The sequence below is a fragment of the Streptomyces sp. NPDC107550 genome (assembly GCF_055639095.1).
On sequence record NZ_JBVKBC010000013.1, the window covers coordinates 1 to 55,698 of the forward strand.

At 73.6% G+C, this 55,698-nt stretch carries 51 protein-coding genes and 1 pseudogene (1 of these 52 only partly in view); 29 read left to right on the top strand and 23 right to left on the bottom strand.

Annotated elements, in window-relative coordinates:
- The 3 genes and pseudogenes from ACZ7LY_RS18845 to ACZ7LY_RS18855 form a co-directional block, all read right to left on the bottom strand.
- A pseudogene (locus ACZ7LY_RS18845) lies at positions 1-83 on the bottom strand (electron transfer flavoprotein subunit beta); the annotation flags it as partial.
- A gap of 224 nt (positions 84-307) precedes the next feature.
- Positions 308-814: a flavin reductase family protein gene (locus ACZ7LY_RS18850; RefSeq protein ID WP_471625747.1), complete on the bottom strand. Its 507-nt coding sequence runs from the start codon at positions 812-814 to the stop codon at positions 308-310.
- 251 nt (positions 815-1,065) lie between these two features.
- The gene (locus ACZ7LY_RS18855) at positions 1,066-1,368 is read right to left on the bottom strand and encodes a TlpA family protein disulfide reductase (protein ID WP_471625913.1); all 303 of its coding nucleotides are present in this window, start codon (positions 1,366-1,368) and stop codon (positions 1,066-1,068) included.
- A 255-nt stretch (positions 1,369-1,623) separates the two neighbouring features.
- Between ACZ7LY_RS18855 and ACZ7LY_RS18860 the strand changes: the two genes are divergently transcribed.
- Positions 1,624-2,358: a lysophospholipid acyltransferase family protein gene (locus ACZ7LY_RS18860; RefSeq protein ID WP_471625748.1), complete on the top strand. Its 735-nt coding sequence runs from the start codon at positions 1,624-1,626 to the stop codon at positions 2,356-2,358.
- Positions 2,359-2,367: 9 nt separating this feature from the next.
- Here ACZ7LY_RS18860 and ACZ7LY_RS18865 read toward each other — a convergent pair whose 3' ends face one another.
- From ACZ7LY_RS18865 to ACZ7LY_RS18885, 5 genes are all read right to left on the bottom strand, one after another.
- Positions 2,368-2,979 carry a transglutaminase domain-containing protein gene (locus tag ACZ7LY_RS18865; protein WP_471625749.1) on the bottom strand — a complete coding sequence of 204 codons (612 nt, stop codon included), beginning with the start codon at positions 2,977-2,979 and terminating at the stop codon, positions 2,368-2,370.
- 95 nt (positions 2,980-3,074) lie between these two features.
- Positions 3,075-4,145 (bottom strand): threonine aldolase family protein, encoded by a 1,071-nt coding sequence (locus ACZ7LY_RS18870; protein WP_471625750.1) that lies wholly within the window; start codon positions 4,143-4,145, stop codon positions 3,075-3,077.
- Complete coding sequence (locus ACZ7LY_RS18875; RefSeq protein WP_471625751.1) at positions 4,142-4,906, bottom strand: SDR family NAD(P)-dependent oxidoreductase; 765 nt, start codon at positions 4,904-4,906, stop codon at positions 4,142-4,144. Before ACZ7LY_RS18875 ends, ACZ7LY_RS18870 begins: the two co-directional genes overlap by 4 nt.
- Positions 4,907-4,935: 29 nt before the next feature.
- Positions 4,936-6,345 carry a DUF6421 family protein gene (locus tag ACZ7LY_RS18880; protein WP_471625752.1) on the bottom strand — a complete coding sequence of 470 codons (1,410 nt, stop codon included), beginning with the start codon at positions 6,343-6,345 and terminating at the stop codon, positions 4,936-4,938.
- Positions 6,346-6,929: 584 nt separating this feature from the next.
- A complete protein-coding gene (locus tag ACZ7LY_RS18885) occupies positions 6,930-8,042 on the bottom strand; it encodes an LLM class flavin-dependent oxidoreductase (protein ID WP_471625753.1) in 1,113 nt (370 codons plus the stop codon).
- Between the two features lie 150 nt (positions 8,043-8,192).
- Here ACZ7LY_RS18885 and ACZ7LY_RS18890 point away from each other — a divergent pair, with 150 nt between their 5' ends.
- From ACZ7LY_RS18890 to ACZ7LY_RS18900, 3 genes are read left to right on the top strand one after another with little or no spacing between them, the layout of a single operon-like run.
- Positions 8,193-8,741 carry a heme-binding beta-barrel domain-containing protein gene (locus tag ACZ7LY_RS18890; RefSeq protein WP_471625754.1) on the top strand — a complete coding sequence of 183 codons (549 nt, stop codon included), beginning with the start codon at positions 8,193-8,195 and terminating at the stop codon, positions 8,739-8,741.
- 50 nt (positions 8,742-8,791) lie between these two features.
- Complete coding sequence (locus ACZ7LY_RS18895) at positions 8,792-9,379, top strand: PadR family transcriptional regulator (protein ID WP_471625755.1); 588 nt, start codon at positions 8,792-8,794, stop codon at positions 9,377-9,379.
- Positions 9,380-9,430: 51 nt separating this feature from the next.
- Positions 9,431-10,114, top strand: coding sequence for a glycerophosphodiester phosphodiesterase (locus tag ACZ7LY_RS18900; protein WP_471625756.1), 684 nt, complete (start codon positions 9,431-9,433; stop codon positions 10,112-10,114).
- Between the two features lie 139 nt (positions 10,115-10,253).
- Here ACZ7LY_RS18900 and ACZ7LY_RS18905 read toward each other — a convergent pair whose 3' ends face one another.
- Positions 10,254-10,784 (bottom strand): GNAT family N-acetyltransferase, encoded by a 531-nt coding sequence (locus ACZ7LY_RS18905; protein WP_471625757.1) that lies wholly within the window; start codon positions 10,782-10,784, stop codon positions 10,254-10,256.
- 79 nt (positions 10,785-10,863) lie between these two features.
- Here ACZ7LY_RS18905 and ACZ7LY_RS18910 point away from each other — a divergent pair, with 79 nt between their 5' ends.
- Positions 10,864-11,256, top strand: coding sequence for a VOC family protein (locus ACZ7LY_RS18910; RefSeq protein ID WP_471625758.1), 393 nt, complete (start codon positions 10,864-10,866; stop codon positions 11,254-11,256).
- Positions 11,257-11,416: 160 nt separating this feature from the next.
- The gene (locus ACZ7LY_RS18915) at positions 11,417-12,847 is read left to right on the top strand and encodes an NAD(P)/FAD-dependent oxidoreductase (RefSeq protein WP_471625759.1); all 1,431 of its coding nucleotides are present in this window, start codon (positions 11,417-11,419) and stop codon (positions 12,845-12,847) included.
- A gap of 87 nt (positions 12,848-12,934) precedes the next feature.
- On the opposite strand, the gene ACZ7LY_RS18920 is transcribed toward ACZ7LY_RS18915, so the two are convergent.
- Positions 12,935-14,536 (bottom strand): helix-turn-helix domain-containing protein, encoded by a 1,602-nt coding sequence (locus tag ACZ7LY_RS18920; RefSeq protein WP_471625760.1) that lies wholly within the window; start codon positions 14,534-14,536, stop codon positions 12,935-12,937.
- An 89-nt stretch (positions 14,537-14,625) separates the two neighbouring features.
- Here ACZ7LY_RS18920 and ACZ7LY_RS18925 point away from each other — a divergent pair, with 89 nt between their 5' ends.
- From ACZ7LY_RS18925 to ACZ7LY_RS18945, 5 genes are all read left to right on the top strand, one after another.
- Positions 14,626-15,660: a DUF917 domain-containing protein gene (locus ACZ7LY_RS18925; protein WP_471625761.1), complete on the top strand. Its 1,035-nt coding sequence runs from the start codon at positions 14,626-14,628 to the stop codon at positions 15,658-15,660.
- Positions 15,657-16,997, top strand: a complete 1,341-nt coding sequence (locus ACZ7LY_RS18930) for a hydantoinase/oxoprolinase N-terminal domain-containing protein (RefSeq protein WP_471625762.1) — start codon at positions 15,657-15,659, stop codon at positions 16,995-16,997. Before ACZ7LY_RS18925 ends, ACZ7LY_RS18930 begins: the two co-directional genes overlap by 4 nt.
- 212 nt (positions 16,998-17,209) lie before the next feature.
- Positions 17,210-18,613 (top strand): purine-cytosine permease family protein, encoded by a 1,404-nt coding sequence (locus ACZ7LY_RS18935; protein ID WP_471625763.1) that lies wholly within the window; start codon positions 17,210-17,212, stop codon positions 18,611-18,613.
- Positions 18,614-18,773: 160 nt separating this feature from the next.
- The gene (locus ACZ7LY_RS18940; RefSeq protein WP_471625764.1) at positions 18,774-20,351 is read left to right on the top strand and encodes a hydantoinase/oxoprolinase N-terminal domain-containing protein; all 1,578 of its coding nucleotides are present in this window, start codon (positions 18,774-18,776) and stop codon (positions 20,349-20,351) included.
- Positions 20,344-21,414, top strand: a complete 1,071-nt coding sequence (locus ACZ7LY_RS18945) for a DUF917 domain-containing protein (protein ID WP_471625765.1) — start codon at positions 20,344-20,346, stop codon at positions 21,412-21,414. Before ACZ7LY_RS18940 ends, ACZ7LY_RS18945 begins: the two co-directional genes overlap by 8 nt.
- 89 nt (positions 21,415-21,503) lie before the next feature.
- On the opposite strand, the gene ACZ7LY_RS18950 is transcribed toward ACZ7LY_RS18945, so the two are convergent.
- Positions 21,504-22,037, bottom strand: coding sequence for a MarR family winged helix-turn-helix transcriptional regulator (locus ACZ7LY_RS18950; RefSeq protein ID WP_471625766.1), 534 nt, complete (start codon positions 22,035-22,037; stop codon positions 21,504-21,506).
- Between the two features lie 34 nt (positions 22,038-22,071).
- Positions 22,072-23,778: an FUSC family protein gene (locus tag ACZ7LY_RS18955; RefSeq protein WP_471625767.1), complete on the bottom strand. Its 1,707-nt coding sequence runs from the start codon at positions 23,776-23,778 to the stop codon at positions 22,072-22,074.
- 215 nt (positions 23,779-23,993) lie between these two features.
- On the opposite strand from ACZ7LY_RS18955, the gene ACZ7LY_RS18960 reads away from it, so the two are divergent.
- From ACZ7LY_RS18960 to ACZ7LY_RS18970, 3 genes are all read left to right on the top strand, one after another.
- Positions 23,994-24,551 (top strand): DUF5134 domain-containing protein, encoded by a 558-nt coding sequence (locus ACZ7LY_RS18960; RefSeq protein WP_471625768.1) that lies wholly within the window; start codon positions 23,994-23,996, stop codon positions 24,549-24,551.
- A gap of 175 nt (positions 24,552-24,726) precedes the next feature.
- Positions 24,727-25,662 carry a M56 family metallopeptidase gene (locus tag ACZ7LY_RS18965; protein WP_471625769.1) on the top strand — a complete coding sequence of 312 codons (936 nt, stop codon included), beginning with the start codon at positions 24,727-24,729 and terminating at the stop codon, positions 25,660-25,662.
- A 139-nt stretch (positions 25,663-25,801) separates the two neighbouring features.
- On the top strand, positions 25,802-26,497 hold the full coding sequence (locus tag ACZ7LY_RS18970) for a phosphatase PAP2 family protein (RefSeq protein ID WP_471625770.1): 696 nt from the start codon (positions 25,802-25,804) through the stop codon (positions 26,495-26,497).
- Between the two features lie 66 nt (positions 26,498-26,563).
- On the opposite strand, the gene ACZ7LY_RS18975 is transcribed toward ACZ7LY_RS18970, so the two are convergent.
- Together ACZ7LY_RS18975 and ACZ7LY_RS18980 are read right to left on the bottom strand one after the other, a co-directional pair.
- Positions 26,564-26,977: a (4Fe-4S)-binding protein gene (locus tag ACZ7LY_RS18975; RefSeq protein ID WP_471625771.1), complete on the bottom strand. Its 414-nt coding sequence runs from the start codon at positions 26,975-26,977 to the stop codon at positions 26,564-26,566.
- Entirely contained in the window at positions 26,974-27,219 is a 246-nt protein-coding gene (locus tag ACZ7LY_RS18980) for a DUF2630 family protein (RefSeq protein WP_471625772.1), read from the bottom strand. The genes ACZ7LY_RS18975 and ACZ7LY_RS18980 overlap by 4 nt, the downstream gene beginning before the upstream one ends.
- A gap of 256 nt (positions 27,220-27,475) precedes the next feature.
- Here ACZ7LY_RS18980 and ACZ7LY_RS18985 point away from each other — a divergent pair, with 256 nt between their 5' ends.
- Complete coding sequence (locus ACZ7LY_RS18985) at positions 27,476-28,771, top strand: ATP-grasp domain-containing protein (protein ID WP_471625773.1); 1,296 nt, start codon at positions 27,476-27,478, stop codon at positions 28,769-28,771.
- Between the two features lie 25 nt (positions 28,772-28,796).
- Here ACZ7LY_RS18985 and ACZ7LY_RS18990 read toward each other — a convergent pair whose 3' ends face one another.
- On the bottom strand, positions 28,797-29,138 hold the full coding sequence (locus tag ACZ7LY_RS18990; RefSeq protein WP_471625774.1) for a DUF5713 family protein: 342 nt from the start codon (positions 29,136-29,138) through the stop codon (positions 28,797-28,799).
- 256 nt (positions 29,139-29,394) lie between these two features.
- Here ACZ7LY_RS18990 and ACZ7LY_RS18995 point away from each other — a divergent pair, with 256 nt between their 5' ends.
- Positions 29,395-30,102 (top strand): TetR/AcrR family transcriptional regulator, encoded by a 708-nt coding sequence (locus ACZ7LY_RS18995; protein WP_471625775.1) that lies wholly within the window; start codon positions 29,395-29,397, stop codon positions 30,100-30,102.
- Here the strand turns inward: ACZ7LY_RS18995 and ACZ7LY_RS19000 are convergent.
- Complete coding sequence (locus tag ACZ7LY_RS19000; RefSeq protein ID WP_471625776.1) at positions 30,090-31,595, bottom strand: LVIVD repeat-containing protein; 1,506 nt, start codon at positions 31,593-31,595, stop codon at positions 30,090-30,092. The two genes, ACZ7LY_RS18995 and ACZ7LY_RS19000, sit on opposite strands and share 13 nt — an antisense overlap.
- Before the next feature lie 128 nt (positions 31,596-31,723).
- On the opposite strand from ACZ7LY_RS19000, the gene ACZ7LY_RS19005 reads away from it, so the two are divergent.
- The gene (locus ACZ7LY_RS19005; protein ID WP_471625777.1) at positions 31,724-32,383 is read left to right on the top strand and encodes a DUF305 domain-containing protein; all 660 of its coding nucleotides are present in this window, start codon (positions 31,724-31,726) and stop codon (positions 32,381-32,383) included.
- Positions 32,384-32,501: 118 nt separating this feature from the next.
- Complete coding sequence (locus ACZ7LY_RS19010; RefSeq protein ID WP_471625778.1) at positions 32,502-33,911, top strand: ferredoxin--NADP reductase domain-containing protein; 1,410 nt, start codon at positions 32,502-32,504, stop codon at positions 33,909-33,911.
- A 55-nt stretch (positions 33,912-33,966) separates the two neighbouring features.
- On the opposite strand, the gene ACZ7LY_RS19015 is transcribed toward ACZ7LY_RS19010, so the two are convergent.
- Entirely contained in the window at positions 33,967-34,335 is a 369-nt protein-coding gene (locus ACZ7LY_RS19015; RefSeq protein WP_471625779.1) for an ArsR/SmtB family transcription factor, read from the bottom strand.
- A 144-nt stretch (positions 34,336-34,479) separates the two neighbouring features.
- Here ACZ7LY_RS19015 and ACZ7LY_RS19020 point away from each other — a divergent pair, with 144 nt between their 5' ends.
- The 9 genes from ACZ7LY_RS19020 to ACZ7LY_RS19060 all read left to right on the top strand — a co-directional run bounded on the left by ACZ7LY_RS19020 (position 34,480) and on the right by ACZ7LY_RS19060 (position 43,851).
- Positions 34,480-35,562: an NADH:flavin oxidoreductase/NADH oxidase gene (locus tag ACZ7LY_RS19020; protein WP_471625780.1), complete on the top strand. Its 1,083-nt coding sequence runs from the start codon at positions 34,480-34,482 to the stop codon at positions 35,560-35,562.
- Positions 35,563-35,657: 95 nt separating this feature from the next.
- A complete protein-coding gene (locus ACZ7LY_RS19025) occupies positions 35,658-36,164 on the top strand; it encodes an RrF2 family transcriptional regulator (protein ID WP_471625781.1) in 507 nt (168 codons plus the stop codon).
- 135 nt (positions 36,165-36,299) lie between these two features.
- Positions 36,300-37,499, top strand: a complete 1,200-nt coding sequence (locus ACZ7LY_RS19030; protein ID WP_471625782.1) for a globin domain-containing protein — start codon at positions 36,300-36,302, stop codon at positions 37,497-37,499.
- Positions 37,500-37,599: 100 nt separating this feature from the next.
- Complete coding sequence (locus ACZ7LY_RS19035) at positions 37,600-38,436, top strand: transporter substrate-binding domain-containing protein (protein WP_471625783.1); 837 nt, start codon at positions 37,600-37,602, stop codon at positions 38,434-38,436.
- A 521-nt stretch (positions 38,437-38,957) separates the two neighbouring features.
- Positions 38,958-40,046: a WD40/YVTN/BNR-like repeat-containing protein gene (locus ACZ7LY_RS19040; protein WP_471625784.1), complete on the top strand. Its 1,089-nt coding sequence runs from the start codon at positions 38,958-38,960 to the stop codon at positions 40,044-40,046.
- Positions 40,047-40,127: 81 nt separating this feature from the next.
- Entirely contained in the window at positions 40,128-40,805 is a 678-nt protein-coding gene (locus ACZ7LY_RS19045) for a uracil-DNA glycosylase (protein ID WP_471625785.1), read from the top strand.
- On the top strand, positions 40,802-41,818 hold the full coding sequence (locus tag ACZ7LY_RS19050; protein ID WP_471625786.1) for an N-acetylglucosamine kinase: 1,017 nt from the start codon (positions 40,802-40,804) through the stop codon (positions 41,816-41,818). Before ACZ7LY_RS19045 ends, ACZ7LY_RS19050 begins: the two co-directional genes overlap by 4 nt.
- Before the next feature lie 208 nt (positions 41,819-42,026).
- Complete coding sequence (locus ACZ7LY_RS19055) at positions 42,027-42,965, top strand: sirohydrochlorin chelatase (protein ID WP_471625787.1); 939 nt, start codon at positions 42,027-42,029, stop codon at positions 42,963-42,965.
- Between the two features lie 193 nt (positions 42,966-43,158).
- On the top strand, positions 43,159-43,851 hold the full coding sequence (locus tag ACZ7LY_RS19060; RefSeq protein ID WP_471625788.1) for a class I SAM-dependent methyltransferase: 693 nt from the start codon (positions 43,159-43,161) through the stop codon (positions 43,849-43,851).
- Here the strand turns inward: ACZ7LY_RS19060 and ACZ7LY_RS19065 are convergent.
- From ACZ7LY_RS19065 to ACZ7LY_RS19090, 6 genes are all read right to left on the bottom strand, one after another.
- On the bottom strand, positions 43,814-44,845 hold the full coding sequence (locus ACZ7LY_RS19065; RefSeq protein WP_471625789.1) for a lactonase family protein: 1,032 nt from the start codon (positions 44,843-44,845) through the stop codon (positions 43,814-43,816). The genes ACZ7LY_RS19060 and ACZ7LY_RS19065 overlap by 38 nt on opposite strands.
- A gap of 140 nt (positions 44,846-44,985) precedes the next feature.
- The gene (locus tag ACZ7LY_RS19070) at positions 44,986-46,485 is read right to left on the bottom strand and encodes an FUSC family protein (protein ID WP_471625790.1); all 1,500 of its coding nucleotides are present in this window, start codon (positions 46,483-46,485) and stop codon (positions 44,986-44,988) included.
- 645 nt (positions 46,486-47,130) lie between these two features.
- Positions 47,131-48,537, bottom strand: a complete 1,407-nt coding sequence (locus tag ACZ7LY_RS19075; RefSeq protein WP_471625791.1) for an FtsW/RodA/SpoVE family cell cycle protein — start codon at positions 48,535-48,537, stop codon at positions 47,131-47,133.
- Positions 48,525-49,715 carry an LCP family protein gene (locus ACZ7LY_RS19080; protein ID WP_471625792.1) on the bottom strand — a complete coding sequence of 397 codons (1,191 nt, stop codon included), beginning with the start codon at positions 49,713-49,715 and terminating at the stop codon, positions 48,525-48,527. The genes ACZ7LY_RS19075 and ACZ7LY_RS19080 overlap by 13 nt, the downstream gene beginning before the upstream one ends.
- Positions 49,716-49,825: 110 nt before the next feature.
- Positions 49,826-51,154, bottom strand: coding sequence for a sensor histidine kinase (locus tag ACZ7LY_RS19085; protein WP_471625914.1), 1,329 nt, complete (start codon positions 51,152-51,154; stop codon positions 49,826-49,828).
- Between the two features lie 142 nt (positions 51,155-51,296).
- Positions 51,297-51,974 (bottom strand): response regulator transcription factor, encoded by a 678-nt coding sequence (locus ACZ7LY_RS19090; protein WP_471625793.1) that lies wholly within the window; start codon positions 51,972-51,974, stop codon positions 51,297-51,299.
- Positions 51,975-52,809: 835 nt separating this feature from the next.
- Here ACZ7LY_RS19090 and ACZ7LY_RS19095 point away from each other — a divergent pair.
- Together ACZ7LY_RS19095 and ACZ7LY_RS19100 are read left to right on the top strand one after the other, a co-directional pair.
- The gene (locus tag ACZ7LY_RS19095) at positions 52,810-54,549 is read left to right on the top strand and encodes an ABC transporter permease (RefSeq protein ID WP_471625794.1); all 1,740 of its coding nucleotides are present in this window, start codon (positions 52,810-52,812) and stop codon (positions 54,547-54,549) included.
- A gap of 53 nt (positions 54,550-54,602) precedes the next feature.
- Positions 54,603-55,698, top strand: the 5' portion of a protein-coding gene (locus ACZ7LY_RS19100) for an ABC transporter ATP-binding protein (protein ID WP_471625795.1). 287 nt of this gene lie beyond the right edge of the window; the window shows 1,096 of its 1,383 coding nt (coding positions 1-1,096); it begins with the start codon at positions 54,603-54,605; its stop codon lies beyond the right edge, outside the window.

Consider the following 55,698-nt stretch of genomic DNA (forward strand, 5'->3'; position numbering starts at 1 on the left):
TCCACGGTCAGGTCATCAGCGAAACGCCGGTCACCCGTCGCGTCCGGCACGTACTTCACGGTGACAACGATCCTCAAGCTCACGCCGGCTCTCCTACTGCAATCGTCTTTTACGGGGCGGCCCTGCTGCCTCGACTGACCACGTCTTCCTGCTGGCAGCATAGGCGCCTGAAGCGGACTCTTCCGGTCGGGGCGGCCCGCGCACCGAACGAAATATTACTCGTCAGTACACAGAGATGGTGCCCACTGAGCAAGCGCTTTGCACTGTGACCTTGCCAACCCGGCGCACGGGGGTGAAGCGGGAACTCTCAGTCCCGCAGAGCGTTGAATCGCCCCTGGTGATAGAGGAGCGGACGGCCGCCTCCGGCGGGGTCGCCGCAGACCGCTTCCGCGAGCACGATCCGGTGGTCCCCTGCGGGCACGCGGGCGATGATCTTGCAGACCATCCAGGCGAGGACGCCGTCGAGCACGGGGACGCCCTCGGGCCCCTCGAACCAGGCGGTGGGCGCCCCGAAGCGGTCCGCCCCGCTGCGGGCGAAGGTGGCCGCGAGATCGGCCTGATGCTCCCCGAGTATGTGCACGCCGACGTGCGCGGCCTCGGCCAGCGTGGGCCAGCTGGAGCTGCCGAGCGAGACGCCGAAGGAGATCACCGGCGGCTCGGCGGATACGGAGGTCAGGGAGGTGGCGGTGAAACCGACGGGAGCACTGCCCGCCGCCGTGATGACCGCGACGCCGGCGGCGTGCCTGCGGAAGACGGAGCGGAGCAGGTCGGGCGTGGCGGGCCGGGCGGTGCGCAGGTCGGGGGTGGCCGTCATGGAGTTGTCCTTCTGCTGGGAGGTGTCGAGCGGGGTCCGGGGCCGGGTCAGTGACGGCCGGGACAGCGGGCGCTCGAACAGCGCGCGAGGTCGACGTGGACCCGCTCGTGGAGAAGGAGTTCCGGGGGCATAAGGTCAGCCTGACGATACGTGCTGCGTGCAGTCAAGTGCGTACCGTCATCTGGGAGATGCGTCACCGGCCACAGCACGGCCGGCGCCCGCGCCGGTGCCCCTGTCGCCATGACGGCCGCTCAGACCGCCGTGCCGAGTGCCGCGATGACATCGGCCTTGCGCGGCTGCCCCGCCGCCCGGCGCACCTCGCGGCCGTGGGCGTCGAGGACGAGCACAGTGGGGGTCTTGGCGACACCGACGGCTCGGACGAGGTCGAGGCGGGCCTCGGCGTCGATCTCGATGTGCGAGACGCCGGGGACCACCGCGGCGACGTCGGCCAGGACGCGCCGGGTGGCCCGGCAGGGGGCGCAGAAGGCGCTGGAGAACTGGACGAGCGTGGCCCGCTCCCCCAGGCCCTCACCCAACTGCCCGGCGTCCAGCATCACTTCACCCACGGCCACTGCGGCGCTCCTCCTGCTCGGTCGGCACGTTCCCCCAGGTGCAGCGCTTACGCGGGCGCGTTGATTCCCGGTGACGTGACAAGGATCTCGCACGTCGCCGGAACCAGGACTGGTCACTCGGCCGTTCTTGGGGCACGATCTGCGCAAGCCGCAAAACCTACGGCTGCGTAACTTACCGCCGGGGACTCCTTCCACCAGGAGGGAATCCCCGGGCACGAAGAAGGGTCCACCCCCTCCATGGCAGAGCTCGTCTACCGGCCGGTCATCGGCGTCGCCCGCACGTGGTTCAAGGCGCTCGACCTGAAGATCGACTGCAAGGGCTCGGAGAACATTCCGCGCTCCGGCGGCGCCGTCCTGGTCAGCAACCACATCAGTTACCTGGACTTCGTCTTCGACGGGCTCGCGGCGCTGCCCCAGAAGCGCCTCGTGCGCTTCATGGCGAAGGACTCGGTGTTCCGGCACAAGGTCTCGGGCCCGCTGATGCGGGGCATGAAGCACATCCCGGTGGACCGCGCGCAGGGCGACCTGGCCTATCAGCACGCGCTGCGTTCGCTGCGCTCGGGCGAGATCGTCGGGGTGTTCCCCGAGGCGACGATCTCCCAGTCGTTCACACTCAAGAGCTTCAAGACGGGTGCGGTGCGGCTCGCGCAGGAGGCCGGCGTGCCGCTGATCCCGATGGCGCTGTGGGGCACGCAGCGCCTGTGGACCAAGGGCCGCCCGCGTAACTTCAAGCGCCAGCACATCCCGATCACGATCCGGGTCGGCGAGGCCCTGGAGGCGCCGCGCGAGCAGTACGCGGGTGCCATCACGCGCCGGCTGCGCGACCGCGTGCAGGAGCTGCTGGAGGCGGCGCAGCGGGCGTATCCGGTGCGGCCCAAGGGCGCGGACGACACGTGGTGGATGCCGGCGCATCTGGGCGGGTCGGCCCCGACTCCCGAAGAGGTCAAGGCCGCCGAGTCCCGGTCGGAGTGACGCTGCGCCCTACGCGCGCGGGGCGTCGGGCAGCGTGTCGGGCAGGTGCTCCCAGAGGTGGGCGCGGTCCGGGGCGCCGCGCATGACGTCGACGACCGCCGGGTGCGGGGCCGCGTAGAGCACGGGATGGTCCGCCTCGCCCGCGTCCTCGTCGGGGACCCAGGCGAGGCGTTCGCCGTCCAGGGAGAAGCGGGCGTCCACGCCGGGTTTGTTGCCCCGGCAGTCCTGGCGGTGCCAGGCGCCCTTCAGCCGTACGGCGACGAGCCCGTGCAGGCACCAGCCGGTGCCGGCGTCGTGGGTGAGCCGCTGGTAGCACAGGGCGGTGGGGATGTCCTCGGCGCGCAGCAGCGCGGCGAGGGCGTGGGCCTTGGCGTGGCAGATGCCGGTGCGCTGGGCGAGCACGTCGGATGCGCGCCAGGTGACGCGGGGATCCCCGGTGTCGGCGGAGTGCGGAACGCTGTCGCGGACGTACTCGAAGGCCGCGTGCGCGTAGGCGTACGTGTCGGTCGCGTCCCGCGCGAGGCGGGCCGCGGTCTCGCGTACCACCGGGTGGTGATGGTCGATCACGTCGTCCGCCGCGAGATAGGCGGAGAGGTCGGGGTCGTGCTGGAACAGCCGCATGGCCGGGAGCATAGGAACGCGGCCGACCCCCAGTCAATGACTTTACGGTCGACCGCATACCTATGCACAATTTCAGTGACCGGGGACGGTGGTCCCTAGCGGGCCATCTCCTCCTTGAGGGACGCGACGAAGGCGTCGATGTCGTCCTCGCGGGTGTCGAAGGCGCACATCCAGCGCACGTGCCCGGCCGCCTCGTCCCAGAAGTAGAAGCGGTACTTCTTCATCAGCCGCTCGGAGACCTCGCGGGGCAGCTTGGCGAAGACGCCGTTGGCCTGTACGGGGTAGAGGATCTCCACGCCGTCGACCTGGCGGGCGCCCTCGGCGAGGCGCTGGGCCATCTCGTTGGCGTGCCGGGCGTTGCGCAGCCACAGGTCCTTGGCGAGCAGCGCCTCCAACTGCACCGACACGAACCGCATCTTCGACGCGAGCTGCATGGACAGCTTGCGCAGGTGCTTCATGTGGCGCACGGCGTCCTGGTTGATGACGACGACGGCCTCGCCGAACACCGCGCCGTTCTTCGTGCCGCCGAGCGAGAGGATGTCGACGCCGACGGCGCTGGTGAAGGTGCGCATGGGCACGTCCAGGGACGCCGCCGCGTTGGCTATGCGGGAGCCGTCGAGGTGGACGCGCATGCCGTGGGCGTGGGCGTGCTCGCAGATCGCGCGGATCTCGTCGGGCGTGTACAGGGTGCCCAGTTCGGTGGACTGCGTGACGGAGACGACCTGCGGCATCGCCCGGTGCTCGTCGTCCCAGCCGAACGCCTGCCGGTCGATCAGCTCGGGCGTCAGCTTGCCGTCCGGCGTCGGTACGGTGAGCAGCTTGAGGCCGCCCATCCGCTCGGGGGCACCGCCCTCGTCCACGTTGATGTGGGCGGACTCGGCGCAGATCACCGCGCCCCAGCGGTCGGTGACCGCCTGGAGCGCGACGACGTTGGCACCGGTCCCGTTGAACACGGGGAACGCCTCGGCGGTGGGGCCGAAGTGGGCGCGGATGATCCCCTGGAGGTTCTCCGTGTAGGAGTCCTCCCCGTACGCGACCTCGTGGCCGCCGTTGGCGAGGGCGAGCGCCGCCATCACCTCGGGGTGGGCTCCCGCGTAGTTGTCGCTGGCGAAGCCCCGGACTGCGGGGTCGTGGTGGCGGCGGGCGTCGGTCTTCGGAGGGTTCACGGCTTGTCGGTCAGCCACAGACGGGTCCCGTTCACTTCGGCGGCGGGCCTGTTCCAGACGCCGGTGATGGCCTCGGCCAGATCCTTCACGTCGGTGAAGCCCGCGAACTTCGCGTTGGGGCGCTCCGCGCGCATCGCGTCGTGCACCAGCGCCTTGACCACCAGGATCGTAGCCGCCTGCTCCGGGCCGGCGTCACCCCCGGCCTTGCGGAAGGCGTCGCCGAGCGCCAGCGTCCACGCCTCGGCGGCGGCCTTCGCGGCGGCGTACGCCGCGTTGCCCGCGGTCGGCTTCGAGGCGCCTGCGGCGCTGATGAGCACGAACCGGCCGCGGTCGCTGCGGCTGAGGGCGTCGTGGAAGGCGAGCGAGGTGTGCTGGAGCGTACGGATCAGCAGCTTCTCCAGCAGGTCCCAGTCCGCGAGGTCGGTGCCGGCGAAGGTGGCGCCGCCGCGCCAGCCGCCGACGAGGTGGACGACGCCGTCGACCCGGCCGAAGTCCTTCTCTACGCGGTCGGCCCAGTCGCGGGTCGCGTGCAGGTCGAGCAGGTCGACGGTGTCGCCGATGACGGTGGCGCCGCCGTGCGCGTAGCGCGCCTCGTCGACGGCCTGCGCGAGCCGCTCGGCGTCCGCGTCGGCGCCGATCACGGTGGCGCCGGCCTCGGCGAGCCGCTTGAGCGTGGCACGTCCGGCGGGGCCCGCCGCGCCGGCGACCGCGATCACGGCACCGTCCAGCGAGTTCTTCACGGCGTCGGTGGTGTCGGTCATGGCAGTCGCCTCCTGCTGTCCGCTGTCGCTCACGCGGCCACCTGCCCGGCGTCCGCCGCGGTGATGCCCTTCGTGGAAGCGATCACCTTCTTGAGCTTCTTGGAAAGGGCCTCATAGAACATGCTGAGCGGAAACTCGTCCGGCAGCACGTCGTCGACCAGCTTGCGCGGCGGCAGCGACAGGTCCAGGGCGTCGGGGCCCTTGGCCCAGCGGGATCCCGGGTGCGGGGCGAGGTACGTGGAGACGAGGTCGTACGCGGCGAACCAGTGCACGAGCTTCGGGCGGTCGATGCCGTCCCGGTACAGCTTCTCGATCTCGGCGCACAGCTGGTTCGTCACCTCGGGGGCGCGCTGCCAGTCGATGTGCAGCTTGTTGTCCGTCCAGCGGACCACGTCGTGCTTGTGCAGGTACGCGAAGAGGAGCTGGCCGCCGAGACCGTCGTAGTTGCGGACGCGCTCGCCGGTCACCGGGAAGCGGAACATGCGGTCGAACAGCACCGCGTACTGCACGTCACGGCCCTGCGGGACGCCGTCGGCCTCCAGCTTCACGGCCTCCTTGAAGGCGGTGAGGTCACAGCGCAGCTCCTCCAGGCCGTACATCCAGAACGGCTGGCGCTGCTTGATCATGAACGGGTCGAACGGCAGGTCGCCGTGGCTGTGCGTGCGGTCGTGGACCATGTCCCACAGCACGAACGCCTGCTGGCAGCGGTCCTGGTCGGCGACCATCTCGCGGATGTCGTCGGGCAGTTCGAGGCCGAGGATGCCGACGGCGGCCTCGGTGACGCGACGGAAGCGGGCGGCCTCGCGGTCACAGAAGATGCCGCCCCACGAGAAGCGCTCCGGTGCCTCGCGCACGGCGATCGTCTCGGGGAAGAGCACCGCCGAGTTCGTGTCGTAGCCCGAGGTGAAGTCCTCGAAGGTGATGCCGCAGAACAGCGGGTTGTCGTAGCGGGTGGCCTCCAGCTCGGCGAGCCAGTCCGGCCAGACCATACGCAGCACGACCGCTTCGAGGTTGCGGTCCGGGTTGCCGTTCTGCGTGTACATCGGGAAGACGACGAGGTGCTGGAGGCCGTCCTCGCGGCGCGCCGCCGGCTGGAACGCGAGCAGCGAGTCCAGGAAGTCCGGCACGCCGAAGCCCTCGTCCGCCCAGCGGCGCAGGTCGGCGGCGAGTGCCTTGTGGTACGGGGCGTCGTGCGGGAGCAGCGGGGCGAGCCGCTCCACGCCGGATATGACGCGGTTCACCGCCTCGGTGGCGGTGGTCTTCGTGGGGGCGCCCTCGGCCTCGAAGTCGATCGACCCGTCCTTGTCCTGCCAGGTCCTGATCTCCTCCACGGCGTCCTTGAGCACGGCCCACTCCGGGTGGTCCACCACCCTGGGGTCAGCCTGATCGGCCGGAGGAACGGTGTCCTCCGTCGCCGCCTGCACAAGAATTTCCGTCATGTCCCATCCTCCACGGGAGAACCTCGCGTATGGACACCGTAAGCGTGTGCGGTTCCTTGCCACAAGGGGAGGGGCCCGGAAATTATCCTGCGGGGCTGGCGTGTGGCCGTCGTTTTTCCTGTCGGGGCTGGGGGAAACGGTGACTTGTGCCACACCGGGGCGGGGGGCGGGTTCTTCGGCTGACGGTGCCTGTGTGTGTGGGGGCGGGTCGGGTTGGCTCCGGCCGGTGGGTTTCCTCGACTTTCGTCGTGGCTGGTCGCGCAGTTCCCCGCGCCCCTCAGGTGAGTGGGCCTGCCCGTAGATTCTTCGTCCTCGACTCGCGTCGTGGTTGCTCGCGCAGTTCCCCGCGCCCCTGGAGGGGCGACTGCGTCGCACCCTCCCCCTGGGAAGCTGCACGGAGTGCATGCTTCAGGGGCGCGGGGAACTGCGCGAGAAGCCCCACCGGCCAGAGGATGACCACGCACGGTCGTGCCCCGAAGGGGCGCGGGGAACTGCGCGACCAGCCCCCACCCACCCGCAGGTGAGCTATCACGACCAGGGGCAGGGCCCTCAGGGACGCGGGGGACTGTGTGGGCGGCCGGGGGTCAGAAGTGGGAGATTACCTTTTTGCCCCACTGACGGAGTGTTTCCAGGCAGGCTTCCTGCGGGACCGTGCCCATTTGGATCAGGCACATCACCTCATCCGCCCCCGCATCCCGCAACCGCTCGACATAAGCGACCGCGTCCGCCGACGTCCCGTACGCATGATCCGCCTGAAAGGTCGCCGTCGCACTCGGCCGCACCGGGATGTCCTGCTCATGCAGCCGCGCAGCGACCTGCTCCGCCGCCTCCCGCATCGCCGCCCCCTCGTCCGCCCCGGCGACCACCGCCTCGTCCGGCACCCCGGCCCCGCCGTACCAGTGCCCGATGGACTGCGCGAAGAACCGCTGGCCCCGGATGCCGATCGCCCGGGCCCGTTCGCGGTCGTCGCCGACGATGGTGGGGCAGAGCACGGCGAAGTGGTCGTTGACGACGGAGGAGACGAGGCGTTCCCCGGTGCGGGCCGCGATCGCCGCGTCGTAGGCACCGCGCATCTCCGCGATGGACTCGGGCCCCGCGAACCCCATGACCAGCGCCCCGACCCCGAGTTCCGCGGCCTGCGTCAGCGTCTCCGTACGGCTGCACGCGAGGAACAGCGGCGGGTGCGGGGTCTGCGCCGGGCGGGGCAGGATCGGGTGCGGGTCGATATCGAGGAGCGGGCCGTGGTGCTCCAGCTCCTCGTGCTGCCACGCCTTGCCGATGATCCGCAGCGCCTCCTCGACCTCGGCCGTCGTACGGTCCCGGTCGACCCCGCACAGGGACGTCTCCTGGAGGGTTCCGCCGCGCCCCGCGCCGAGGTCGAGCCGGCCGCCGCTGAGCAGGTCGAGCGTGGCGGCACGTTCGGCGACCCGGGCCGGATGGTTGAACAGGAACGGCATGCAGACCACCCCGTGCCCGATACGGATGCGGGAGGTGCGGGCCGCGACCCAGGTCAGAAAGATCTCCGGCGCCGACATGTGCGCGTACCACTTCAGGGAGTGGTGCTCGACGGCCCAGACGCGGTCGAAGCCCATCTCCTCGGCGAGGACGGCCTGCTCGACGCAGTCGCGGAACAACTGGTGCTCGCGCTCGACGGTCGGGTCGGCGAGCTGGGCCTCGAAGATGACGGAGAACTTCACGGTGCCTCCCGGGAGTTGACGCCCCGCGGCGGTGGTCCGCGCCGCTATGACGAACAGCTATATGACGGATCGTCATAAGGGGGAAGGGGTACGGGCGGGCCGCGGCGCCTACGCTGGGGCCCGCCCGTACCGCCGACCTCAGGAGCCCCCGTGTTCGAGCCCGCGCCGCCCTACCCGTACCGCGACAGCACGCGCCCCGACGGGGAGCCCGCGCCGCACCCGCTCCTCGCGCCGGTCCTCGGCCTGCTCGGCACCTGGCACGGGCGCGGCGAAGGCTGCTACCCGACGCTCGACGGCGACTTCCGCTACGCGCAGGAAGTCACGTTCCGGCACGACGGGCGGCCGTTCCTCCAGTACGAGGCGCGGGCCTGGCTGCTGGGCCCCGACGACGCGCCGGTGCGGCCCGCCGCGCGCGAGAGCGGCTGGTGGCGGCTCCAGCCGGACGGCCGGGTGGAGGCGCTGATCACGCAGCCGACCGGGATCGCGGAGATCGCCGCCGGGCACGCCGACGAGCGGGGCGTGGAACTGGTGACGGACGGCGTGGCGGTGACGGCGACCGCGAAGGAGGTCCGCTCCACGCGCCGCCGCTACGTCCTGGAAGACGCCGGCAGGCTCGCCTTCACCCATGACATGGCCGCCGTCGGGCAGCCTTCGCAGCACCACCTGTCGGCCTGGCTGGTGCGGCGCGCCGAGGACTGAGCCGCGCCCGCCCCTTGCGCCGCGCGCCGCCCGCTCACTTCAATGCGCCCATGCCGACCTCGCCGCTGCCGCCGACCGCGTGGGCCGTCCTCGGCCTGCTGTCCTTCCCGGGCGAGCGGACCGGGTATGAGCTGAAGAAGTGGGCGGACGCCTCGCTGCGCTTCTTCTACGGCTCCCCCGCCTTCAGCCAGATCTACGCCGAGCTGCGCAGGCTCGAAGCGCTCGGTCATGTCACCTCCCGGCGTTCCGGCCCCGACGAGCCGCGCGCGAAGCGCTCGTACGCGATCACGCAGCGGGGGCGGGAGGCGCTCGCGGCGTGGGCGGCGGGCGACGACGCGGGCGGGGGCGGGGACGGGTGCGAGGCGGTGACGCTGCGGCATCCGGTGCTGTTGCGGGTGTGGCTCGGCCATCTCGCGGCGCCGGAGCGGCTGGCGGCGCTGGTGCGGGCGCATGTGGCGCGTACCGAGGGCGAGTTGGCGGATGTGCGGTCGGCGCTGGCGCGTACGGACGGGGTCGAGGCGTGGGCCCATCCGCAGCTCGCGCTGCGCTGGAGCGAGCGTCATCTGCTGGCCGAACTCGAACTCGCCCGCGCCCTCCTCGGCGACCTCGCGGCGCTGCCCTGGCCCGGCGCGGAGTGAGGAGCGGGCCGTTAGGCTGCGGGAGCTGTCGTCGACGGAAGCGAGACCACCGTGCACTTCCTCACCATCGGGCATCGCGGAGTCATGGGCGTCGAGCCCGAGAACACGCTGCGGTCCTTCGTCGCCGCCGAGCGCGCGGGCCTCGACCTCATCGAACTCGACCTGCATCTGAGCAAGGACGGCGCGCTCGTCGTCATGCACGACGCGGACGTGGACCGTACGACGGACGGTTCCGGGCCCATCGCGGCGCACACCCTCGACGAGCTGCGCGAGCTGGACGCCGGGCGGGGTGAGCGTGTGCCGGTGTTCGAGGAGGTCCTGGACGCGGTGGCCGCTCCGCTCCAGGCGGAGATCAAGGACACGGGGGCGGCGCGGGCGCTCGCGGAGGTGATGGTGCGGCGGGATCTCGTGGACCGGGTGGAGGTCATCTCGTTCCACGACGAGGCGCTCGCGGAGATCGCGCGGCTGGTGCCGGGGGTGCGGACGGGGCTTGTCGCCAGTCGGTACGGGACGGATGTGGTGGAGCGGGCGGTCGCCGTGGGGGCGGGGGCGCTTGTGCTGAATATTCGGCGGCTCACGCAGGAGGTTGTGGAGCGGGCGCGGGGGGCGGGGTTGCGGGTGTTCGGGTGGGTGGTCAATACGCAGGATGATTTGCGGCTTGTGCGGGCGCTTGGGCTTGATGGGGCGACCACGGATTATCCGGCGATCAAGCGGACGGGGCGGTTTACCGCTTGAACGGGGTTCTGGGTGGGCGTGCGCGGTTCCTCGCGCCCCCTGAGGGAGTCGGGGTGGGCCCCCTTTCCCCGGTGGGCGGCGTTTTCCGTGGCGTGCGCGGTTCCTCGCGCCCCTGAGGGGGCTGGGTGCCCCGCCGGCTTTAGGTGAGGGGCTTGGTGAGGAGTTCGAACGTGAGGTCTTCCCTTTGGGGGATGCCGAAGCGTTCGTCGCCGTACGGGAAGGGGCTCGTGCGGCCCGTGCGGCGGTACCCGCGGCGCTCGTACCAGGCGATGAGTTCCTCGCGGACGGATATCACCGTCATGTGCATCTCCCGTACGCCCCACTCCGCCACGACCCGGCGCTCCGCCTCCGCGATGATCTCCTTGCCGAGCCCGGCGCCCTGGAGGGCGGGGCTGACGGCGAACATGCCGAAGTAGGCGTGGTCGCCCCGGTGCTCCAGCTGGCAGCAGGCCACGATCGTGCCGGCGCGCTCGACGGTGAGCAGGCGGCTGTCGGGAGCCTTGATGACGTCGAGGACGCCCTGCGCGTCGGTGCGCTGCCCTTCCAGGATGTCCGCCTCCGTGGTCCAGCCCGCGCGGCTGCTGTCGCCCCGGTAGGCCGACTCGACAAGCGCGACGAGGACGTCCGCGTCCTCGGGCACGGCGTCACGGAAGGTGAGGGCGGCGGTCATGCGGGGGCTCCGATCTGCTGCGTGTCGCGGGCGTGGCGGCGCCGTCGAGGTTAACCCGGCCGCACTACCCTGCGTCGGCATGGTTCACGTACTGAGCAGCAGGGTCCTGATCCGCCCCGGCGACCCGGAGCGCTCGCGCTGGTTCTACGGGGAGGCGCTCGGCCTCGCCGTGTACCGCGAGTTCGGCACCGGGCCCGAGCGCGGCACCGTGTACTTCCTCGGCGGCGGCTTCCTTGAGCTGTCGGGGCGCGCCGGCGAGCCGCCCGTGCCGGGGCTGCGGCTGTGGTTGCAGGTGGCCGACGTGCGCGCCGCCCACGCGGAGCTGGCCGCCCAGGGCGTACGGGCCGTGCGGGAGCCGGTGCGGGAGCCGTGGGGGCTCGTCGAGATGTGGCTCGAGGACCCCGACGGCACGCCGATCTGTGTCGTGGAGGTGCCCGAGGACCACCCGATGCGCTCCCGGCCCGGCATCTGAGACGCACGTCATGCGGACCACGCTGACGTGCGGCGACATGCCTCAGGTCGCAGGATGGCGCTGAGCCCGGGGATTCGTCGGCGCCGATCCGGATATACGTCACCGTCAACACTCCTCGCACATCCGAACACAGCCCAGCTCAGCTCAGGAGAGATCCGAGATGACCGCTTCCCGGAACGCGACAGCCACCCGTACCTCACCCGTGCCCCGGATCCTGATCGTCGGCGGCGGCTTCGCGGGGATGGAATGCGCCCACAAGCTGGAGAAGGAGCTGAGGCCCGGTGAGGCGGTCCTGAAGCTGATCTCCCCGATGGACCATCAGCTCTATCTGCCGCTGCTGCCGCATGTGGCGTCCGGGGTGCTGACCCCGCAGTCGGTGGCGGTGCCGCTGCGCCGGATGCTGCGCCGCACCTCGATCGTGCCGGGCGGCGCGATCGGCGTGGACCCGAAGGCCAAGGCCGTCGTCGTCCGCAAGATCAACGGGGAGACGACCGTCGAGCGGTACGACCATCTGGTGCTGACGCCCGGCAGTGTCACCCGCCAGTTCGACATCCCGGGCGTGGACCAGCACGCGGTCGGCGTGAAGACGCTGGCGGAGGCGGCCTGGATCCGCGACCACGTCATCTCGCAGCTGGACCTCGCGGCGGCCAGCACGAACCCGGCCGAGCGTGAGGCCCGCCTGCAGTTCGTGGTCGTCGGCGGCGGCTACGCCGGTACGGAGACGGCCGCCTACCTCCAGCGGCTGACCGCGTCGGCCGTCAAGCGCTACCCGGGCCTCGACCCGCGGGACATCAAGTGGCATCTGGTGGACGTCGCCCCGAAGCTGATGCCCGAACTGGGCGAGCGGCTCGGCGACAAGGCGATGGCGATCCTGGAGCGGCGCGGGCTGCACGTGTCGCTCGGGGTGTCGGTGGCGAAGGTGACCGAGGACACGGTGACGCTGACCGACGGGCGTGAACTGCCCTGCCACACCCTGATCTGGACGGCCGGTGTCGCGCCCAGCCCGCTCATGGCGACGCTGGAGGCGGAGACCAACCGGGGCCGTCTGGTCGTCACCCCGGAGCTGACCGTGCCGGGCCTCGACGGCGTGTACGCACTAGGGGACGCGGCGGCCGTGCCGGACCTCGCCAAGGGCGGCGACGCGATCTGCCCGCCGACCGCGCAGCACGCCATGCGCCAGGGCTGGGCGGCGGCCCGCAACGTCCTCGCGGCGGTCCGGCGCACCCCGCTCACGCCCTACCGGCACAAGGACCTGGGGCTCGTCGTGGACCTGGGCGGCATCCAGGCGGTGTCGAAGCCGATGGGCGTGCAGCTCACCGGGCTTCCGGCGCAGATCGTGGCGCGCGGCTACCACCTGGGGGCGCTGCGCACGGTCACGGCCCGTTTCCGCACGGCGGCGAACTGGGGGCTGAACGCGCTGGCGGGCGACGACTTCGTCCGTACGGGCTTCCAGCGCAACCGGCCGGCGACGCTGAAGGACTTCGAGATGACGGACGCGTATCTGTCGCCGGAGGAGATCCACGCGGCGGTCTCGGCGCAGGCGGCGGGCGGTGCCCTTGTGCCGGGCAAGCCGGACCTGCCGCTCGGCTGACCCGTCGGCCGCGGATCTCGGGGGCGCTCCCGTACGAGGGCGCCCCCGAGGCATGTCAGGCGGGCGGGCGCACTCAGAACGGGCGTGTCAGGCGGGTGGGCGCATGCCGGAGAGGCGGGCGCGGCAGGCGAGTTGGAGGGCGAGGCGGGTCTCGGGGTCGGTGAGGTCGGCGCCGGTGAGGTCGGTGACGCGGCGGATGCGGGCGCCGACGGCGTTGCGGTGCAGGTGGAGGGCTTCGGCGGCGCGGGCCGGTGAGTTGTTGTGGTCGAGGTACGCCTGGAGGGTGCGCAGCAGGGGTTCGGCCTTGTCGGGGCCGAGGTCGAGGAGCGGCGCGAGGAGTTCGGCGGTCGCGGCGTGCGCGGTGTCGGAGGCGTACCACTCCAGGAGCATCCGGTCGAGTCCGGCCGCGTCGTGCGCGGTGACGGAAGTGCCGTCGCCGGGGGCCTGGAGGGCGGCGCGGGCCTCGCGGGCGGTGGTGCGGATGCCGAGGGGGCCGCGGTGCGGGGCGCCGAGTCCGCCGCGCAGGGCCGCTTCGGGGTGGCGGGCGCGCAGGGCGTCGAGGGTGCGGCGGGCGAGCGCGAGGGCGGTGCGGCGGGTGGCGGGGGCCCAGGGGGCGGCGCGGGTGCCGAGCAGCAGGAGGGCGTCGTCGACGAGCGCGGCGTGCCACTGCGTGCCGTCGGCGGGGGTGCGCAGCCGGGTCAGGGCGCGCGCGGCGAGTCCGTCGAGGAGGCGGTAGCGGTCGGTGGCGGGCAGTCCGGGGGCCTCGACGCGCAGGGCGCTGTGGTGCCCGTCGACGGGCAGGCCGAGGGCGCGGCCGCGCGCGGCGAGTCCCGGTGCGCGGTCCTGGGGCGCGGCGAGGAGTTCGGCGAGGAGGTGGCCGCGTGAGCGTACGGGGACGTCGCCGTGGCCGCCGCCCGCTGCGGCGAGCGCGGCGAGGGTGAGGACGCAGCGGGCGGCGGTCCCGGCGTGGCCGGGGCGGTCGGGCGCGGCGAAGGCGATCTCGCCGTCGGGGCCCGGGGCGCTCGCGCCGGTCTCGCCGGGGCCGGGGGCGCGGCGTTCGACGGGGACGCCGAGGACGCGGGCGGCGAGGTCGGCGGCCCAGTCGGGGTCTCCGGCGGCCCGGGCGATGCGGTCGGCGGCGTCGGCGACGCGGGCGAGGGCGTCGGCGGCGTCCCCGGCGACAGCCCGGTCGACGGCGACGGCGAGCGCGGCGAGGTCGCCCTCGGCGTGCAGCAGGGCGACGCGTCCCCGGGCGGCGAGGGCACGGACGGTCGCGGAGACGGGCCCGGCACCGCCGTCCGCGCCCTCCGCGCCCTCCGATGGCTCCGGCGCCTGCGGGGCGGGGCGGTGGGCGGTGCCGAGGGCGCCGGGGACGTGCGCGAGGCCCGGCAGGGCGGCGGGGGCGGTGTCGTACGCGCGGAGGTCGCCGCCCGCGCTGTCGCTCCCGGCGGGTCCGGTGAGGACGAGGCCCGCCGCGCCGGCCGCCGCCGCGTCGCGCACGGCCACGTCGAGGAGGTGGCCGGGGAGCGGGGTGAGCAGGACGAGGACCGTGCCGGGCGGCGCCGCGGGCAGGCGGTCGGCGCGGGTCTCCAGACGGACCCCGGTCACCGGGACGGCGTCGAGGGGGCCCGCGAGATGGCGCAGGCCGGTGAGGCCGGGGGCGGTGAGCAGATCGGCGAGGGTCGGCATGCCTCGTAGTGTGCTCCTGGCACAGCCCCGGGCTCAAGCGTGGGCTCGTGGCCCATAGGTGCGGGGCGTCGACTCCGTACGCTGATGCCATGCATCTGGACGCCGAAGCGCTCATCGACTTCGCGCGGGGCTGTGCCGTCCTCGGTTCGGGGGGTGGCGGTCCCGTCGCCGACACGCTGCCCGTCGCCGCGCAGGCGATCGAGGAGTGCGGTCCTGTGCCGGTCGTGGCGCCCGGTGAGCTGCCCGGGGACGCGCTGGTGATGCCGGTGAGCCTGGTCGGGTCGCCCGCTGTCGCGGCGGAGCGGATCGGCGGGCGGGCGGAGGCCGGGCGGCTCGCGGCGCGCGTGGAGGCGTTGCACGGGCGGCCGGTCGCGGCGGTGATGTGCGGGGAGATCGGCGGTCAGAACGGCTGCTTCACCGTGTCGTGGGCGGCGCGGCTCGGTGTGCCGCTGCTGGACGCGGACTCGATGGGGCGGGCGTTCCCGCGCATGGACCAGAACGTGCTGGAGCTGGCCGGGCTCGCGCCCTCGCCCGCGGTGCTGGCCGACGAGCACGGCCGTACGGTCGTCCTCGACCATGTCGACGGGGCCTATCTGGAGGAGCTGGCGCGGCCCGTGGTGGCCGCGTTCGGCGGGCGGGCCGCGTCCTCGGACTATCCGCTGACGGCCGCGCAGGCCGCCGAGCACGCCGTCGCCGGTTCCGTCACCCGGGCTCTCGCGCTCGGCCGCGCCGAGCCCTCCCCCGCCCTCACCGGCAAGGTCGCCTCGGTGCGCCGCCCCGGCGACGGCGCGGCGACGGTGCTCCTTGAGGGCACCGGCGCGGACGCGGGCCGGCTGGTGCTGTTGCAGGCGCGCAGCGAGTTCGTCGCGGCGATGGAGGACGGGCGGCCCCTCGCGCTCGTGCCCGATGTCATCGCCCTGGTCGACGCGCGCACCGGCTGGGCGGTGCCGGTGGAGGAGGTCCGCTACGGGCTGCGGGTGCGGCTCGTGACGTTCCCGGCGGCGCCCGCCTGGTACACGCCCGCCGGGCTGCGGCTCGCGGGACCGGCGGCGTTCGGCCTGGGCACGCTGGGCGAGCCCGCCGGGTGGGGCGCGCCCCGGGGCGCGTCGGAGGTGGCGTCATGACCGTGGTCGTCGGGGTCGACGTGGGCCCCACCAATACCGATGCCGTGCTGCTGGACGCGGGCCGTCCGGTGGCCGCCGTGAAGGTGCCGTCGCTGCCGGGCGACGCGGTCGGTTCGCTGGTCGCGGCCGTGGAGCGGCTGCCCGCGTCCGGGCGGGCCCGCGCCGGTCAGCTCGCGGTCGGGCTGCGGGTCGCGGCCCGCGCGGTGACCGAGCGCGCGGGGCTCGCGCAGGTGGGCGTGGTACGGCTCGGGGGCGAGGCCGCCGACGCGGTGCGGCCCCTGTTCGGCTGGCCCGAGGAGCTGCGGGACGCGGTGTGCGCGGGCGTGGCGAACGTCCGGGGCGGCGGCGGACTCGCCCCGCTGGACGGCGCCCCGCTGGACCGCGCGGCGCTCGCCCGGTTCGCCGCCGAACTGGCGGGCCGCGCCGAGGCGTTCGCCGTGACCTCGGTGTTCGCGCCGGCCGACGGCGCGCAGGAGCGGGCGGCGGCGGAGATCCTGCGGGCGCACGCCGGGCCGGACGTGCCGGTGCTGCTGTCCGGGGAGATCGGCGCGCTCGGCCTGCTCCAGCGGGAGAACGCGACGGTGCTCGACGCGGCCCTGTGCCTGCTGGTGGCGCGGGTCGCCGACGAACTGACGGCGGCGCTGCCTGGCCTCGGGCTCGCCGCCGACGCGGACGTGCTGGTCACCCGGCACGACGGCACGCTGATGAGCCTGGAGTATCTGCGCCGCCAGCCGGGCCTGAGCCTCGGTTCGGGGCCCGCGTGCACCGTGCGCGGGGCGGGCCTGCTGGCCGGGGTCGAGGACGCCGTCGTCGTGGACGTGGGCGAGCGCCGGGCCCGGGTCGGCGTGCTGAGCGCCGGGTATCCGCGTGAGGCGGCGCCCGGCGAGCGCATCGGCGGGGTCCCCGTCAGCCTGCGCTTTCCTGACCTGCTCACGGTCGACGCGGGCGCCCACCGGGAGATCGCGGAGGCGGCGGACCGTATGCAGCCCGCCGCGGGCCGGCTGCCGGTGATTCTGGTGGGCGGCGGCGCGCGGCACGTACCGGACGCGGCGCTGCCCGGCTTCGACGTCGTGCGGCCCGAACACGGCGATGTGGCGGGCGCGTTCGGCGCGGCGGCCTCGCCCGTGGGCGGCTCGTACGAGCGCATCGTGCGCCGCCCGCAGACGCCGGAGGTCTTACGCGACGAGGTACGGGCCCTGGCCCGCGCCAGTGCGGTGCGCGCGGGCGCGGACCCGAGGCGGGTGCACACGGTCCTCGAACCCGAGGAGTACGTGCCGTATCTGCCGGGCGCGGTCCTGTTGCGGGCCCGCGCGTTCGGCCCGCCGTCGCCGCTGTGACCGCTCCGGCGCCCTGACACCACCGCATCCCCGCTGCCCCACCCCGTGCAGCACGCGCACGGCCTTCCGCCCACCCCACGCGGCGGGCCGCCGCACCCCGCTCACCGCACCGGCCCCACCGCACGACGGTCCGGCGTCGCCCCACCCTGCCCGCGGCGCACCCCCGCCCCCCGCTGCCCCTTCCCTTCCGCATCCCCGACAGGACTGTCCCCATGACGAACTCAGCGACCGCGCAGGCCGCCGCGCCCGAGACCGGGCCCGCGGCGGACACCGACGAGGACTACCCGCTCGAACGCGTGCCGCAGGCCGCCCGCTACTCCTGGTTCAACGTGGCCGTGCAGCGTTTCGGCCAGCTCTCCGACCTCACGCAGTTCCTGCTGGGCGCGACGCTCGGCGCGGGTCTGTCGTTCTGGGGCGCGTTCTGGGCGTTCACGCTCGGCTCGGTGATCCTGGAGATCGTCTGCATCTTCGTCGGCATCGCCGGGATGCGCGAGGGCCTGTCGACGTCGGTGCTGGTGCGCTGGACGGGCTTCGGGCGCTACGGCTCGACGCTGATCGGCCTGGTCATCGCCGTGTCGCTGTTCGGCTGGTTCGGCGTGCAGACGGCCGTGTTCGCGGCGGGCCTCGCGTCGATCGTGCCGGCGGTCCCGCTGTGGGGGTGGTGCCTGATCTGCGGCCTCGCGGTGACGGCGCTGGTGCTGCGCGGGTTCCGGGCGATGGGCTGGACGGCGTTCGTGACCGTGCCCGCGTTCCTCGGGCTCGCCGGGTGGGCGATGACCGTGCAGATCTCGCGGCACAGCTTCGGCGACCTGGTCGGCTCGGCGCCGTTCGGCGCGCACATCTCCATCGCCACGGGCGCCACGATCGTCGCCGGTTCCTACATCGTGGGCGCGGTGACGACGCCGGACATGACCCGCTTCAACCGCTCGACCGGCGACGTCGTCAAGCAGACGCTGGTCGGCATCTCGCTCGGTGAGTACGTGCTCGGGCTCGCGGGCGTGCTGCTCGCGTACGCGGTGAAGTCCTCCGACCTGATCGCGATCATCACGTCCAGCTCGGGCGTGGTCGGCGTCATCGTCCTGGTCTCCGCCACCGTGAAGATCAACAACTGGAATCTGTACTCGTCGTCGCTGGGCCTGATCAACGCCGTCGAGTCGCTGTTCAAGGTGCGGCTCGGGCGGGTCGGCACGACCGTCGTCATCGGTGTGCTCGGCTCGCTGGCGGCGGCCGCGGGCATCCTCGACCACTTCACCGACTTCCTGACCGTGCTCGGCGTCCTCACCCCGCCGGTCGCCGGGATCATGGTCGCCGAGTACTTCGTGGTGAAGAAGTGGCGTCCGCAGCTCGACGCGTCGCGCCGGCTCGGGCGGCTGCCGGAGACCGAGCCGTCCTGGGTGCCGGCGACGATCGCGCTGTGGGCGGTGGCCTCCCTTGTCGGCTGGCTCGGCGACCACTACGCCTGGTGGGGCATCCCCGCGCTCAACTCCCTGGTCCTCGCCGGGCTCGGCTATGTGGCGCTCGGCTCCCTCGGGCTCGTGCGCGGCGCCCGTGAACTGCCCTTCGAGCAGCCCGCGCGTCCGGCCGCGCAGGCGGAGGCGGAGACCGCGACCGTCTGACCCGGCCCGGCGCGGCCAGGTGCCCGTACGGCAGGTCTCGTACGACACGTCTCGTACGGCACGTCCCGTACGGGTACCGCCCTCGCCGCAGGTCCCGTACGGCGCCGCCTGACGGCGGGCCCGTACCGCAAGTCCCGTACCGACTAAGGAAAGCAGCACCATGCGCATCGGCATCGACGTCGGAGGCACCAACACCGACGCCGCCCTGCTCGGGGACGACGACCGGGTGATCTCGGCCGCCAAGTCGCCGACGACGCCGGACATCACCTCCGGCGTGACGGCGGCCGTCCGGGCCCTGAACCCGCCCGTGGACCGGATCACCGCGGTGATGATCGGCACCACGCACTTCCTCAACGCGCTCATCGAGGGCGCCCGGCTCGCCCCGGTCGCGGCGGTCCGCCTCGGGCTTCCGGCGACGGCCGCGCTGCCGCCGATGACGGACTGGCCCGAGCGGCAGCGCGCGGCGGTCGGCGGGCACGGCTATCTGTGCCACGGCGGGCGGGAGTTCGACGGGCGTCCGCTGTCCCCGCTCGACCCGGACGAGCTGCGCCGCACGGCCGCCGACATCGCCGCGAAGGGGCTCACGTCGGTGGCGCTCTCCTCGGTGTTCTCGCCGGTCGCCGAGGAGGACGAGAAGCGGGCCGCCGAGATCCTGCGCGACGAGCTGGGCGACGGCGTGCACATCTCGCTCTCGCACGAGCTGGGCCGGATCGGGCTGCTCGCGCGGGAGAACGCCACGATCATCAACGCGGCGCTGCGGGACCTGGCCACGGTGATCGTGGAGTCGTTCGCCAAGTCGCTGGCGGAGGTGTCGATCACGGCGCCGTTCTTCCTTTCGCAGAACGACGGCACGCTGATGGACGTGGAGTTCGCGCGCGCCTACCCGGTGGCGACGTTCGCGTCCGGGCCGACGAACTCGATGCGGGGCGCGGCGTTCCTGTCGGGGCTCGCGGACTGCGCGGTCGTGGACGTCGGCGGGACCACGGCCGACGTCGGCATCCTCGCGGGCGGCTTCCCGCGCGAGGCGGCCGGCGAGAGCGAGGCGGCGGGCATCCGCACCAACTTCCGTATCCCCGACGTCCTCTCGCTCGGCATCGGCGGCGGCTCGCTGGTCGGCCGCGAGGACGGTGAGACGGGCCCGCGGTCGGTGGGCTACCGGTTGACCGAGGAGGCGCTCGTGTTCGGCGGCTCGACGCTGACGGCGACCGACCTGGCCGTCGCCGCGGGCCGCGCCGACATCGGTGACGCGGCGCGGGTCGCGCACCTGGACCGCGCGTTCGTGGACCGGGCGCTGGCCCGGATCGCGGAGCGGCTCGCGGAGAGCGTGGACCGCATGCGTACGTCGGCGGCGCCGCTGCCCGTCGTCGCGGTGGGCGGCGGCTCGGTCCTCGTACCTCAGGCCCTGCCCGGCTTCGACGACGTGCGCAGGCCCGGCAACTTCGGCGTCGCCAACGCGGTCGGCGCCGCCATCGCGCAGGTCGGCGGCGAGGTCGACCGGGTCTTCCAGGTGCCGGACGGCAAGCGCGAGTCGGTGCTGGCCGCCGCCCGCGAGGAGGCCGTCGGGCGGGCCGAGGACGCGGGCGCGCGGCGCGGCACCGTACGCGTCGTGGACATCGAGGAGGTGCCGCTCGCGTATCTGCCGGGCGGCGCGACCCGTATCCGCGTCAAGGCCGTGGGCGACCTCGACCTGAACCACATCCAGCAGTCCGTGAGCACCGGAGCCGGCACCCATGCGTGAGATCACCCTCGACAACCTGGACGACATCGCCCGCGGCGCCGGCATCCTCGGCACCGGCGGTGGCGGTGACCCGTACATCGGCAAGCTGCTCGCGCGGGAGGCGATCCGGCGCAACGGGCCGGTGCGGGTCGTGGACTTCGACGAGGTCCCGGCGGACGCGACGGTCGTGCCGGTGTCCGGCATGGGCGCCCCGACCGTGCTCCTCGAGCGGGTGCCGAACGGCGGCGAGGAGCTGGCCGCGCTGCGCGCCCTGGAGAAGCACCTGGGCCGTCCCGCCACGCACATCGCGCCCATCGAGGTCGGCGGGGTGAACTCGATGCTGCCCATCGCGTGCGCCGCCGAGGCCGGTCTGCCGATCGTGGACGGCGACGCGATGGGCCGCGCGTTCCCGGAGGCGCAGATGGTGCTGCCGGGCCTGATCGGGGTGAGCAACTCGCCGATGGCGCTCGCCGACGACAAGGGCAACACGGTGATCGTGCAGGCCGTCGACAACCACGCCGCCGAGGTCATCGCCCGCGCGATCTGCGTGGAGCTGGGCTGCCAGATCTCCTGCGCGGACACGGTGCTACGCGGCGACCAGCTCGCCGACGGGCTGGTCCCGGCGACGCTGACGCTGGCGGAGAACCTGGGCGCGGCGGTGCGTGAGGCGCGTGCCGCGCACGAGGACCCGGTGGCCGCCGCCCGCGCGATGCTGTCGGGCGTGCACCTGCTGACCGGCAAGGTCGTCGACGTCAGCCGGCGCACCGAGGGCGGTTTCGCGCGCGGTCTGGCGCTGATCGAGGGCGTCGCCGGCGACGCGGGCAGCACGCTGCGGCTGGACTTCCAGAACGAGCACCTGCTGGCGACGCGGGACGAGCGGACGGTGGCGACGACCCCGGACCTGATCTGCGTCCTGGACAGCGAGACCGGCGACCCGGTGACCACGGAGGGCCTGCGGTACGGGCTGCGCGTGAGCGTGCTCGCGGCCCCCTGCGACCCGCGCTGGACGTCGCCGGGCGGGCTCGCGCTGGCCGGTCCGCGCTACTTCGGCTACGACGTGGACTACCTGCCGTTCGGCTCCTGAGCCCCCCCGGCCGGGCTCTGACCGGCCGTTCCTCTGACCGGCCGTCGGCGGGTCGTGTCGCCGTCCGGCGCGCGGCCCGCCGACGCGTCTCAGGCGCGCGGCCCGCCGAGGCGTCCCTCCAGCTCGGACAGGAGGGTGCCGAGCAGCGCACTCAGTTCGGCGTCCTTGCCGCCGTCGAGTCCGGCGAGGACGGTCGTCTCGTACGCGAGCTGCCGGGGCAGGATCGCGTCGACCAGGGCGCGGCCCTCGTCGGTGAGGCTGAGGTGGGCGACGCGCCGGTCGCGGGTGTCGCCGCGCCGGGCGACGAGGCCCCGCCCCTCCAGCTGCTTGAGGCGCTTGGTGACGGCGGCGCCCGAGGAGAACGTCTCGCGGGCGAGGTCGCCGGGCGTCAGTTCGCGGCCGGTGCGGCGCAGGGTGCCGAGCAGGTCGAACTCGGGGCGGGTCAGGCCCGCGTGCCGCAGCGGGGCGTCCTCGGCCTGCTGGAGCAGCGCGGCGCAGCGGTTGATCCGGCCGATGATCTCCATGGGCCCGGTGTCGATGTCGGGCCGCACCTCGTGCCATTGCCGTACGACCTCGGACACCGTGTCGAGCCGGGGCGCCGTCGCGTCTCGCTGCGTGCTCATGCCTGCCTTGCCGGTCCTCTCTGACCGTGGTGCGTCATGCGCGGGCCGCTCCGGGCGCGCCCGCCGTCTCTCCAGTGTCGGTCACGCTCCGGCCGGTGTGGTCGGTGGCCCCGGCGGCCTGTCGGCGGACCGTGTGGGCGAGCGTACGGTGACCTGCTTGTTCGGCGGCGACGACGCGGTCCTCGGGCAGCGCGCGCTGCCACCATTCGCCGGCGGCGGTGTCGGCGGCGGCGCGCAGTTCGACGAGGGCGGCGGCCAGGGCGCGCCGGGCCCGCTCCAGTGCGGCGGGTCCTGGCTCGGGGCGGGCCAGGGTCTGTTCGGCGGCGGTACGGGCCGCGTCCACGTGGTCGAGGGCGCGTTCGATGTGGTCGGCGGCGCGCCGGTTGGTGACGGCCATCGCGGCGACGACGCCGATGAGGGCGCCGACGAGGGTGTCGACGACGCGCTCGGTGATCAGCTCGCCGGGCTCCTGGAAGCGGGCGAACTCCGTGACGAGCAGGGCCATCGGCGTCACGCACAGGCTGCCGAGCCAGTAGTTGCGGGTGATGAGGGCCTCGGCGCCGAAGCTGAAGGCGAGGCAGCACACGATCAGGGCGGCCTGGTTGAGATGGGCCAGGGGCACGACGGCCGCGAAGACGAGGACGCCGCCGAGGTTGCCGACGACGCGCTGGATGCCGCGGTTCCAGGTCAGCGTCACGTTGGCCTGGTAGAGGGAGGCGGCGGTGACGAGGGCCCAGTAGGGGCGGCCGATGCCGAGGGCGAGCGAGACGTACCCGGCGAGGGCGCAGCCGACGGCGGTGCGCAGGGCGATCGGGAGCAGCGGGGAGCCGGGGCCGAGGCGCCGCCACAGGGAGGGCGTGCCGTCGGCGAGTTCGGCCTCGATGCCGAGGAGTTCGTCGTCCATGCCGGCGATGCGGCCCGGGCGCGGTACGGCGCCGGTGCCGCGCAGTCCGGCGGCCCAGTCGCGGAGCTGGGCGGGGTCGGTGTCGGCGGGGGCGGCGAGGGCGACTTCGGCGCGGACGACGAGCCGTTCGAGTGCGCGGCGGGCGGGGGTCCTGGCGCCGGTGGCGAGCAGCGACTGCCAGGCGGCGTGGACGGCGGCGGCCGCCGCGCCCCGGGCGGGGGCGTGGTCGGGGCGCTCGGCGTAGGCCGCCGCCGCGTTCAGGGCGCGGGCGGTGGCGCGGCGCTCGGGGCCGTGGGGGCGGACGAGGGCGGGGGCCATGCCGACGAGCCAGGCGATGACTCCGGCGCCCGCGGTCAGCGCGAGATGGCCGGGGACCTGCGCGAGGTGCTGCGGCGCGAACAGGGACGCCGAGCTGATGAACGTGAAGATGAGGTGCCCGGGCGGGCCGATGCGGGTGGCGTCGCACAGCGTCTTCTGCGCGGCGGCGAGCAGCGCGCCCACGGCGACGAGGATCGCGGCCTCGGAGGTCAGGGAGGCGGCGACGAGGGCGACGGCGATGCTGGCGAGCATGCCGAGGACGACTCCGGCGAGGGCTCGGGCACGGGCGGCGTAGGGCAGGTTGTGCGTGTACAGGGCGCAGAAGCTGCCCGCCATCGTGTACATGACGAGGTCGAGCCGGCCGAGGGCGAGCAGGGTCAGGTTCGGTATCGCGGCGGAGACGACGACGCTGGTCGCGGGCTTGAACCAGATGTCGGACGGCTTGTTCGGGCGCAGCACTCCGGCGAGCGGGAGCCGGGGGACGGACGGGAGGCGGGGGGAGGGTGGAGTACTGCTCATACAAAAAGCTTAACAGGTGTTTTACTCGTAAAACACCGAGGTCGTGCGGCGCGCGATTGTGGGCGTGCGGCCGGCTTCCGCGCGCCGGGCCGCGTGCGGCTTCGCGCGCCGGGCGCGGGCCGCGCGACCGCGCGTGCTCCCCTGCGCCGCCTTACGCACCCACACCGGCGGGCATCCCTCCACAGCCAGCTCCATGACCACGAGGGGGAACCGGCGTGCACGGACCGGTGTCGGCCGCCTGGCTGCTCGTCGCGCTCTGCGCGGCGACCGGCGCGTACTGCCTGCTGCGGATGCGCAGCGACGTCGAGGAGCAGCGCCGTACCGCCGGCGGCGAGGCGTTGATGGGGTTCGGGATGGCGCTGATGGCGCTCCCGGCCGCCGCGCTGACCGCGCCGCGCTGGATGTGGGTGGCGTACGCGGCAGTGTTCGGCGCGGCGGCGGTGCGGGCGTTGTGGGCGGTCCGGCGCTCCGCCCATCATCTGCACCATCTGCTGGGCGCGTTCGCCATGGCGTACATGGCGGTGGCGATGGCGGCGCGGCCGGCCGCGCACGCCCATCACGGGGGCGCGGGCAGCCCGGTCCTGACGGGCGCGCTCCTCGGCTACTTCATGCTCTACGTGCTCTGGTCGGGCGCCCGCCTCGTGCCGTCCGGGCCCGGGCAGGTCGCGGGCGGCGTGGCGGGCGGCTGGAGTTGGGGCGACCGGCCCGAACTGGCGCAGGCGTGCCGCCTGTCCATGGGCATCGGCATGGTCGCCATGCTCCTGACGATGTGACGGTCACCCGGGCTCCGGCGCCCGGCTGTGACGGTCGCCCGGCTTCGGCGCCCGATTCCGACGGCGGCCAGGGCGCCCTCTTTGCCCCGCGGCGCACCTACGGAATCCGTGGCGTGCGTCACTTGAAGGTGCGGCCCATACCCCTGGAGACCAGGCGGCTCATAGGGTGACGGCCATGACGGTCCCCGTGGCACTGCTGCTGCTCGGCACCCTTCTCGCTGTCGCCGGCCCGCGCCTCATCGCGCGCGCCGACTGGCCCGAGCGGGAGCCGGTGGTCGCGCTCTGGGCGTGGCAGTGCGTGGTCGCGGGGGTGCTGCTGTGCTGCCTGCTGTCGATGACGCTGAGCGCGGCGGCGGCCTGGCAGGCGGTACGCGGCCATCTGTTCGCGCCCGCGCCGCACGCCGTGGTCGACGCGTACGCGCTGCGGGCGACCGGGCCGTGGGCCGCGACGGTCGCGGTGGCGCTCGCGCTCGGCGGGGTGTGGACGGCGGCGATGCTGGTCCGCGAGGTGCGCGCGGCGCGTGCCCGGCGCGCGGGGCGCAGGTCCGAACTGCTGGTGCGGGCGCCCCTGTTGCCCGGCGAGGAGCCCGGGTCCGACCGGCTCGTCGTCCTGGAGGGCGAGCGGCCCGACGCGTGGTGGCTGCCGGGGCCCGCACCCCAACTGGTCATCACGACGGCCGCGTTGCGCCGCTTGAAGGGGCGCCAGCTGGACGCGGTGCTCGCGCACGAGATGGGGCACGCGCAGTGGCGGCACGACTGGCTGCTGCACTGCTCGGGGGCGCTCGCCTCGGGTTTCCCGCAGGTGCCGGTGTTCGCCGCGTTCCGTGACCAGATGCACCGGCTGGTCGAGCTGGCGGCGGACGACGTCGCCTCCCGCCGCTTCGGGCGCCTGACCATCGCGCTGGCGCTCGTCGAACTCAACGAGGACCGTGGGGTGTTCGGCCCCTGCCCTACGCCCGAGGCGCATGTCCCGCAGCGCGTGGACCGGCTGCTCGCGCCGCCGTCCCGTCTCTCCCCCGGGCACCGGCTGCGGCTGACGGCGGCGGCCGCGCTGGTACCGCTCGTGCCGGTCCTGGTGGCGTTCGTCCCGAGCCTGCGCGCCCTCGGCTGACATGGGCGTCCGTAGCGCCTGAGGGCGCGGCGGTCGTAGCGCCTGCGGGCGGGCGGTCGTAGCGCCTGAGGGCAGGGCGGTCGGCGGGCGTGGCGTGGCCGGTTCGCCCGGGGCGGCGCCGATGCGCGAGGATCGTGGCATGGTCCAGGCACGGCTCGACTCCCCGCCCCGCCGCTCGCGCGCCCTGCTCCCCGTGGCGCTCGCGGTGCCCAGCCTCCTGTTGCTCGTCCTCGTCGCGGTGCGCTGGTCGCCGCTGATGGACGTGGACGGGGACATCGCGCGCGCCCTGCACCGCAGAGCCGTCGCCGAGCCGGGCGTCACGCATGCCGTGCGGGTCCTGACGGACTGGGTGTGGGACCCGTGGACGATGCGCGCCCTGTGCGTCGTGCTCGTCGTCGTCATGGTCACGCGGCTCCGTGAGCGGGTGCTCGCGGTGTGGGTCGCGGGGACGTGTGTGCTGGGCGCGCTGGTGCAGCAGGCCGTCAAGGCGGCCGTGGACCGGCCGCGTCCGGTGTGGCGGGATCCGGTCGACTCGGCGCACTTCGCCGCGTTCCCCTCGGGGCACGCGATGACGGCGGCCGTGGTGTGCGGGCTCGTCCTGTGGGTGCTGCGCCGCCGTGGGGTGCGTCCCGCCGTGTGGCGTACGGCGGTGGTCCTCGCGGCCGTGTCGGTGCTCGGCGTGGGGCTGACGCGGGTGTGGCTCGGCGTGCACTGGGCGTCGGACGTGGTGGCGGGCTGGCTGTTCGGCGCGCTGCTCGTGGCTCTCTCCGTCGCGGGGTACGCGGCCTGGACGGCCCGCGTCGAGCGTCCCGCGCCGGCCGGTCCGACGCCCTGACTTACCGTCGGCCGGCCTTCTGGAGCAGCGGAAGCCCGCGCCGATCATCCCGTGGACGGCCCCGGGTCAGCCGCGTTCGGGTGCTCCGCAGGGGCCCGCGTGGTCGCAGTACGGCTGGTTGCCGCTGACGCCGCAGCCGCACAGCGTGGCCCGGGTCTCCACGGCCCGCGTCCCGTCCGGCAGGGCGATGCGCAGATCGCCGCGGAGCACGATCCGTCCGTCGTCGGCGCGGTCCACGGTGGTCTCGGCGGGCGGCAGTTCGACGGTGCCGTCGACGAGCGTGTAGCGCAGGGCGCCCGAGGGGCAGCGGCGCACGACTTCGGCGACCTCGTCACCGGGTGCCGCGTCGGGGTCGATCCAGGGGCGGCGCCCGGTGTCGAACACCTGCGGCAGTCCGCGTACGCACTCGGCGGCGTGCAGACAGCGCTGCCCGTCGAAGCTGACGGTGATGACGTTGCCCCGGTACTCCTTGCGGGTCACGACTCGTAGCCCTCGACCTGGGCGGCGGGCCGCACCCTGGCCTCGTCGGGGTTCTCGCTGAACTCGGACTTGGCCCGGCGCTGGCGCAGCAGGTCCCAGCACTGGTCGAGGGCGCGTTCCACGGCGGCGAGCCGTTCGCGTTCCGTCGCCGTGTCGATGGTCCCGGCGGCCAGGGAGGCCCGCAACTGCTTCTCGTCGTCGACCATGGCGCTGATCCGGTCGAGGATCTCGTGCTGATCCATGTCACCCGCCTCCTCAGGACGTGGCCCCCACGCCACTCTAGGAAGTCCCGGGCGCGCCCGCGCGCCGACGCGGCCCAGGCAGGCTCCCCGCCGCCCCGCTCTCCGCCTGCTGGACATGCGGTCCCATCATCCGAGACGGGAGTCGCACACGCTTGATCACCGTTCACGGCGCGTGCTCTGCTGTCGGGAACCTGACACGAGCCGGTCTCCCTCGCCCCACGAGGAACACCCCGAGGAACATCGTGAGGAGTCGGTGATGACGACGAGGAACAGCTGCACGGCGGGCGGCGGCGCCCCGGGCGGCGCGCCCCGGCCCCGGGTGGTCCTGGTCTGCCAGCGCACCACGCTCCCCTGGATCTTCGAGGGCGCCGAACGCGCGGGCGTCGACCTCGTGCTGGTCCCGCGTGCCGACGAGAGCGTCGCCGATGACCGGCTGCCGCCCGCCGTGGTGGAGGTGCTGCGCCTGGACGTGGGCGGCGACCCGGACGGCGCGCTCGACGCGCTGCGCCGCCGGCACGAACAGCGCCCGTTCCAGGGCGTCGTCACGCTCTACGATCCGGCGGTGCCGTTCGTCGCGCGGGCCGCCGAACTGCTGGGCCTGCCCGGCATCGGCGGTGACGTGGCGCGGGGCGCGCAGGACAAGCGCGTCATGCGGGAGCGGCTGGCGCGAGCGGGCCTCAACACCCCTGGTTTCGTACGGATCGACGACCCGGCGGACTGGGAGGACGCGGCGCGGCTCACCTTCCCGGTGGTGGTGAAACCGGCGCGGGGGTTCTCCAGTCTCGGCGTCACCCAGGCCGACTCGCCGCAGCGCCTGCGGGACGTGGTCGCGGAGGTCTGGCGGACGTGCGCGGCCAAGCTCGGGCACGTGGACGGGCTCGTCGTCGAGGAGTTCCTGGACGGCCCCGAGTTCGCGGTCGAGTCGCTGGCCCAGGGCGGTGACGTACGGGTTTTGGCCATCGGCTACAAGGGCGAGCCGCGCGGCCCGTACTTCGAGGAGGGCGTCTACCGCTCCCCCGCGGTGCTGCCCGACGACGTGCGGGAGGAGATCCGGCGGGAGGTCGTGGCCGCGCACGCGGCGCTCGGCATCACGGACGGCCCCACGCACACCGAACTCCGCCTGCGCGGCGGCTCCACCCCGTATCTGCTGGAGATGGGCGCCCGGATCGGCGGCTCGGGCGCGTCGCACTATGTGGCGGAGGGCGTGAGCGGCGTCGATCTCGCGGCGCGGACGCTGCGGATCGCCGCGGGCGTCCCGGACGAGTCTCTGGGCGGCGGCCCGCTGCCCCCGCCGATCGGCGCGGCGGCCAACTACATCGTGCCGTGCGGCGGTTCGGGCCGGATCACCGCGATCCACGGCCTTACGGAACTGCGCGATGACCCCCGCGTCGACCATGTCGTGCAGATGCTGTTCCCCGGTGATGTGGTGCGCCCCTACCCGGACTTCACGGGCTACCCGGCGTTCGTCCTGTCCCGGCACGCGAACCCCGCCGAGGCGGAGGAGTTCCACCGCCACCTGGAGAAGACCGTCCGCATCGACTACGCCGACTGACGGCCCGGAGTCTGCCGGTCGCCGCTCACCAGTCCCGGGTGGCGATCAGCTCCTCCACGTCCGCGTCCGTGAACCCGTAGGCCGACGCGACGAACCAGAAGTCCTCGGCGATCACCTCGCGCGCGACCGTCTCCATCTCACTGCCGGCCTCCTCGAACTCCGCTTCCAGGCTGTTGAACTCCTCGGTCGCGGCCTGGGTGAGCGCGTACAGGGCGTCCAGATCCGCGGGCTGCTCGGCCTCGATCCGCGCGCACAGCCGCGACAGGATCTCCGCGCCCCGGTCGACCACGCGATCGGGGAAGTACGAGTCCGCGTACATCTGCCGCAGGAACACGTGTCCTGCTGCCTGCTGGTTCGTGAGGGGCATGGCGCTTCCCGTTCCGTAGGAGAACTGACGCACCGATCATGCACGCCGCCACTGACAATGCCGCCCGAGCCCGCGGCGGACCGCCATGCGCGGGCGTCGACGGCCACGCGCGTCAGAACAGGGAAAGGCCGGATTCGGACGATCCCCCGCGTCGTCCGAATCCGGCCTGCCCATCCCGCCGCACCGCCCTGCGGGGCCGGTGGCCGGGACGCCCTGAGTATAGTTGGCTGTCAGCCAGTCAACGCAGGAGTCAAGGATGTCCCCCCGCAGCGCTTCGGTCAATGAGGAGTTGCGGCGGCGTTCGCGCGAGCGGCTTCTGCGGGCGACCCTGGAGCTGGTCGGGGAGCGCGGGTACGACGCGACGACGCTCGGTGACATAGCGGACCGGGCCGGTTCGGCGCGGGGGCTGGTCTCGTACTACTTCCCGGGCAAGCGCCAGTTGCTCCAGTCCGCGGTGCACCGTCTGATGCACCGCACGCTCCAGGAGGCGCTGGAGCGGGAGCCGCTGCCCGCGCCCGACGACGGGGACGAACTGCTGGCCCGTGCCATCGACGCGGTGCTCGGCCTCGCGCGCGACGAGCCGGTGCTGATGCGTACGCACATGGCGGGCATCCTGCAGGCCGAGGGCTTCGTGCAGTGCCCGGAGCAGCAGCGGCTCGCGGCGCTTTTGCGGGAGACGGTCGTCCGGCACGGCACGCTCGACGTGGACCGGGACTATCCGCTGCTGCGGGCCCTTCTGATGGGCGCGGTGTTCGCGCTGCTGCTGCCCGGCGCGGCGATGCCGCCGGCGACGCTGCGCGCCGAACTGTTCGGCCGCTATGGGCTCGCCTGGGAGCTGGGCTGCCCGCCGGACGCCGGCGAACCGGTGTCCGGCGGGGGCCCCGCGCTCGGCCGGGCGGCCGATTTCTCACGCTACTTCGATCCGTCCGGCGCGCTGCCGGACGAGGGCGCTCAGTCGAAGTAGTCCGGCTGCGTCTGGACGTTCAGCTCGTCCAGAGCGATCCGCTTGGCCGGGTCGGTGCGCTTGTCGCTGAGCTTCAGTACGTCGAAGCCCTTGGCGATGTCGTTGGAGTAGATGTAGCCGTTGTAGTAGTACGCGGACCAGGAGCCGCCGACGGTGACCGCGTCGGTGCTGAGCGGGCCGCGCTCGAAGTACGCGATCTCCTTGGGCGCGGTGGAGTCGGTGAAGTCCCAGACGGAGACGCCGCCCTGGTACCACGCCTGGACCATGATGTCCTTGCCCTTGACCGGGATCAGCGAGCCGTTGTGCGCGACGCAGTTCTCGGTGTCGGCCTGGTGGCGCGGGATCTTGAAGTAGTTGCGGAAGACGAGCTTGCGCTTGTCGCCCTTGCCGACGATGTCGTAGATGCCGTCGGCGCCGCGCTTCGGGCCGATGGCCGCGTTGCAGGTGGCCGCGCCGCCGCCGCCCAGCTCGTCGGTGAAGACGACCTTGTCGGCCTTCTGGTTGAAGGTCGCCGAGTGCCAGAACGCGAAGTTGACGTTGTCCTGGACCTGGTCGATGACCTTGGGGTGTTCGGGGTCCTTGATGGAGAACAGGATGCCGTCGCCCATGCAGGCGCCCGCCGCGAGGTCCTTGGAGGGCAGCACGGTGAGGTCGTGGCAGCCGGTGGTCTTGGAGACGCCCGGGTTGGTGGGCGCGCCCGGGTTGCCGCCGCCGTCGGGCCCGTCACCGGGGAAGAGGACGGGGAAGCCGACCACCGCGGCCTTCTGGGGCGCCTTGCGCGGCACCTTGATGACGGAGATCCCGTCGTGCGGCGGCTGGCAGTCGGGGAAGGACGCGCTGGGCGAGTACGAGGAGACGTACACGTACACGTTCTTCTTCTGCGGCACCAGCGTGTGGGTGTGCGAACCGCACGCGGTCTCGACGGCGGCGACGTACTTCGGGTTCTTCTTGTCGCTGATGTCGAAGACCTTCATGCCCTCCCACGACGACTTCTCGGTCGCGGGCTGGGTGGTGGAGCTGCACGAGTCGTCGCTGCGGGAGCTGTCCGTGGACAGGAACAGCAGGTTCCCGGAGACGGAGACGTCGTTCTGGGATCCGGGACACAGCACCTGCGCGACGGTCTTCGGCGCCTTCGGGTCGCGGATGTCGTAGATGCGGAAGCCGTCGTAGTTCCCGGCGAAGGCGTAGTGGCCCTGGAACGCGAGGTCCGTGTTGAAGCCGGGCAGCGCGTCCTTGGGGATGTTGGTGAGGTGTTCGATGTTGGCGGAGTGGACGACCTCGTCCTTGCCCGGTATCTCGCCCTCGGCTATCGCCTCACGCGCCTGGGCCTGCGCGCTCTTGGAGACGCCGCGCGGAGCGCTCGGGCTGTCGCCCGGGTCGGGGGTCGCGGACACGGGCCCGGCCGCGAGGAGCGCGGCGAGCAGGCCCGCGGCGGCCGTAGCAACTCCCAGGCGTCTGCGGCGGGTTCGGGTGGAGCCCTGCAACAGGGTCACTGTGGTCTCCCTGACTGACGGCGGAGCGCCGACGACACCGGTCGGTGTCGTCGATGCCTGAACGGTTCACGAATCCCCCGAGTATCGTCTTCCTCATGCACAGATCAACAGATGGCAACGCACTCGTAATGAAAGTTGCTGTTCCCGCGCTGGTCGCGGCGCTGGCGCTGGGGTTGACCGCGTGCGACTCCGGCGGCCGGGACGGCTCGGGGACGAAGGGCGCCAACTCCGCTGCGGGGAGCGGCCCTTCGGTGATCGCGCCGGGGAGACCGGGCGAGCCGGCGCAGACCCTGTCGGCGCGCGACGCGCAGCGGCGGGACGCGGGCGAGGGGCCCAACTCGGCGGACGTGCGGTACGCGCAGTTGATGATCGGGCATCACCGGCAGGCCCTGGAGATGACGCAACTGGTGCCGAAGCGGGCCGCGTCGGCGCGGGTGAAACGGCTCGCCGAGCGCATCTCCGCCGCGCAGGGCCCGGAGATCGAGGCGATGCGCGGCTGGCTCGACGGGAACGGGCGGCCCGAGTCCCCCTCCGGCGCGGCCGGGCACGCGGCGCACGCGGGCATGCCGGGGATGGCGACCGAGGCGCAGTTGAAGCGGCTGCGGGCGGCGCGCGGCAAGGCGTTCGACAAGCTGTTCCTGACGCTGATGATCACGCACCACCAGGGCGCGGTCACGATGGCCACGGACGTCAAGAGCGACGGCAACGACGTGCAGGTGGAGGAGATGGCCGACGACGTGATCGCCCAGCAGACGACGGAGATCAGCCGCATGCGCGCCATGCTCTGACCCATTCCACCCCGTCCCGCCGGGCGACGGACCGGGCGCGGCACCTCCCGAACCCTCCCCCTGACCGCCGCCCGGTGTCATGCTGGAGTCAGTGGAGCGTGTTCACGGGAGGTGGGCCGTGCCGCATGTCGCCGTCGTCGGGTCGGGGCCGAGCGGGGTCTACACCGCGCAGGGCCTGGTGGGCCAGGACCGCGTGCCCGGCCTGCGGGTCGACGTCCTCGACCGGCTGCCGTGCCCGTACGGGCTCGTACGGTACGGAGTCGCGCCCGACCACGAGAAGATCAAGTCGCTCCAGGGCACTTTGCGGACCGTCCTGGAGGACGAGCGGGTCCGTTTCCTCGGCGGGGTGGAGGTCGGCCCGGCCCTGCCGCCCGCGCGGCTGCTCGCCCTGTACGACGCGGTCGTGTACTGCGTCGGCGCGGCGACCGACCGCCATCTGGGCATCCCCGGCGAGGAGTTGCCGGGGAGCTGGTCGGCGACGGACTTCGTGGCCTGGTACAGCGCGCACCCCGACGCCCACGACGACGGCTTCCTGCGCGGGGTGCGCTCGGCGGTCACGATCGGCGTGGGGAACGTCGCGGTGGACGTCACCCGCATGCTGGCGCGCGGCGCCGCCGAACTGGCTCCCACGGACATCCCGCAGGCCGCCCTGGAGACGCTGGCCGGCAGCGGGGTGCGCCGGGTGTGGATGGTGGGGCGGCGCGGCCCGTCGCAGGCCCGCTTCACCACGAAGGAGCTGCGCGAACTCGGCACCCTGCCCGGCACGGAAGTCGTCGTGGACCCAGCCGAGTTGGACCTCGACCCCGGCTGCCGGGAGCCGGGAGCGCTGCCGCCCGGAGCGCGCCGGAACGTGGAAGTGCTGCGCGCCTGGGCCACCCGCCCCGCGCCCGGACCCTCACCGCACACCATCGGGCTGCGCTTCTTCCTGCGCCCGGTGGAGATCCTGGGCGACGGCGACGGCGACGGCGACGGCGACGGCGACGGCACAGGCGCGGGCCGGGTGCGGGGCGTGCGGTTCGAGCGGATGCGGCCGGAGCCGGACGGCGGCGTGAGCGGCACGGGGACGTACGAGGAGATCGCGGCGGAGCTGGTGCTGCGCTCGGTCGGCTATCGCGGGCGCCCGCTGGAGGGCCTGCCGTTCGACCCGGCGACGGGGACCGTGCCGCACGCGGGCGGGCGGGTGCTGCGGGACGGGGCGGTCGCGCCGGGCGAGTACGTGGCGGGCTGGATCAAGCGCGGCCCGACCGGCGTCATCGGCACGAACCGCCCGTGCGCCAAGGAGACGGTCGCCGCGCTCCTGGACGACCTGGCGGCGCTTCCCCGCGACCCCGGCCCGCCCGGCAGGACGGGCGCCGAGCGACCGGATCCGCTGGCGGGCCTGCTCGCGTCGGGCGCGCGGCCCGTCGCCTGGGACGGCTGGACGGCCATCGAGCGCGCCGAGGCCCGGCTCGGGGCGTCGCTCGGCCGGGGCCCGGTGAAGATCTCCGACTGGGCGGGCCTGCGGGCGGCGGCGACCGGGACGGAGTGAGCACGGCCGCCCGCCCCGCCGCCGGCCTCGCCGGACCCGTCAGCCGGCTCAGCCCTCAGCCCTTCGCGGCGAGCCGTTCGTCCTGGCGGCGCGCGCCGTCGAGGACACGGTCGAGGAGTCCGGGGAACAGGGCCTCCAGGTCCTCGCCGCGCAGCCTGTTGAGCTTCGCCGTACCGCTGTAGACCTGCTCGATGACGCCGCTCTCGCGCAGCACCCGGAAGTGGTGCGTGGAGGTCGACTTGGTGACCGGCAGGTCGAAGTGCGAACAGGACAGCGCGGCCCGCTCCGAGCGCGCCATCTCGCGCACGACGGCCAGCCGCATGGGGTCCGACAGGGCGTGCAGCACCGCTTCGAGGCGGATCTCCTCGCGCGCCGGGTGGGCGAGGGCCCGGCTGTCGGTGGTGCGCGGTGCGGCGGTCGTCATGGCGGCTCCCCTCGGCGCGGCCCGCCCTGACGGGCCTCGTGATGCGGCCATTGTACGAGCACCCTCGTAGTTTGACAGTTGCCGTACTACGATGCCTATCGTACGAGTGAACCTGCCTGGACCACGTACGAAATGGAGTCCGCCGTGAGCGCGCTGTTCGAGCCCTACACCCTGCGGTCGCTGACCATCCCGAACCGGGTCTGGATGCCGCCGATGTGCCAGTACAGCGCGGCCCCCGAGGGCCCTCTGACCGGCGCCCCCACCGACTGGCACCTCCAGCACTACGGCGCCCGCGCGGCCGGCGGGACGGGCCTGATCATCGTCGAGGCGACCGCCGTCAGCCCCGAGGGCCGGATCTCCCCGTACGACCTCGGCATCTGGAACGACGCGCAGGTCGAGGCGTTCCGCCGGATCACCGCGTTCCTGAAGTCGCAGGGCACGACGCCGGGCATCCAGATCGCCCACGCCGGGCGCAAGGCGTCCACCGACCGCCCCTGGAAGGGCGGCGCGCCGGTAGGGCCGCAGGAGCACGGCTGGCAGCCGGTGGCGCCGAGCGCGGTGCCCTTCGACGAGCGGCATCCGGTGCCGGACGAGCTGAGCACCGAGCAGATCGCCGGGATCGTGCAGCAGTTCGCGGACGCGGCGCGCCGGGCCCTGGTCGCCGGGTTCGAGGTCGCCGAGCTGCACGGCGCGCACGGCTACCTCATCGGCAACTTCCTCTCCCCGCACAGCAACAAGCGCACCGACGCGTACGGCGGCTCGTACGAGAACCGCGTCCGGTTCGCCCTGGAGGTCGTGGACGCCGTGCGCGCGGTGTGGCCGGACGAGCTGCCGCTGCTGTTCCGTATCTCGGCGACGGACTGGCTGGAAGGCGAGGAGGGCTGGACGGCCGACGACACGGTCCGCTTCGCCGCCGAGCTGCGCGCGCACGGCGTGGACCTGATCGACGTCTCCACCGGCGGCAACGCGGCGGGCGTCCGCATCCCGGTCGGCCCCGGCTACCAGGTGCCGTTCGCAGCCCGCGTCCGCGACGAGGCCGGCGTCCCGGCCGCCGCCGTCGGCCTGATCACCGACGCGCGACAGGCCGAGAAGATCATCGAGAACGGCGAAGCGGACGCGGTCCTGGTCGGCCGCGAGCTGCTGCGCGACCCGTCGTTCGCGCGGCACGCGGCGCGTGAACTGGGCGCGGACGTGCACGTACCGGAGCAGTACCACCGCTCCGTCTGAGCCCGTCCCGCCGCGACGGCCCCCGGATCCGGCCCCCGCCGGACCCGGGGGCCGTTAATTTGCATGCGGGATGCAACGTTCATTAGCGTGCAGCCATGCGGCTGACACGCTTCACGGATCTCGCGCTGCGGGTGCTCATGCGCCTCGCGGTCCAGGAGGGCGACCTCCCGACCACGCGCGAGGTCGCCGCCGCGATGGCCGTCCCGTACACGCACACCGCGAAGGCGGTCGCGCGGCTCCAGCACCTCGGGCTCATCGAGGCGCGGCGCGGCCGGGGCGGCGGGCTCACCCTCACCGACGCGGGCCGTGACGCGTCCGTCGGCGCGCTCGTGCGGGAGTTCGAGGGCGTGGGGGACGTCGTGGAGTGCGAGGGGACGACGCCGTGCCCGCTGCGCGCGGCGTGCCGGCTGCGGGGGGCGCTGCGCGAGGCGCAGGAGGCGTTCTTCGCCTCGCTCGACCCGCTCACGCTCGGCGATCTGACGCGCAGCCCGACCGGCCCGCTGCTGCTCTCCCTCTCCCCCGGGCCACCGCCGGGCTCCCCCGGTACGCCACAGGGCCCCGCTGGAGTGCCGCAAGGCACCCCTGGTGCGCCGCCGGGCTGACCCGGAACGTCGTCGGGGCGACCGCACCGAGCACCCCGACCGACCCATCCACCGGCGTACCCCACCCCGCCCGCGAGCCGCGCACACGCGTGTCGCAAAATAAGCATCTGAGATACCACTTAAAGGAGCTTGCCCATGTTGAGCGACCAGTCGGCCACCGTCGTCCGCGCCACGTTGCCCGCCGTCGGCGCGGCCATCGAGGACATCACCGGGCTGTTCTACGGCAAGCTGTTCGCGGCCCACCCGGTCCTGCTGCGCGACCTGTTCAACCGGGGCAACCAGGCCGCCGGGACGCAGCGCCAGGCCCTCGCCGGCTCCATCGCGGCGTTCGCCACCTACCTCGTCGACCACCCCGACGAGCGCCCTGACGCCATGCTCCAGCGCATCGCCCACAAGCACGCCTCGCTGGGCGTGCGCCCCGACCAGTACCCGATCGTGCACGAGCACCTGTTCGCGGCGATAGCGGAGGTACTCGGGGACGCGGTGACGTCCGAGGTCGCGGCGGCCTGGGACGAGGTGTACTGGCTGATGGCCAACGCCCTCATCGCCATCGAGGCCCGCCTCTACGCCGAGCAGGGCATCGTCGACGCCGACGTGTGGCGCGACTGGGAGGTCGTCGGCCGCACCGAGGAGACGCCCGAGGTCGCCACGTTCCTGCTGCGCCCGGCGGACGGCGCCCCCGCGCCCGCCTTCAAGGCCGGCCAGTACGTGTCCGTCCAGGTCGAACTGGCCGACGGCGCGCGCCAGATCCGCCAGTACAGCCTGACCGGCGCCCCCTCCGCCGAGACCCGCTCCATCGCCGTCAAGCACGTGCGCGGCACCGAGGGCGGCCCGGACGGCGAGGTCTCCCGCCACCTCCACGAGAACGTCCGCGAGGGCGCCCGGCTCCGGGTCTCCGCGCCCTACGGCGATCTGACGCTGCGCGCGGACGACGACGCGCCGCTGCTCCTCGCCTCGGCCGGCATCGGCTGCACCCCGATCCTCGCCATGCTGGAGGACCTGGCCGCGAAGGGGCACGCCGGGCCCGTCACCGTCGTGCACGGCGACCGCTCCCCCGCCACGCACGCCCTGCGCGCCTCCCACGAGACGCTGGCCGGCAAGCTGCCCGCCGCCGACGCCGTGTTCTGGTACGAGGAGCCGGGCACGCCCGCGCACCGCACCGGGCTCGTCGACCTGGCCGACGTCGAGATCGCACCCGGCACCCGCGCCTACCTGTGCGGCCCGCTGCCCTTCATGCGCGCGATCCGCACGCAGCTCCTCGCCAAGGGTGTCGCCCCGGCCGACATCCACTACGAGGTGTTCGGTCCCGACATGTGGCTGGCGTCCGCCGCGTAGCGGGAACCCGCGCCGGACGCCTTCTTCACCGGCGCGAACTCTTCTGCCAGGGTGGGCGCGAGTGATCATCCGCCCGCCCGCCCTGTGCCGAGGAGTCACGATGAGCCGCCGCGCCTCCAAGCGACGCACCGCCGCCCTGTCCGCCCTGGTCTGCCTGCTGGCCGTGACCGCCGCCGCGCCCGCCGCGCCCACGGCCGGGCACGGGTCCGCCGGGAAGCACCCCCGGGCGAGCCTGCTGGACTCCGTGCCCCGCGACGGCGTCCTGCGCGTGTGCACGACCGGCGACTACCGCCCGTTCACGTACAAGGACCCCAAGGACGGTTCGTACAGCGGGATCGACATCGACATGGCCCGCGCGCTCGCCGCGAGCCTCGACGCCAGGGCGCGCTTCGTGGACAGTACGTGGGCCTCGGTCGTCGCCGACCTCAAGGGCGGCAAGTGCGACATCGCGGCGGGCGGCATCTCCATCACCCTGCCGCGCGCCCGTCAGGTCCACTTCAGCGAGCCGACCCGCGAGGACGGCAAGACGCCGATCGTGCGCTGCGCCGACAAGGACCGCTACCGCACGCTCGCCGAGATCGACCGCCCCGGCGTGACCGTCGTCGTCAACCCCGGCGGTACGAACGAGCAGTTCGCCCGCGCGAACATCAAGCGGGCCACCATCAAGGTCCACCCCGACAACACCACGATCTTCGACGAGATCGTCGCGGGGCGTGCGGACGTGATGATGACGGATGCGAGCGAGACGCGGTACCAGGCGAAGATCCATCCCGAGCTGTGCTCGGTGCACCCTGATGAGCCGTTCACGTTCTCGGAGAAGGCGTACGCGACGCCTCGCGGGGACCGGGACTTCCAGGAGTATGTGGACCAGTTCGTCCATCTGGCCACGCATGATGGGACGTACGCCGCGTATGAGGGGCGCTGGATGTCCGACTGACAGTTCAAAAGCGCGGGCCCCCTGTGCGAGTGGGCGGCTCCGGCCGCTGGGAACGCTCGACTTTCGTCGTGGCTGGTCGCGCAGTTCCCCGCGCCCCTAGGCACGTGGGTGGCTCCGCCCAGTGGGTCACCTCAACTCTCGTCGTGGCTGAGCGCGCAGTTCCCCGCGCCCCTGGAGGGGCGACTACGTCGCACCCTCCCCCCTGGGGAAGCTGCACGAAGTGCATGCTTCAGGGGCGCGGGGAACTGCGCGAGAAGCCCCACCCAGCAGCAGGCAAACAGGCAACGCCAGGGGGCACCCCCCTCAGGGGCGCGGGGAACTGCGCGATCAGCCACCCGCCGGCCCGCAGGTGACCCGCTACCCCCCGCCGCCCCCGGCGTTCAGCAGAGCGCAGGTCCACCCGCCGAGGGGACGGGACAAGCCGTCTGACCTGGGGCGCAACCTCTTGGCGGAGCCATTGTCAGTGGCGGGGTGCAGACTGACCGATACCTGGAGACAACGGCGTTTCGGAGGTGTTCGGCATGACTGATGTCCTGCTCGCGGTAGGTACCCGCAAGGGACTGTTCCTGGGCCGCAGGACCGGCGGCGGCGACTGGGAGTTCGACGACAGCCCGTACTTCAACGCGCAGGCGGTGTACTCCGTCGCCATCGACACCCGCGGCGACACACCCCGCCTGCTCGCCGGAGGCGACAGCGCACACTGGGGCCCGTCCGTCTTCCACTCGGACGACCTGGGCCGGACCTGGACCGAGCCGGCCGCGCCCGCCGTGAAGTTCCCGAAGGACACGGGCGCCTCGCTGGAGCGCGTATGGCAGTTGCACCCGGCGGCGGCGGAGCCGGACGTCGTGTACGCGGGCACCGAGCCGGCCGCGCTGTACCGGTCGGAGGACCGGGGCGAGAGCTTCGAGCTGTGCCGCCCCCTGTGGGAGCATCCGACGCGCTCACGATGGGTGCCGGGCGGAGGCGGCGAGGGCCTGCACACGATCCTGACGGACGCCCGCGACCCGTCCGCACTGACGGTCGCGGTGTCCACGGCGGGCGTGTTCCGCTCGACGGACGGCGGAGCAAGCTGGTCCCCGTCGAACTCGGGGGTGTCGGCGGTGTTCCTGCCGGACCCCGACCCCGAGTTCGGGCAGTGCGTGCACAAGGTGGCGAGGGACGCGGCCGACCCGGACCGGCTGTACTTGCAGAACCACTGGGGGGTCTACCGCAGCGACGACGGCGGCGCGAAGTGGACGGACATCGGCGAGGGGCTGCCCTCCACGTTCGGCTTCGCCGTCGCGGCCCACCCGCACCGCGCGGACACGGCGTACCTCTTCCCGATCACGGCCGACTCGGACCGGGTCCCGGCCGACCACCGGTGCCGGGTCTTCCGCACCGAGGACGCGGGCGCCACCTGGGAGCCGCTGAGCGAGGGGCTGCCCGCCGAGGAGCACTACGGCACGGTTCTGCGGGACGCCCTGTGCACGGACGACGCCGACCCGGCCGGTATCTACTTCGGCAATCGCAACGGCGAGGTGTTCGCGTCCGCCGACGACGGCGACAGCTGGCGGCAGTTGGCCTCACATCTGCCGGACGTGCTGTGCGTGCGCGCCGCCGTGGTGGGGTGAGGCCCGGGGACGCGGCGGACGGAGGGGCCCGGGGCGCGCACCGGTTGAGGCGGGGCGGGTGTACGGCAGTAGGGTGACGCCGTGGCACCACGACCTCTGCATGAAATCGTCGAAGCGGGCTGGGCGAAGGCCCTGGAACCCGTGGCCGGGCAGATCGCCGCGATGGGAGACTTCCTGCGCGCGGAGATCGCCGCCGGGCGCACCTATCTCCCGGCGGGCGCCCATGTGTTGCGCGCGTTCCAGCAGCCGTTCGACGACGTGCGGGTGCTGATCGTCGGCCAGGACCCCTATCCGACGCCGGGGCACGCGGTGGGCCTGTCGTTCTCGGTGGCCCCCGACGTGCGTCCGCTGCCGGGCAGCCTCATCAACATCTACCGGGAGCTGGGCACGGACCTCGGCCTGCCGCAGCCGTCGAACGGGGACCTGACCCCGTGGACGCGGCAGGGCGTGCTCCTGCTCAACAGGGCGCTCACCGTGGCCCCGAAGCGGCCCGCCTCGCACCGGGACAAGGGGTGGGAGCAGGTCACCGAGCAGGCGATCAAGGCGCTCGCGGCGCGCGGCACTCCGCTGGTGTCGATCCTGTGGGGCCGCGACGCGCGCAATCTGCGGCCCCTGCTCGCGGACTACCCGGCGATCGAGTCCCCGCACCCCTCGCCCATGTCGGCGGACCGGGGCTTCTTCGGCTCGCGCCCGTTCAGCCGGGCCAACCACCTGCTGGAGCGGCAGGGCGGGCGGCCCATCGACTGGCGGCTGCCGTGAGCGGCCCGGCCCCCGACCGCGCGGCGCGCCTGGTGCTCGGCGTCGACTCGGGCGGCTCCGGCCTCCGGGTCGCGCTCGCCGACGCGAGTGACCTGACCCGCCGGGTGACAGCGGTGTCCCGGGTGCCGGTGCGGACGTCGGCGGCGGGGATCGACGCGGAGCACATGACCGGGCAACTGGTGCCGATGGTGCGCGAGTTGTTCGGCCGACTCCACGGGACCGAAGGCCCCGACGTCGGCGGGGTGTCGGCACCCGCGCCGCCGGTCGCCGCCGTGGTGGGCGCCGCCGGGATGGCGACGCTCGGGGACGGTCTGCGGGCGGCGCTGCCGTCGGCACTCCGCGCCGAACTGGGCGTGGAGCGGCTCGCGTTGGCCGGTGATGCGGTGACCGCGTACGCCGGGGCGCTCGGGCAGCGGCCCGGGGCGGTCGTCGCGGCGGGCACCGGCATGATCGCGCTCGGCACGGATCTGACGGTCTGGCGGCGCGCCGACGGCTGGGGGCATCTGCTGGGCGACTGCGGCGGCGGCGCGTGGATCGGGCGGGCCGGACTGGACGCGGCGATGCGGGCGTTCGACGGGCGGCGCGGTGGCAGCGCGGCGCTGCTGGCGCTGGCCGAGAAGCGGTTCGGGCCGGCGGGCGAGCTGCCGGGGCGGATCTATCCGCGCACGGACCGGCCTGCGGCGCTCGCCTCGTTCGCGCCGGACGTGGCGAGCTGCGCGCCGGACGATCCGGTGGCGGCCGGCATCCTGCGGGACGCGGCACGGCACATCGCGGAGTCGGCGGCGGCGGTCTGCCCCGCGGACGGCGGCGAGGTGGCGCTGACGGGCGGGCTGTTCCGGACGGGCGAGCCGCTGCTCGGGCCGCTGGGCGCCGCGCTCGCGGAGCTGATCCCGGCGGCGGCCGTGGTCGAGGCCGAGGGCGATCCGCTGCACGGCTCGCTGGTGATCGCCGCCGCGCTGGCGACGGACACCCTGCGCCTGCCCCGCGACGGACGGCTGCTGCACGCGCCGTGACTCCGGGAGCCGCCTCGCACGGCGTGCCCGTACCGCCTCGTCGTGGGGCCGCCGGACGGGTGCGCAGAGGCGTGCGGTTGCCCGCGCACCCCCGCGGACCAGGACACTTGAAGTATTCCGCTACCGAAACGGACAATCGCGGACGGATACCGCTCAGCCCGCCCCTGACCGAACAAGGAGGCCCGCTGAGCCAGTAGCATGCGGCGCCATGAGCACCCCCACTGGGCCCGCATCCGGCCTGCCCGTACGAATGCCGCGACCCCGCCAGCCCGGACGCCACCGCCGCCCGGAACCCGTGGCCGCCCCCGAGGGCGCGCCGTCCCTTGTGCTCGCGGTGCCCGGTACGCCCAGTTCTGCGACGCGCATGCTCGCCGACGAGGTCGTCAGCATCGCGCGTTCGGAGCTGCCCGGCCTCGACGCGCGGGTCGGGTTCGTCGAGGGCGAGACCACCGACTTCCCGGTGTCCGCGGAGTTCCCCTCGCTCGCGTCGGTGCTCGCGCACGCCGCGAAGGAGCGCACGGCACGCTACGAGCAGGCCGTCGCCGCCGGTGTGGAGGGCGTCAAGGAGCCCGAGGGCCCGGTCGCGGTCGTCGTCCCGCTGCTCGCGGGGCCCGACAGCGCGCAGCTCCGCCAGATCCGGCAGGGCATCGCCGACAGCCGTGTCGCCGCCGAGCTGACCGATGTGCTCGGCCCGCACCCGCTGCTCGCGGAGGCGCTGCACGTGCGGCTGTCGGAGGCGGGTCTGGCCCGCGCCGACCGCGCCCGCCTGTTCACGGTGGCCACGGCCGCCGACGGCATCATCCTGGTCACCGTGGGCGGCGAGGAGGCCGTGCAGGCCGCCGGGATCACCGGCATGCTGCTCGCCGCGCGGCTGGCCGTGCCGGTGATGGCCGCCGCGCTGGACGCCGAGGGTGCCGTCTCCGCCATCGCCGAGCAGCTTCGCGCCGCGGGATCGCAGCAGCTCGCGCTCGCCCCGTACCTGATCGGCCCGGAGCTTGACCCGAGCGTCCTTGAGGCCGCCGCCAAGGACGCGGGGTGTTCCTCGGCCCAGCCGCTGGGCGCGTACCCGGCGATGGGCAAGCTGGCGCTCGCCAAGTACACGACGGCGCTCGGGATCACTCCCCAGCCTGTCGCCTCCGGCGGTTGAGACTGCGCGAGAGGGCCCGGGGACGCCTGTCCCCGGGCCCTTTTCCGTTCCCGTACAGGGTTCGGTACGCGGTCCCGTACGGAGTCCGGTACGCGGTCCCGTACGCGCCCTGCTGACGAGGGGGCCGACCGGCCTGGATCTGGCCGACCTTCGCCGGTCCGCGGGGGCACGGGCGGCGGTATTGTCGACATGCATGGCTGCCGATGAGGACGCGCTGCTTTCCGAACAGCTGGCCTACTACCGGGCGCAGGCCCCCGAGTACGACCGGCCCTACCGTGAACGTGCCGACCTGCGGGACCTGTTACGGGTCGTCGACGAGGTCCCGGTGCGCGGGCATGTGCTGGAACTCGCCTGCGGCACCGGCCAGTGGACACGAAGACTCGCGGCGCGGGCCGACGCGGTGACCGCCGTGGACGCCTCCGCCGAAACCCTGGCGCTCGCCCGTGAGCGGGTCACGGCGGACAACGTACGGTTCGTTCAGGCCGACATGTACCGCTGGCGGCCGGTGCGCCGCTACGACACCGTCTTCTTCGCCTTCTGGCTCTCACACGTCCCGCCGGCCCGGCACGCGGCGTTCTGGAACTTCGTGGGCGCGGCGCTCGCGCCCGGCGGGCACGCCGTCTTCGTGGACGACGGGCCCGCGCGCCGCGCCGACGAGGAGGTCCTGCCCGATCAGGCCGTTCCGGCGGCGCTGCGCAGGCTTTCGGACGGCAGCGCGTACCGGATCGTGAAGGTGTTCCGGGAGCCGTCCGCGCTCTCCGGGGAGCTGGCCGGGCTCGGCTGGGCGGCCGAGGTGCGCGAGGCCGCGGGGGCCTATCTGGTGGGGGTGGCCGAGCCGCTGGCCGAGGTCACGCGAACACCACACAGGATGCCGCGGGTACGGTGACGGACCCGCCGCGCACGGGGGTGCCGGTCGCCTCGTCGACGGTGAACCAGGTGACGTCGCCGGACCGTTCGTTGGCCGCGTACAGGAACCGGCCGCTGGGGTGCAGGGCCAGGTCGCGGGGCCAGCGGCCGCCGCAGGGCGTGGTGGCGACGAGCGTGGGCCGCTCCCCCGCCGCGTCGAGCGTGAACGTGGAGATGACGTCCTCGCCGCGGGTCGCCGTCCACAGGAACCGTCCGTCGGGCGCGACGACGGCCTCGGAGGGGTAGGCGTCGCCCGCGGGTGTGCCGGGCAGCACGGCCACCTCGGTGAGCGGCTTGAGCGCGCCGAGTGAGGCGTCCCACGCGCAGACGGTGAGGGTGGGCGCCAGCTCGTTGAGGAGGTAGGCGTGCCGGCCGTCCGGGTGGAAGGTCAGATGGCGGGGGCCGGAGCCGGGGCGCAGGGCGGTCTCGTGGCGTACGGCGAGGTGGCCGCCGGCGAGTTCGTACACGAGGACGGAGTCGGTGCCGAGGTCGACACCGATCGCCCAGCGGCCGCTGGGGTCGGGCCGCACCTGGTGGGCGTGGGGCGCCTGCTGGCGCTGCGGGTGGGGGCCGGAGCCGGTGTGCCGCAGGACGTCGCGGCGGCGCGGTTCGGGGGTGCCGTCGGAGCGCAGGGCGACGGCGCTGACGCTGCCGGAGCCGTAGTTGGCGGTGAGGACGTGTCCGGCCCACAGGGACAGATGGGTGGGGCCGTCGCCGTCGACGAGGACGGGCGGCGCGGCGAGCACGGGCGGGGTGACGTCGGTGCGGAACGCGGCGACCGCGCCGTCCGAGGTCTCGCTCACGGCGTGCAGCAGCCCGTTCTCCGCGACGGCGAGGTAGGAGGGGTCGGGCAGCGCGTCGGTGGCGCCGAGCAGGGTGAGCGCTCCGGAGTGGGGGTCGAGGTCGGCGGCGACGATGCCGGGGCCTCCCGCCGCGGTGAACGACCCGATGTATGCCCGCCAAGTCCGGCTCACTGCTTCCCCTTTCGGCGCACGGGCCCGGCGCCCGTGCGCCGACCGTAGCAGGGGCGCCGGGCGGGTCGGCGGCGAGGCGGCGCCTCGGGGCCTGTCCTTCGGATCATGCCGGGGTCGCGGGCTGATCCGAAGGGAAGGCCCTACGCTCCGGCGCCGGCGCGCTCGGTGCGGCGCAGGGGGACGGCGAGTTCGACGAGGGCCTGTTCGAGGGCGTGCAGGTGCGCGAGGACGGGTTCGGCCTCGGCGTGCTGCGGCGCGGCGGCGGGGCGGTTCTCGTAGGGCTCGGGCGTGGTGAGGGCTTCGACGGCGGCCTCGACGCGCCAGCAGGCGGCGGCGAGCCGGGCGTCGTGGGAGGCGACGGGGTCGGCGGCGACGGAGGCGAGGCCGCGTACCTCGCGGGCGCAGTCGTCGAGGAGGGCGAGCACCTGGCGGGCGCGGGCGCGGCGGGCCTTCATCGGGCTGAGCGGGTGGATCAGCGGGTTGAGGGAGAGGCGTACGCGGCCGAGGATCGCCTCCAGTTCGGCGACGCGGGGTGCCGGGTCGGCGCCGGCGTCCCCGGCGAGCCGGGCGGCGGCCTCGGCGGTGCAGACGTGGACGCAGCGCAGGGCGCGCTCGACCCAGGCGTCGGTGACGGAGTGGGTGGTCACCGGCAGGACGAACAGGACCGCGAGGACCGCGCCGAGCGAGCCGACGGCGGTCTCGGTGACGCGCAGCGCGAGCAGCGCCGGGTCGAGGACGCCGAGGAGCCCGTAGAGCATGCTGGCCATGACGGTGACGGCGATCATCATCCACGTGTAGGAGACGTGGGCGGTGTAGAAGATGCCGAACACGCTGATGGCCACGACGACGGCGGCGACGGCCGGTACGTGGTGCAGGGGTACGGCGACGGCGAAGCCGAGGACGATGCCGAGGATCGTACCGAGCGAGCGGCGGAATCCGCGTACGACGGTCTCGCCGCGGGACGCGGTGGCCACGAACACCCACCAGGTGGCGCCGACGGCCCAGTACCAGCGCTGGTCGGACAGGACCTGCCCGATGCCGAGGGCGAACGCGGCGCCGACGGTGGCCTGGACGGCCTGCCGGGTGGTGATACGGGCGAGTCCCGTGCCGCCGGTGGGGGCGGCGACCGGGGCGGGCGCGGGGTGGCGGCGCTCGTAGCACCAGGCGCCGAACCGGACGAGGGCCGCGCTGCCGAGGGACAGCAGGACCGCCGCGTACAGCTCGGGGAGCTGGGCGGGCACGGTGTGCAGGAACTGCGTGGCGAAGTACATCATGAAGGCGAACACGCCGAGGGAGTGCCCGCGCGGCCCCCAGCGCCTCGCGTACACCCCGGCGCCGACGACGGCCAGGAACGCGAGGTCGCGGGCGAGCGGCATGCCGTGCAGGACGGCGGCGAGCGCCAGTACCGGCAGGCCCACGGCGGGGAGCAGCGCGGTCGTGACCGCCTGGCCGCGTACGGTCGCGTCGGTCACGGTGAACAGGGCGAGCAGCGCGGCCAGGCCGCCGGTGATCGCGGCGACGAGCGAGTGCCCGAACGCTCCGCACACCGTCACGGCCAGCCCGATGCCCAGCACCGCGCGCGCCGCGAACCGCAGTCGCATCCGCCCCGGGTCCGGTGCCACGAACGCCCTCTTCAGCAAGGTACCCGCCCCTTCGGTTCCGTCGTGTTCGTACGTGCATGAGAAAGGCGCCGCGGAGACCCTTCCGGGGTCCGCAGCGCCATCGACCCGCCCATCACACCATCGACCCGGCTACCGGTTCAACAGGCCCCCATTTCCCTGAGCCATTGGCCCACCGCCCCCCACACCCCACGCCCCCCGGACTGATCCAAAGGCCCATCCCGCTCCTCAACCGCCGGAGAGGCTGGAAGCCGGCGCTCAGACCGACTCCCTCAGGGGCGCGGGGAACTGCGCGAGAAGCCCCACCGGAGCTGCACCCGAGGCACAACCTGTTCGCACCCGGTGCTGGGGTGCCGCCTTGCCCACCCTGCCGCCCCAGGCGGCAGATTGCCCAAGGCGGCGGGGCGCCGAAGAAGTGCCCGGGCTGGCAGCCCCGTCAGGGGCGCGGGGAACTGCGCGCTCAGCCACGACGCACCCGGCACTCTGGGGCTCCGCCCCAGGCCCCGCTCCTCAATTGCCGGAGGGGCTGGAAATCGGCGCTGGGGCCAGGCTCCGGAGCGGTCCTCAATCGCCGCAACGGCTGGAAGTCGGCACTCAGGCCAACTCCCCAAGGGGCGCGGGGAACTGCACGAGACGCCCCCCGGGGCCGCACTGGGCTTACGACGGTCAGACCTCGGGGTCGATCCCTCCGCGCCCCCGGCGACGGGTCTCGTGGCTGATTTTCAGGAGTATCGCCGTCAGCAACCAGTTGGCCACCATCGACGAACCCCCCTGCGCGAGGAACGGCAACGCCTTCCCCGTGAACGGCATCAGCCCCGTGACCCCGGCCACGATGATGAACACCTGAAGGACCAGGACCAGCGACAACCCCGCCGCCAGCAGCTTCCCGAAGGGATTCCCGCAGATCAGGGCCGTCCGCAGCCCGCGCTCCACGAGCAGGGCGTAGAGCAGGATCACGACCATCACACCGGCGAGCCCGAGTTCCTCACCGACGGTGGTCAGGATGAAGTCGCTGCGCCCGGCGAACCCGATGAGTTCGGGATGCCCCTGCCCGAGCCCGGCCCCGGTGACCCCGCCGCTGCCGAAGCTGAAGAGGGCCTCGGCGGCCTGCTGGGAGACGAGCCCGGGGGGCCGCTGGTCGGGCGGCAGGTAGATGTCGAAGGGGTGCAGCCAGGCGACGATGCGCCCCTTCACATGCGGTTCGGTCGCGCCGACGACCACCGCCCCGGCCACGGACATGGCGATCCCGCAGGCCACCCACCCGGTGCGTTCCGTGGCGATGTAGAGCATGGCGACGAACACGCCGAAGAACAGCAGGGACGTACCGAGATCGCGTTCGAACACGAGCACGAGCAGGCTCAGCATCCACACGGCGGCGATGGGCCCGATCTGGCGTCCGTGCGGCAGGGTCATGCCGAGCCAGCGGCGGCCCGTGGAGGCGAGCCCGTCGCGGTGCAGGACGAGGAACCCCGCGAAGAAGACGACCATGCCGACCTTGGCGAACTCCCCCGGCTGGAAGGAGAGCGGCCCGAGGTGCACCCAGCGTTTGGCGCCGTAGCTGTCGCCGGGGAAGAACGCGGGCGCCATGAGCAGGGCCATCGACGCGGCCATGGTGACGTACATATAGCGCTGCAGCTGCCGGTAGTCGCGCAGCACCCACAGCAGCACGACGGTGGCGGCGACCGCGATCACCGTCCAGACGAACTGGCCGCCGGCGGCGGGCGCGGAGCCGTAGCGGTCCGCGTACGTGAGGTCGAGGCGGTGGATGAGGACGAGGCCGAGGCCCGTGAGGAGGAACGCGAGCGGCAGGATCAGCGGGTCGGCGTACGGCGCGAACCGGCGGACGCCGATGTGGGCGACTCCGGCCAGCAGGAGCTGCGAGGCGGCGAACGCGGCCAGGTCCTCCGGGATGCCGCCGGTCATGGCGAGGCCGACCGAGACGGAGGCGTAGATGATGATGACGAGGGCGAGTCCGAGCAGCACGGCCTCGGTGCGGCGGGCCTGCGCGGCTTCGGCGTGCGGTCCGTCGTCGGCGCGTGCGCCGCGGAGCGGGAGGGCGTTCAGGAGACGCATGGGACACCGCCTCCGGAGACCTTCTCGGACGTGTGCTCGGTCTTGCGGGGCCGGGGCTTGGTCTTTTTCTTGGGCGGTTCGTCGTCCGCGATGGCTGCGTGGACGCGTCGGCGTATGAGGTCGCGGTCGACGATGTTGACGTCCTCACCGTTGTGCTTGGCGAAGCTCTCGACGGGCAGGGTCGTGAAGTCGACCTTGCCGCTGGAGAGGTTCTGCGCCTGCCCCACGAACGAGAAGACGCCCCACCCCTTGTCGATCACGACGTTCTCCTTGGCCACGTCTTTGAGACTCAGCAGGCGGGCGGGGTCGGTGAGCGTGCCGACGCTGTTGACGCGGTGCAACGCCGAGGCGAGGAACGCCTGTTGGCGCCGGGTGCGGTCGAGGTCGCCGCGCGGGAGACCGTGCCGCTGCCGAACGAAGGCGAGGGCCTGCTCCCCGTTGAGGCGTTGCTTGCCTGCCGGGAAGTCGGCCCCCGAGTAGCGGTCCTTGACCGGTTTGTCGAGACAGACGTCGACGCCGCCGAGCGCGTCGGCCAGATGGTAGAAGCCGGCGAGTCCGACCTCGGCGAAGTGGTCGATGGGCACGTCGAGGAAGTCCCGTACGGTACGGATCTGGGCCTGGCGTCCCGCTTCCCGGCCCTCCCGTTCCAGCGTGCGGTGGTCGGTGACGCCCTCGGCGCGGAGCTGGGTCTCCTTGTCCGCCTTCGCCAGCCCGTACGCCTTCTTGATCTTGTCCTTGCCGTGGCCCGGTATGTCGACGAGGTTGTCGCGCGGGATGGAGAAGCCCCGGGCGCGGCCGCCGTCGGCCGGTACGTGCAGGAGGATCAGGGTGTTGGCGTTGTAGCCGCCGATCGTGGAGTTGCCCGCGTGGAGCTTCTTGAGGATGCCGCGTGGCAGGTCCTCGCCGTTCTGGTCCTTCCGGCTGTCGAGGCCCATGAGCAGGATGTTCGTGGTGCCGTCGGTCGATTTCGGGGCGTCGTCGTCGAGCGCGGACGAGGAGCCGATGCTGTCGATCTCGCGGTACAGGTACCAGGCGCCGCCGCCCATGCAGAGCGCGAGGACGCCGGCCACGGCGAGGAGCGTCCGGCCGAGCCTGCGCCGCCGCGTGCCCCCGTGCGCTCCCCTGGGGCGGCCGCGGTGACCTCGGGAGCGGGGGCGGGTGGCTCGGTGCTGAGACATGGGGACGATCCTGGACGCCCCTTGCTGAACGGAACCTGAGGATCCCGAAGCCGTCCTCAGGAACCGGGGCCGGGTGCACGGGCCCCGCCAACCCGGCTCACGGCGGGGGCTCAGGTGGGTGGGCCTGCTTGTGGGAGGCGTAGGAGCAGGTGGGCGCCCGGGCCCGGGGCCTGGGTGACGCTCAGGGTGCCGCCGTGGGCGCGGGCGATCTCCCGGGCGATGGCGAGGCCGAGGCCGGTGCCGCCGCTGGCCCGGTCCCGGTCGGCCTCCAGGCGCGCGAACCGCTCGAACACCCGCTCGGCCGCCTCGGGCGGGATGCCCGGCCCGTCGTCGGCGACCTCCAGGACGGCGGTGCCGGTCGCGGGGTCGTTGGCCGTGGTGACGCGGACCTCGGTGCGGGCGAACCGCTGCGCGTTGTCGAGCAGGTTCGTCAGGAGCCGTTCGAGCTGCGCGGGATCGGCCCGTACGAGGACGGGGTCGTCGGCCGCTTCGAGGACGAGCGGGACGGGCGCGCCGCGCCGGCCGGCGATCTCCTCCGCCGCCAGTAGCGAGAGGTCGGCGAGCTGGGCCGCAGGCGGCACCCGGGCGTCGAGGCGGGCGAGCAGCAGCAGGTCGGCGGCGATGCGTTCGAGCCGGACGGTGCTGTCGAGGGCCTGCCGCAAGGAGGCGGCGGCCTCGGGGGGCGGGTCGTGGAGGAGGGCGAGTTCGAGTTCGGCGCGGGCGGCGGCGATGGGGTTGCGCAGTTCGTGGGAGGCGTCGGCGACGAACTGGCGCTGCCGGGTCACCGAGTCCTCCAGGCGCTCCAGGGTGTCGTTGACGGTCGCCGCGAGCCGGGTGATCTCGTCCTCGCCGGCGGGCGCGGGCACCCGGCGTTCGAGGTGGTCGGCGGTGACGGAGGCGAGTTCGCGGCGGATCGACTCGACGGGGCGCAGGGCGGCGCCGGTCACCGACCAGGCGATGAGCCCGGTGAGGACGACGACGAGGGGCCCGCCGACGAGGACGGTGACGCCGAGGGCGCGTTCGGCGTCGTCCACGGCGTTGAGCACGGTCAGCGCGTAGACGTAGCGCTCGCCGCCCGCGGAGGGGGTGCGGACGACGGCGACGACGCTGGTGTGGCCGGCCAGGGCCGGGGACGCGCCGAACTCGCGTACGGCCGAGTCCTTACCGGCGTCGGGCCGGAACCCGGCGAGGGCGGCGGCGCGGGCCGCCGGGTGCGGGGCGGTGCTGGCCACGGCGTGGCCGCGGGCGTCGAGGACGAGCACGGCGTCCACGCCGCCCGCCGGTTCGGGCAGGTCGGTGGGCCGGCCGCCGGGGAGGGCGGCGATGTGGGCGGCGGCCTGGCGGGCGGCGAGTTCGGTGCGGGCCGCGTTGTTCTCCTTCAGGTTGCCGCGCAGCGTCAGGTACAGCCAGCCGCCGCCGAGCGCCAGCGCCACGACCATGGTCAGCACGGCTCCGGCTGTCGCGCGGGTACGGAGAGTGCCGGGCAGGCGCGGGCGGCGCCTTTGGCGCGGGGCGGCTTCGGGCGCGGGGGGCGGTCCGGCAGCCGGTGCGGCGGCGGGCGGCCCGGCGGGACCGGGGCGGTCAGCGGGCATCGTCGGTGAGCCGGTAGCCGATGCCGCGCACGGTGCGGATGGTGTGCCGGCCGAACGGCACGTCCACCTTCTTGCGCAGCGAGCTGATGTAGACCTCGACGATGTTGGGGTCGAGGTCGGCGGGCGAGTCCCACACCTCGTCGAGGATGTCCTGCTTGGACACGGCGCCGCCGTCCGCCGCGAGCAGACAGCCGAGGACCTCGGCCTCTCGCGCGGTCAGTTCGATGCTCACCTCACCGCGTTTGCACAGCCGGGCGGCGACGTCCAGGGTCAGGTCCCCGGTCTGGAGGGTCGCGGGGCGTTCGCGTCCGGCGCGGCGGCCGAGGGCGCGCAGCCGGGCCAGCAGCACGACGAGGGAGAACGGCTTGGTGAGGTAGTCGTCCGCGCCCGCGTCGAGCCCGTCGGCCTCCTCGTACTCGCCGTCCTTGGCGGTGAGGATGAGGACCAGGGCGTCCTCGCCGACCGCGCGCATCCGGCGGCAGACCTCCAGCCCGTTCAGGCCGGGGAGCATCAGGTCCAGGACGATGATGTCGTAGCCGCCGGTCAGGGCCCGTTCGAGCCCGGTGTGCCCGTCGTGGGCGACGTCGACCCAGTGCCCGTCCGACGAGATGGCCCGGCGCAGGGTGTCGGCGAGCGCGCGCTCGTCTTCGATGACCAGGATCTTCACTGCTCAAATGTTACATACCGCGTAATTTCACGGGAGGCGTCCTCGGTGGGGGCGGCGCATTCGGGGTGGGCCACGGCGGGCGTCCGGGCGGGCCTGCGCAGGTGGCCGGGCGGTCCGGGGCGGGGGACCATACAGGGCGGGCGCGGCTCTCGCGCCGGAGGCGGTCGGCTCTGAATGCGCCTTCAGGGTCTTCAGGTGCGCTTCAGGTCGCCGGGGCCACGATGGATGTGCCGGGGCCGAGAGCGCCCCGCCCGAGGACGTGAGGAGGTGGTCGTTGTGCTGTACGGCGACCCTCCCAGTCACCCGTGCCGCCGAGCCGGGCATCGGCTCCGCGCTGCCTGACGCGCCCCGACCGGGCGATCCGGCGCGCGGCCACGCCCCGCGCCGAGCCGCCCCGCCCTCCCCGGGCCCCCGGCCTCGCGGATCTTTCGGGCTTCTCCCGCTTCTCCGTCCCCATCGGAGGCGCCGGAGGCATCCGAAGGCGTCCCGAGGACTCCGCGGGCTCCGGTGAGCCGGGAGCGCGTCCGTCTCGCAGGCCGTGGCCCCGCGCCGGACACCCGGCACCGCTCGCCGACGCGTGCCCCGGTTCGCGTGACGTGCCCTGACCCGCCCCGGCATCCGACGCACCGCCCGACTCCGGACGTGCCCCGAAGCCCGACGCACCGTGCGCCGGACCCGGGCCGCCCGAGGGTCCGGCTGCGGCCGGGCCGGCGGCACACCGGGCACGCCCCTCCGTCTCTCCCCGCTCCCCCCAGTCCTCACCCGCCCTCAGGGCCCGCCCCCGCACGGCAGTACCGCGCCGGGGCGTGGGTCCGCGCACCTTCCGGGTTCCCTCATGTCGAAATTCCGCAGTTCCCTCCCCCTCGGCGGCGCCGCGCGCGCCGCCCGTATGCGCCCCGTGGACGTGCTCGTCCTGCTGGGCACCGTCGTCGTCGCCTACTTCGTCGTCCGTGTCGCCGCGTCCGCCGACCAGCCGTACGACGCCGGTCATCCGCCGGTCGTCTCCACCGACCCCGGCGAACTGCCGTACTACGCGGCGCGTTCGCTGCTGCGCATGTTCGCCGGGCTCGTGCCCGCCGTGGTGTTCACGTTCGTCTTCGGTACGTGGGCGGCGCGCTCGCGGCGCGCGGCGAAGGTCATCGTGCCGGTCATCGACATCCTCCAGTCCGTGCCCGTGCTGACGTTCCTCAGCATCACCGTCACGGGGTTCATCGCCATGTTCCCCGGATCGACGCTCGGCCTCGAACTCGCCTCCATTTTCGCGGTGTTCACCGCTCTGGTGTGGAACATGGCGATGGCGTTCTACCTCTCGCTCACCACCCAGTCCAGGGAACTGGACGAGGCGGCGCGGCTGATGCGGCTGACGCGCTGGCAGCGGTTCTGGAAGGTGGACGTGCCCAGCGGCATGATCGCCCAGGTCTGGAACGGCATGATCAGCTTCGGCGCCGCCTGGTTCGCGCTCTCCGCGTCCGAGACGATCAGTGTCGGGGGCCGCGACAACGGCCTGCCCGGCGTGGGCAGTTACGTGGCGCGGGCCCTCGACGAGGGGCAGGGCGGCCGGGTCGCGCTGGCCATCGGCGTGATGATCCTCATGATCGTGTCCGTCAACTTCTTCTTCTGGCGGCCGGTCACGGTGTGGGCCGAGCGGTTCCGCACCGAGGACAGCGAGATCGCCGAGCAGCCCAAGAGCTGGTTCCTGAACCTGCTGCGCCGCTCCACCCTGCCCGGCCGCGCGGCCGGGGTGCTGCGCCCGGCCGGTGAGCGCCTGGACGCCGTGATGGGGCGGGTGCTCGGCACGCCGTCCGGGCGGCTGCACCACGACCCGGTGCGCCGCCGGCGCGGGGACCTCGTCTTCAACGCGCTGTGCGCGGTGGCCGTCGTGGCCATCCTGTGGCGGCTCGCCTCGTACATCCTGGCGCACGTCGGCGTCGGCGAAGTCGGGCACGCGGCATGGCTCGCGCTCATCACGTACGGCCGGGTCATGGTCCTCGTCGTGTTCTCGACGCTCGTATGGGTACCGGTCGGCGCGTGGATCGGCATGAACCCGAGGGTGAACCGGATCGCGCAGCCCATCGTGCAGGTGCTCGCGTCGTTCCCGTCGAACTTCCTCTTCCCCATCGCCGTCGTCGTCCTCAGCGCCACCGGCGTCTCCCTGAACTGGGGCGCCATCGCCCTGATGGCTCTCGGCGCGCAGTGGTACGTCCTGTTCAACGTGATCGCGGGCGCCAGCTCCATCCCCGGTGACCTGCGCGAAGCCGCCGACGACCTGGGGCTGCGCGGCTGGCTGCGCTGGAAGAAGCTGATCCTTCCGGCGGTGTTCCCCTCGTACACGACGGGCGCGCTGACGGCGTCCGGCGGCGCGTGGAACGCGTCCATCCCCGGCGAACTCGTCAGCTACGGCACGACGACGCTGACCGCCGTCGGTATCGGCGCCTACATCACGCAGGCCACGGACTCGGGCGACTTCGCGCGCAACCTGCTCGGTGCCGTCCTGATGAGCCTCTACGTCATCGTCATCAACCGCCTGCTGTGGCGGCGGCTGTACCGGTACGCGCAGGAGCGCTGCGCCCTGTGACCGCCGGTACCGAGCGACGCCCCACCCCCCTTCTTCCGCACAGGAGTTGTCCCATGAAGACCATCGTCACGAAGAACCCGAGCGTGAGCGCGGCCATCGCCGCCGCCACCGCCGGACCGCGCGCGGCGACGCCCGCCGTCATCACCGTGCGCGGCCTGCGCAAGCACTTCACCTCGCCGACCGGCGCCCGGCTCCCCGTCCTCCACGACATCGACCTGACGCTGTACGAGGGCGAGATCGTCGCCCTGCTCGGCAAGTCGGGCTCGGGCAAGTCGACGCTGCTGCGGCACATCGCGGGCCTGCTCGAACCGTCCGCGGGCACCGTGCACTACCGGGGCGCGCCCGTCACCGGCCCCAACCCGGGTACGGCGATGCTGTTCCAGTCGTTCGCCCTGATGCCGTGGCTGACGGTGCTTCAGAACGTCGAACTCGCCCTCCAGGCCCGGGGCGTACGCGCCGACGTGCGCCGGGAGCGGGCGCTCGCCGCGATCGACATGGTCGGCCTCGACGGCTTCGAGAGCGCGTACCCGAAGGAGTTGTCGGGCGGTATGCGGCAGCGCGTGGGGTTCGCCCGGGCGCTGGTCGTGGAGCCGGACGTGCTGCTGATGGACGAGCCGTTCTCCGCGCTCGACGTGCTCACGGCGCAGACGCTGCGCGGGGAGCTGCTCGCGCTCCTCACCCGCCATGACAGCCCCACCCGTACGGCGCTGCTGGTCACGCACTCCATCGAGGAGGCCGTCCAGCTCGCGGACCGCGTCCTGGTCCTCGGCACCGATCCCGGGACCATCGCGGCCGAGCTGCGCGTCGACCTGCCCCGCCCGCGCGACCGCCGCACGCCCGGCTTCGAGGCGCTGGTCGGTGACGCGTACGAGTGCCTGACCGGCGAGCGGGCGCACACCCCGGCCGCCGTCGGCGTCGACGACCCGCTCGGCGCGGCGACCCCGCTGCCGGCGGCCGACGTGGAGCAGGTCACCGGGCTCCTGGAGGAGGTCGCCGCGCGCGGCAGTTCCGTGGAACTCTCCGTGCTGGCCGACGCGTTGTCGTACGAGGTCGACGATCTGATGCCGCTCGTGGAGGCCGCCGAGCTGCTGCGGTACGCCAAGGCCGACGGCGGGGAGCTGCGGCTGACCGCGACGGGCAGCGGCTTCG

Bases quoted from the DNA above. Each gene is read 5' to 3' on its own strand.
- ACZ7LY_RS18915 (WP_471625759.1), top strand. From the start codon at position 11,417: ATGACCGCTTCCCGGAACGCGACAGCCACCCGTACCTCACCCGTGCCC.
- ACZ7LY_RS18980 (WP_471625772.1), bottom strand. From the start codon at position 27,219: ATGGATCAGCACGAGATCCTCGACCGGATCAGCGCCATGGTCGACGAC.
- ACZ7LY_RS19025 (WP_471625781.1), top strand. From the start codon at position 35,658: ATGCGGCTGACACGCTTCACGGATCTCGCGCTGCGGGTGCTCATGCGC.
- ACZ7LY_RS18970 (WP_471625770.1), top strand. From the start codon at position 25,802: ATGGTCCAGGCACGGCTCGACTCCCCGCCCCGCCGCTCGCGCGCCCTG.
- ACZ7LY_RS18860 (WP_471625748.1), top strand. From the start codon at position 1,624: ATGGCAGAGCTCGTCTACCGGCCGGTCATCGGCGTCGCCCGCACGTGG.
- ACZ7LY_RS19030 (WP_471625782.1), top strand. From the start codon at position 36,300: ATGTTGAGCGACCAGTCGGCCACCGTCGTCCGCGCCACGTTGCCCGCC.
- ACZ7LY_RS18995 (WP_471625775.1), top strand. From the start codon at position 29,395: ATGTCCCCCCGCAGCGCTTCGGTCAATGAGGAGTTGCGGCGGCGTTCG.
- ACZ7LY_RS18965 (WP_471625769.1), top strand. From the start codon at position 24,727: ATGACGGTCCCCGTGGCACTGCTGCTGCTCGGCACCCTTCTCGCTGTC.
- ACZ7LY_RS19085 (WP_471625914.1), bottom strand. From the start codon at position 51,154: ATGGTCGTGGCGCTGGCGCTCGGCGGCGGCTGGCTGTACCTGACGCTG.
- ACZ7LY_RS18985 (WP_471625773.1), top strand. From the start codon at position 27,476: ATGACGACGAGGAACAGCTGCACGGCGGGCGGCGGCGCCCCGGGCGGC.
- ACZ7LY_RS18865 (WP_471625749.1), bottom strand. From the start codon at position 2,979: ATGCGGCTGTTCCAGCACGACCCCGACCTCTCCGCCTATCTCGCGGCG.
- ACZ7LY_RS18990 (WP_471625774.1), bottom strand. From the start codon at position 29,138: ATGCCCCTCACGAACCAGCAGGCAGCAGGACACGTGTTCCTGCGGCAG.
- ACZ7LY_RS18880 (WP_471625752.1), bottom strand. From the start codon at position 6,345: ATGACGGAAATTCTTGTGCAGGCGGCGACGGAGGACACCGTTCCTCCG.
- ACZ7LY_RS18875 (WP_471625751.1), bottom strand. From the start codon at position 4,906: ATGACCGACACCACCGACGCCGTGAAGAACTCGCTGGACGGTGCCGTG.
- ACZ7LY_RS19060 (WP_471625788.1), top strand. From the start codon at position 43,159: ATGGCTGCCGATGAGGACGCGCTGCTTTCCGAACAGCTGGCCTACTAC.
- ACZ7LY_RS18940 (WP_471625764.1), top strand. From the start codon at position 18,774: ATGCGCATCGGCATCGACGTCGGAGGCACCAACACCGACGCCGCCCTG.
- ACZ7LY_RS18950 (WP_471625766.1), bottom strand. From the start codon at position 22,037: ATGAGCACGCAGCGAGACGCGACGGCGCCCCGGCTCGACACGGTGTCC.
- ACZ7LY_RS18955 (WP_471625767.1), bottom strand. From the start codon at position 23,778: ATGAGCAGTACTCCACCCTCCCCCCGCCTCCCGTCCGTCCCCCGGCTC.
- ACZ7LY_RS19015 (WP_471625779.1), bottom strand. From the start codon at position 34,335: ATGACGACCGCCGCACCGCGCACCACCGACAGCCGGGCCCTCGCCCAC.
- ACZ7LY_RS18925 (WP_471625761.1), top strand. From the start codon at position 14,626: ATGCATCTGGACGCCGAAGCGCTCATCGACTTCGCGCGGGGCTGTGCC.
- ACZ7LY_RS19005 (WP_471625777.1), top strand. From the start codon at position 31,724: ATGAAAGTTGCTGTTCCCGCGCTGGTCGCGGCGCTGGCGCTGGGGTTG.
- ACZ7LY_RS18920 (WP_471625760.1), bottom strand. From the start codon at position 14,536: ATGCCGACCCTCGCCGATCTGCTCACCGCCCCCGGCCTCACCGGCCTG.
- ACZ7LY_RS18895 (WP_471625755.1), top strand. From the start codon at position 8,792: ATGCCGACCTCGCCGCTGCCGCCGACCGCGTGGGCCGTCCTCGGCCTG.
- ACZ7LY_RS18905 (WP_471625757.1), bottom strand. From the start codon at position 10,784: ATGACCGCCGCCCTCACCTTCCGTGACGCCGTGCCCGAGGACGCGGAC.
- ACZ7LY_RS19040 (WP_471625784.1), top strand. From the start codon at position 38,958: ATGACTGATGTCCTGCTCGCGGTAGGTACCCGCAAGGGACTGTTCCTG.
- ACZ7LY_RS18850 (WP_471625747.1), bottom strand. From the start codon at position 814: ATGACGGCCACCCCCGACCTGCGCACCGCCCGGCCCGCCACGCCCGAC.
- ACZ7LY_RS19075 (WP_471625791.1), bottom strand. From the start codon at position 48,537: ATGCGTCTCCTGAACGCCCTCCCGCTCCGCGGCGCACGCGCCGACGAC.
- ACZ7LY_RS19035 (WP_471625783.1), top strand. From the start codon at position 37,600: ATGAGCCGCCGCGCCTCCAAGCGACGCACCGCCGCCCTGTCCGCCCTG.
- ACZ7LY_RS19095 (WP_471625794.1), top strand. From the start codon at position 52,810: ATGTCGAAATTCCGCAGTTCCCTCCCCCTCGGCGGCGCCGCGCGCGCC.
- ACZ7LY_RS18945 (WP_471625765.1), top strand. From the start codon at position 20,344: ATGCGTGAGATCACCCTCGACAACCTGGACGACATCGCCCGCGGCGCC.
- ACZ7LY_RS18935 (WP_471625763.1), top strand. From the start codon at position 17,210: ATGACGAACTCAGCGACCGCGCAGGCCGCCGCGCCCGAGACCGGGCCC.
- ACZ7LY_RS19080 (WP_471625792.1), bottom strand. From the start codon at position 49,715: ATGTCTCAGCACCGAGCCACCCGCCCCCGCTCCCGAGGTCACCGCGGC.
- ACZ7LY_RS18930 (WP_471625762.1), top strand. From the start codon at position 15,657: ATGACCGTGGTCGTCGGGGTCGACGTGGGCCCCACCAATACCGATGCC.
- ACZ7LY_RS18910 (WP_471625758.1), top strand. From the start codon at position 10,864: ATGGTTCACGTACTGAGCAGCAGGGTCCTGATCCGCCCCGGCGACCCG.
- ACZ7LY_RS18855 (WP_471625913.1), bottom strand. From the start codon at position 1,368: ATGCTGGACGCCGGGCAGTTGGGTGAGGGCCTGGGGGAGCGGGCCACG.
- ACZ7LY_RS19055 (WP_471625787.1), top strand. From the start codon at position 42,027: ATGAGCACCCCCACTGGGCCCGCATCCGGCCTGCCCGTACGAATGCCG.